Genomic DNA, 53,975 nt, shown 5'->3' with positions numbered 1-53,975 from the left:
GCGTCCGCAGCGTCGCGTCGGCGCCCGCCGACGCTGCGACTATTTGCTCTATCCCCGCATTCGCCCCGTCGACCCAGCGCAGCCGCCCGCCGCCCCAGCCGCCCGCAATCGGCACGGCGCTATCCAGCGTCACGATCTCCGCGTCGCTCGCCACCACCCGCGCCAGTTGCTGCCGCCCGGCCATCGCCACGCGGCACCGCCGGTCGCCAAGCTCGGCACGGCACTCGGGCGTCGTCTCCTCGGCGACCGGCCGCTCCAGCCGGCTCGCCCGCCCGCGCAGTTCAGCGGTGAAACCGCCTTCACCGGTCTCGACCGCGCCGATACTGCCCTCGCCCAGCGCCACGCGGTTCGCGGTGTCGGTCCAGTCAACCGCGAACACCGCCACCCGCGCCCCGTCCCAGCGCCCGCCGATCAGGTCGCGCTCCGATATCGCCGCCGACGTCAGCGCGCCCGCCACCTCGACGCTGTCCGCACCCTCACCGCGACGGATAGCCGACGGCGTCATGCCCGGACTCGCGCGATACAGATTGCCGTCGATCACCAGGTCGCGGTCGTGATCGGTCAGGCCTATGGCGATGCCGTCGCGCCGTTCCAATCGCCAGCAGATCGCAAGCGTGGTGATATCCTCATCCAGCCAGCTCATGCCTCGCGCACCTCGACCAGCGGCACCGACGCTGCGACCCCGGCCATGAAGGTCGCGCGGCTGACGGTCAGCCGGTCCTCGGCAAACCGCACCGCCACGTCGAACTCGCAGGTCGCACGCACCGCGACGCCCGCGCTTGGCGGCACGTCCAGCGTGATCCAGCCCCCCGGCTCCAGCGTGAACGCACTCGTCGCCACCCCGCCGACGTTCACCCGCACGCTCCCCGCCACGGGTCGCGTGATCCGCCGCGTCACCTCGCCATATCGCTTCACCAGCGCGAACCGCATCCGCGCGCCGTCACCGGTCCCGATCAGGACGTCACTCGCCTGCCAGTCGAACGGATCGCGCAGGCGGAATCCCCGCGCCGGCCCCATCCGCGCGCGAAAGAACGCGACCAGCGCGGCGATGTCGCCTTCGCTGCGCACCCCCGGCCCGACATCGTAATGCGTCCGCGCCTCGGCCCAGGCGGCGTTGCGGCTTTCGTGCCCGCCCGCGCTCGCCAGCACCGTCGTCGCTTGTTCGGTCGCGACCTCGGCATCGCGGCCCAGCGCCAGCGGGAACAGTACATCGTCGAATCCGGTCATGTCCCTGTCCCTGTCCCTGTCCCCGTCGCTGTCGAAATGGACGAACCCGTCGCGCATCACCTGCGGCAGCGCCCACACGATCGCGCGCCGCACGCCCCGCGCCCGCGCAGCCTCCGCCGCGGCATCGATTGCCGCCCATTGCGCGCGATCCTCAGGCTGCAGCACAAACCCGCTCAGATAATCCTGGCGCTCGACCGGATAGCCCAGCCGCGCCTGCGCCGCCGCGACGCCGCGCGCGGTCGCCCCCGCCTCGCCGGTCGCCGCCCAGTCGTAATCCTCCAGTTGCAGCACATCGAACGCCGGCGCCGCCCACGCGACCGGCAGATTGGCGCGCTTGGCCTCCGGCGCCCGCGGGTCGAGGATCGTCGGCAGGTACGCCAGCAGATGCGTCTCCGCCCCCGGTGCCACCGTCTTCACCGCCGCCGCCAGGTCCGCAGTCGATGCTGCGAGCACGGCACCGGCAGCATCCAGCAATGCCGTCTGCGCGCCGTCCAATGCTCCGCGCACCGTTGCGATCTCGACCAGCGCGCCGCCAAACGCCGCTACCGCCGCGGCGTCGTACAGGCACGGACGGCCGTCGGGCATCGTCCACCACCACGGCTCGCCGACTTGGAATTTGACTGCCAGTCCTGACTCGATCGCATATCCGACGAACGCCACCGCGACCTGGCGCAGATACGCCATCGCCCCGCCATGCGCTGGCGAGAGCAGGGTGGACGGCGGCACCCACCCGGTCAGCGCCGGCGCCCCGTCCCACGCCCGCTGCTTCCAGTCGTTCCAGCAATGCGCATCGAACAACTCGTACGACAGCGACCAGATCACGTCGTAGTCGAGCGCCTTCGCCTTCACGGCGAAATCGCGATGCCAAGCCGCCGCCGCGACGTTCACCACGCCGCCCGCCAGGCTGACGTAATGCCCGTCGCCCAGGGGCTCGAGCCGGAAATAATGGCTCATCCCGACATAGTGCGTGATCGCCCCGCGATACCCCAGCCGCAGCGCGTTGCGCAGCAGCCGGGCCGGCGTCAGGTGATAGCTGTCGTCATAGCCGCTCGCGATTTCCAGCGCGTGCGGCGGCACGATCGTATCGGCCAGCGCAATGACCGCCCCCGCGCCGGTGCAGGCGATCTCGCTCATCTCCACCCACGCCTCGACCGGCGCCGCCAGATTGCCGCCGGCCACCGCAAAATCCTCGGGCACCAGCGACACGAACATCCGGTCGATGTCGCCCGCGAACACCGCCTCGCCCTCGTCCGGCAACAGGAACCCGCCCATCACCGTGCCGAAATCGATCGTGATGACCGCATCGGCAGGCGTGCCCACCGCATAATTCCACAACCGCACGTACCAGCTGCGCGCCACGCCATCCGCGTCGCGCCCCTCGATCGTCAGCGTCGGGCCATCCACCGCGTCCAGCGCGCGGATGCCGCTCGACCGCCACCGGAATTTCAGCCCGCACTGCCGGTAATCGCGCGCGGTCTCGTAGCGCAGCAGCACATGGTCGTGCCGGTCCTCGCTCTCCCAGATCAACCCGGCCAGATCGTCGCGGCGGTAGAATACTGCATCGACCCGCAAGCCGTCCGCCGCCGTCGTCACCACGCTCGCCATCATCGGGCGCGGGAAATTGATCGTCCAGAACCGCGGATCGAACCGCTGGATATGGCTCGTGATCCCGTCGTCGGGCGCCTTGCCCGCCAGCCAGTGCGCCATCAGTCCACTCCCGCCAGCGCGGCCTTCACCGCGCGCGCCACCTGCCGGCTCGATTGCGCCAGCACTCCCGGCGCCGCGCCGCCGGCGGCATTGATCGTAATCGCCACCCGCACCTCTCGCGGGCCCGCCGCGGTGCCGCCAACCTCGACCCGCCCCGCCGATGTCGGCACGAACAGTTCCGGCCCGCGCTCGCCGACGACATACGCCGCACCCGGGCTTACCGGCCCGCCGGTCGCGCGGCCCGGACGTCCGCCCAGCAGCGACCCGATCAGCGCCGCCAGCCCGTCCGACCCGCCGCCCTTGCCCCCGCCCGCGATCGATTCGATCCCGGCGCGGATCGCAGCGGCAGCGATGTCGGACAGCACCGCCATCGCGACCTTGCGCAGATCCTCGAACCCCAGCGACCCGGTCCTGACCGCTCGCAGCAGCGTCGCCTCGATCGCCCGCCCCGCGCGGTCCGCCCCGGCGGCCAGCGGCCCCTCCAGATTGCCGCGCATCGCCGCCACGTCCTGCGCGAACGCGCCCGTGTCGGCGCGCACGCTGACCACCAGCCGCTCGATCTCTTCATCCATCGGGAAACGCCTCCATCAGCCGCGCGAGTGCGCCCGCGTCGATCGCATCGCCGCCCTCGGGCGCCGCCGCCCGCACCAGCGCCAGCAGCTCGGCGGGCGTCGCGTTCCAGAATATGTCGGGGGTCCAGCCGAACGCCGTCCCCGCCTGCCCCGCCAGCCTCACCGCGGCGGCGGCAAAGCTCGCGGTCATCGCCCGGCCAGGATCTGCCCGAGCAGCGTCTTCAGCACCGGCGTCGCCGTCGCGAGCCCACCGGCCACTACTGCGTCGCCGAATGCATCGCGGTCGAGCGCGGGCGGGGGATCGCGCAGGCAGTGCCAGAACAGCGCGACCATCTCGCCGATCGCCAGCCGCCCGTCCGCCGCCCGCTCGACCAGCGCGAACAGCGGCCCCAGTTCGCCCTCGGCGGCGACCAGCGCGGCGAAGCTCGGTCGCACCACCAGCATCTCGCCGCCGACCCGCACCGCGGCTTCTCCTCGCACCGGATTTGCCGCCTTCACGCCGCCACCACCGCGCCGGAGCTTTCCAGCGACAGCGTGTAACTCCGCTCCCCGTTGAAATCGCCGGCATAGTCCAGCCGCGTGACCAGGAACCGGCCCGTCATCGTCTCGCCACCCTCGAAACTCAGCCGGTAATCGTCGAGAGCGCCCGACAGCGCCGACGCCTTCAGCCGCGCTTCCGCCGCGCTGCCGGTGAACACGCCCGCGCCCGACACGCTGACCGATCGCACGCCGGCGCCGCCCAGCAGCTCGCGCCACCCGCCCGAACCCTTGTGCGTGATCGCCACCATCTCGCCGTTGATGCTCAGCTGCGTCGTGCGCAGCCCCGCGACCGTCGCGAACGCGGGCGGCGACGCCCCGTCGCCGACCTTCAACAGAAACGCACTACCCTTCTCCGCCGCCATCACATCTCTCCCAATACATGCCGTGCTCCCGCGCAGGCGGGAATCCAGTGTTGCGGACGCAAAGCCCACCGATCACTCGTCAGATTTCGAGGACACGCAGCCGGTATTCGACGACCGCCAGCCACCGCCCCGGCCCCTCGCCCGCCGTCCGGCTGCGCAGGAACACGCAGCTCGCGATCCGCCATCCGTCCAGGTCGCGCGGTAGTCCCTCGATCGCGCGTTCGGCGGTATCGACCAGCAGCCCCAGCCGCACCGGCGTCTCGCCCGCGTCGCGCAGCCGCACCGCCACGCGCAGCTCGCGCCTGCGCCGATCCTTGGTGCCCCAGTCGCTCGCGGCCACATCGGCGATATCGGCATAGGGTTCGCTCGCGCGGACCGCCGGCCTGTCGAACACGCCGTTCAACACGCCCGCCAATGTCGCATCCCCGCGCAGCGCCGCGCCGATCGCGGCACGCACCGCCGCCGTCGCCGCGGTCACAACCGGTCGCCCAGCCAGCGCAGCCGCGCATCGTTCAGCCACCGCGCCTTCAGCCGCCGGCCCGATACGGCCACGCCGTCCTCGCCGATCTCGACCGCGACCCCCGGCACCCCCGCCAGCGCCGCGGCGACCCGCTCGCGCGCCCGCGCCACCGCGGCGCCCGCGACCCTGCGCACCCGCGCCTCGATCCGCGCGGTCATGCTCGCGTCTCCAGCCCCAGCCGCATCCGCCGATAGGGTCGCCACAGCGCCGCCACCGCCGCCGGCGGACCCACGCTGTCGTCGCGGTGCGCGTACAGATGCGCGGCAAGGCGCGTGATCCCGTGCGCGATCGCCGCCGGCACGCCGGCTGCATCGTCCGCCATCCCGGCGCGGTACGTCACCCGCACACGCCCGGACCCGCTCGCCCGCACCCAGCCGTCGCCCGCCGGATCGATGTCGATCGCATAGTCGCCGATGGCCAGCGCCACCGCGCTGCCGTCCGTCGCCACGCGTTCGACCGCGGTGATCGCCGCTACCGGTGCAGCACCCAGCCGCTGCCAACCGCCCGTCGCCGCCAGCGTCTCCTGCACCTCGCGCCGCACCAGCATCTGGCCCAGGAACGCCTCGCACAGCGTCTGCGCGCTCGCCACCAGCCGCGCGACCAGCGCGTCGTCCTGCGCCGTCTCCAGGCGCAGATACGCCTTTGCATCCTCGCTCGTCATGCCGTCCTCCAGATGTCGTGGGTCAGGGCGCGGCGATGCGCGCGATCGGGCGGCCGCCGCCGGGCAGCGCCATCATCGCCAGTCCGCCGGAGACGATCGTACCCAGCCGCGCCAGCCCGCCGTCGATGAAGTGATAGTCGAATTCGCGGGCGCCATCGGCGACGCCCTGCCGCGCCCAGTCCAGCGTCAGCCGGTCCTTCGCGCGCGTCGCCGCCGATGCTCCGGTGGCGATCGGCAGGCTCGCATTCGCGCTCGCCTCCAGCTGAGCGCCCCATGCCCAGATCGACGCCGTCGCCGGGCCAGCCGCGGCGTCAAGCACCAGCCGGCACGTCGCGCTGCCGGCGACCGCGGGCGCGCTCACCACGAAGCGCCGCCACTGCGCATCGACCTGCGCCGGCGCGCCGACGGTCGCGTTCAGCGCCAGCGCGGGGCCGACGCCGGGGGCATCGCTGCGCAGCCAGATGCTGAAGCAGTGCACCGCCGTCGCCCCCAGCCCCGCGATCGTCCGCGACAGCCGCGACTGGCCGGCGCCCGCGTCGAACTGCACCCGGTCCGCGGCCAGCCCGTCGGGCGCCGCTACCGGCCCGGCGGTCACCACCGGGTCCGCCGCGCCGCTGCCGGTGCGGTCGCGGTCCCAGCCGGCGACGCTGCGGCTGTCGGGCAGCAGGTTGCTCGACAGCCCCTCCAGCACCAGCCCGCCGCCGGCGGCATAGCGCGGCTGGTCGACGGGCACGACGATCGCCCGCCCGTCGTCGCTCATCACGGTCGCGACGGTGCCGCGCTGGAAAGTCGCGCCCGGCGGCAGCATGCCCGCCGTAAAGTCGAATCCGCGCCACCGCGGGCTCCGGCCGTCGATGCGGATCGCGATCGCGCTCATCGTCACGACAGCGCCAGGATCGCGGCTGCCGTGGTGCCGGTCGCGCGGACGTGGCTCGGACGGAACGGCAGGATCGTGCCTGCGGGGACGTTGTTCCACACCGTATCGGCGACATCGCCGACGCCGCGCAGCGTGATGGCGCCGCCCTGGCCGACATACAGCGCCTTGGGCACGTCGTTCAGCGCGACGCTGTCGCTCGGGACGACCGCGCTCGCGCGCGTCGCCGGGGCCGACACCGAATCGGCGCGGTTCGAAAAAGGATCTGCCATCTTCAATGCTCCAGAAAGAAACGGCCCCTTCCCGATCCGTCTCGGGAAGGGGCCGCAGGATTGGCGTCGGGCGCGCCGTGCCGATCAGCTCGCGGCGAACTTCATCAGCTTGATCGCCTCCGAATTGCTCACCGCTCCGCCGACGCGCTTGGTTGCGTAGAAGCTGACGAACGGCTTGTTCGAATAGGGATCGCGCAGGATCTGCGTCTCGCTGCGCTCGGTGATGAGGTAGCCGGCGCGGAAATCGCCGAACGCGATCGACAGACTGTTCGCGGCGATGTCGGGCATGTCCTCGGCCTCCACCACCGGATAGCCGAGCAGCGTCGCCGGCTGCCCGACCGACAGGCCGGGCTGCCACAGGAACTGGCCGTCGCTCGTCTTGAACTTGCGGATTCGCGCCAGCGTCGCCGAGTTCATGACGAACGACGCGCCCTGCCGGTATGGCGTACGCAGCGCCTGGACCAGGTCAATCAGCTTCTCCTCGGGGTTGGCGGCAAACCCACCCGCCGCCCCCGACGCCAGATACTGCAACTGGCCGAACGTCCGCGTCGCATCGCCCGCGGTCGACACCGGCTGGGTCAGGAACCCCTTGGGCCGGTTGGTGCCGTTGCCGCTCACGAACGCCGTGCCCTCAGCCCGGGCAAACTCGCGCGCGATCTCGTCGGCCAGCCACCCCTCGACGTCGAACATCGCGTCGTCCAGCATCGCCTGGCTGGCCGACGGATTGGCGTACAGCTCGCCCATCGGCGGCGCGATCTCGGTAAAGGCCGGCGTGCCCGTGTCGGGGCGTCCGCCAGTTTCCGCCGACCAGCCCGATGGCGTGCCGCCGGTCGACACCAGCTTGCGGTACCCCGCGCTGCCGATCTTCACCACGTTGGCGATGCTGCGGATCGGCGAGATGCTGTTCAGCGTCGCGTCGATCACCGCATCGATCTCGCGCGGCACGGCATAGCCGCCGCTCGCCCCGTCGATCCCGCTCATCGCCTTCAGCTCGACCGTCGCGCCCGACCGGACGAACCCGTCGAAGCCGCTCGTCACCGCCAGGGCGCTACCGCCCGCCAGCAGCGGCCGCGCCGCCGGAACGCCGGCCCCCTCGATACCGGCGAAGCTCGTCGCCAAAGCGTCATTTCCGTCACGCATGCCCGTCCTCCAAATAGGAAAGGGCGCGCCCCCGGTATGGAGGCACGCCCTTTCGTCCAAAATCGATCCTTTTTCAGGCGGATCGTCCGCCTGGCCGCTCAGTCACGACAGCAGCAGCACCGCTTCCGCTCCCACCAGCGAGCCGTTTTCGGCCAGATTCGCATCCAGCCGGCGCACCACCGGCGTCTGCCACCGTCGCTTCTCCGCCTGTCTCACGCCTGTGCTCTGGGTCATCGCTCGGTCTCCGTATCGCTCGGGGGCATGCCGCCCCGGCGTCCGGGCAGGTGCACCGGGGCGACCCGCACAGCCTCAACCAGCTTTTGGCGCGCTGTCGCCTGCAACCGCGACCGTTTCGGTCGGATCGCCCGCTTCCCAGGCATGCACCCGCGCCAGCGGCTGCATCGGCTGCGCGACCAGGCTCACCTCGACCAGCTCGACTGCCTGCAGCTCGCGCCGCGCGCCCTGCGCACTGCGGCGCACGCGGTATCCGAACGACAGCCCCTCGATCGCGCCCGACGCCACCAGCCCGGCGAGCCGCGCATCGTCGATCCGCCCGACGACACGCAAGCCGCGCGCATCCTCGCCGATCGCCTCGACCTGCCCGACCGGACGTCCGCGATGCTGCCACAGCAGCGGCACCGGCCCCGGCACGCCGAATGCCCCCCGCCTGACCACGTCACCGCCGCGGTCGGGCGCATCGAACACCGCGGCATAGCCCGCAAAGCGCACGCGCGCCCCGGTCACTTCGGCACCGCCCAGAATCCCGTCTTCACCGCGATGCCGACCAGCACAAGCGCCAGCACGACGCGCATCACCCACCCGAACGCCGCGCTCAGCGCCGATCGTTTGGCATCGCGCCACGCCCGCAGCATCTCGCGCAGCTCGGCCTGGTCGCCGCGCGCCGCCTCGTCGTGCAGCCCCAGCTTCACCAGCGCGCGGTTTGCGGCCAGCTCGCCCGCTTCCTCGGCGATCGCGCGCAGCGTCGCCATGTCGGCGCCGCCCTCCGAACCTTGCGCCATCAGCTGCGCCAGCACCGCCCCGTTCATGCCGCCTCTCCGATCCCCAGTGCGCGCCGCTTTTCCTCGACGCTCAGGAAGTCCGCCGCCGACACGCTCCGCCACAGTCGCTCGCGGTCCTCGGCCAGCGCCGGCACCCGGTCGAGCGCCACGCCCAGCCGCGCCTCGTCGAACCAGCCGCGCAAGCCTTGCGCGATCCCCGCCAGGATCGTGTCCGCCACCGGCAGGATCGCCTGCCGCCACAGCGCGCGATTGGCCTCGCGGTAATTGGCATAGGCGGCGTCGCCGGGCAGGCCCAGCAGCATCGGCGGCACCCCGAACGCCAGCGCGATTTCGCGCGCCGCCACCGCCTTCAGCCCGACGAAATCCATGTCGGCGGGCGACAGGCTCATCGCCTGCCATTTCAATCCGCCTTCCAGCAGCATCGGTCGCCCAGCGTTGGTCGCGCCGGCGAACCCCGCTTCCATCTCGGTCTTCAGCCGCGCGAACTGCTCGCCCGACAGCGCGCTGCCGTCACCCGGATCATACACCAGCGCCCCGCTCGGTCGCGCGGCATTGTCCAGCAGCGCCTTGTTCCACTTGGTCGCAGCATTGTGGATCGCGATCGCGCCCGCCGCCGCGCCCAGGCAGCCGAGACCATAATGATCGTCCGCCGGGTGGAACGCCTTGATATGCACGATCTCGGGCCGCGGCCCGTCCGCGACCAGCCGCGTCACCCGCTCGCCGACGCGGTATCGATACGCGACCGGCCAGCCCCCGGCATCCGCCTCGACGCTGACCCGCTCGGGGCGCAGCGCGAACAACTCGCCGACGTCCCCCGCCCCGTCGCCCAGCACCTGCACATACGCATTGCCGTGCAGCAGCAGCTGGGCGCTCAGCGTTTCCAGCAGCGCCTGCCCGGTCGATCGCGCCGTCACCAGCGCGATCAGCGCCGGATCCGACCCCTCGATCGCCGCCCACCCGACACCGTCCGCCACCAGCTTCACCGCCCGCTGCGCCACCGGATTGGCGGCATAGCCCTCGCGCAGCTGCGCCTCGTAACTCAGCGGCCATTCCCCGAATGCCGCAGACGACGTCGCCCGCGACAACGCCGGACGCGACTCATCGCGCCCGGGCTTCCACCCGAACCATTTCATTATCGGTCCTCTCCATTCGCCGTGCTCCCGCGCAGGCGGGAGCCCAGGGTCACGCGCGCCACGCTTCAGCTCCCGCGCGCCCTCACACCACTCGCACGCTCGCCACCCCGCGCGCGCCGAGCATCAGCTCGCTCAATCCCCACACCAGCGCGTCGGCGCGATCGGGCGAGCGGCCCGGCCCTTCGTAGCCGCCGCCCGCGACCAGCCCGCACAGCTCGTCCTCCAACGCCGGGAACGCGCCGACATGCCGCACCCGCCCGGCTTCGTAGAGCGTCGCCACCGGCTCCGCCCGCGCCACCTTGCCCTTGCTCGCATGGACCAGCGAAATCTCGTGTTTGATCCCCGCCGCCTTCAGCACCCCCTTCACCAAATCGCCGCCCTGGTTCTTCTCCGCGACCACCCGGTCGGCGCCGTGGCGTTCGACACACGCCGACACCCGCGCCGCCCAGCCTTCCGGGGAAGCACCCGGCGCACTCGCATCCTCGATCACGTAACCCAGCCCATCCGCGCCCAGCGCCACCGCGACGATACCGCACGTGTCGCCGCCCTCGCTCACGCTCGGATCGACCGCCACCACCGTCCGCACCAGCGCCGGCGCGTGGCGCACCCGGCACGCTTCCAGCACCCCGCGCGTCCAAAGGGCGCCGGCGACGTCGTCGATCATCTCGCCGTCCAGCTCCTGCCGCCCCAGCCGCGTGCCGGCGTACTCCGCGGTCACCGCCGCGACGAACGTGTCGGGCAGGTGCGGATTGTCGCGCGTCTTGCCCAGCGTCTCGGTCACGTCGGGCAGCGCCATCACCCGCCGCATCAGCCGCGTCGGTTTGGGCGTCGTCGTCACCAGCGTGCGCGGGCGCTCGCCCAACCGCAGCGTCATCATCAGATTGTCCCACGCCGCGTCGCCGGCCCGCCATTTCGCCAGCTCGTCGCACCACGCATAGTGATGCTCCGGCCCGCGCAACGCCTCGGGCGCTTCCGCCGAATAGGCATAGGCGACCGCCCCGCCCGGCATCCGCAGCTCGCCCTTTGCCGCGTTCCACTTCACGTCCTCGTCGTCGCGCGCCACCGCGATCAGGCCGCTCGTCCCCTCGATCATCACCCGGCGCACGTCGTCGATCGTCCCGCTAACCAGCGCGATCCGCGCCCCCGGCGTCTCGCGCGCCCGCGCCCAGATCCATTCCGCTCCGGCAAGCGTCTTGCCGAACCCGCGCCCGGCACGGATCAGCCACACCCGCCAGTCGCCCTCGGGCTCGAACTGCCCGTCGTGCGACCATTTGCGCCACCGCACCACCAGCTCGCGGCGGTACGACATCGGCATCGCCGCGACGATCCGGGCGCGGTACGCCGGTGGCAGCACCGCCAACCGGTCGATCACGTCGCGCGGCGGCGCAGTTTCGTGCGCGGCACCGGCGGTGGCCACCGTCGCTTTCCGCGATTTGCGCGGCGCCGCCCCGCCGCCCTTCGCCCCGCCGCTCACTTGGCGACCGCGGCCAGCCGCTTGGCCAGTCCGTCGAGTCGCTTCTCCAGCCACGCATCGGTTTCCGTCGCCGTCGCGCGCTTCGAATTTGCATTGGGCCGCGCGGTCCCCTCCACCGTCCCGCGATGCTTGTTCAGCAGCAGCAGCGCCATCTGCACATCCGGCGAGCCGCTGGCCTTTGGTACCAGCCCGGTTCCCGGCATGATTGCCTCCTTCGGGTCGAACAGCGACGGCCCCTCGCCGGTCAGCGACGCCAGGCTCAATCGCAGCAGTTCTTCCTCCAGCCGCTCGTACCCGATGGCGAGCGCCTGGCGCCAGGTCTCGGCAAAGGCCGGGTGCCGGCGGCGTCGGGCGTACAGCGTTTCGGCATGGACGCCCGCCACGCGCGCGGCATGTTTGACGTTGCATGTCTCGGACAGCACAGTGAAAAACCGCTGGACCTTGGCCACTGGAACACGTGGATTCGGTTTCCGTTTCTGCAACGGCGCGCCTTTCGCGCATGCGACGATCGGGCCGTCGATGCGTGCCGCCGTCGCAACGATGCTGTCTCCGCCTTCGCCTTCGTCCGCCATGTCCTCCCCCCTTCGCCCGCCCCCGAAACGCGGACGGGCCGGCGACACGCATGTGTCCCGGCCCGTCCGTGCCGCGCCCGGCAGGTACCACCCCGCCGGCGCTATGCTTGAGGTCCGCGTCGATCGGTCACCCCGGCGTGCCGCCCCAGCACCCAAGTCCCCGACCCGCAATTCCTCAGCGTTCCTGTTATGTGCCAGATGAGCGTGACGATGTCAAGCGTTATTATCCTATCTGGTTCGTTGCCATGCTGCGCGATAATGTCGGGCGCCGCGCGTCGCTTTGAGGTACACTCGGCGTCTGAGGCCGCCCGCCTCCCTCGCGAAAGGATGACCGATGGCCAAGGGTCAGAAGAAATCGAACAAGGAAGTCCGCAAGCCAAAGGCGGAAAAGGTCAAGACGATCGCCGCCAACGCCTCGACCAAGGACAAGCCCGTCCAGATGGTGACGATCAAGGACTGACGACGCCGAAGTGACGCGCGCCGATGGCGACCGGTCACGCTCGTCCAGAAACTGAAGGCCAGGGATCCCGGACCAAGCACACGGCACCAGCCGGACGCTGTAGCGCCGCCCCCCCCTAAGCCCGTTCGTCTCGAGTAGGGATCGAGCGCAGTCGAGAGCCCGTATCGAGAGATGCTCTCCTGAGGCACCACCTTCTCGATACGCTGTCTCCACAGGCTCGAAGCAAACGGCGAGGCTCGATGCGCGAGCGTCCCGAATGTCGATCGGCGCCAGGTCATTCCGCCTGACCGGCGACGCACAGAAGATCGATTACCGCGCCAACGAAATCCGCGGCCTGGTCCTGCGTGCAAAGTTCGTCCGCAGCCGTTGAGCCGGCGACACCCGTAAGTCCTCAGCGCGCCAGCCCCCCGACACAATCATCCACCCCGCCGCGCCCAACGCTCGCCCCCGCGCGTTCCGCCCATATGACCGACCCGCTCGACCGCTTCGTCGCCGCCCAGGCGCACGGCGTCCATGCCGCCGCCCTCGCCGAGCTGCGCGCCGGCCACAAGCGCACCCACTGGATGTGGTTCGTCTTCCCCCAGGTCGCCGGCCTCGGGCGCAGCGCCACCGCGATCCATTACGCACTGGCCGACGTCGACGCAGCGCGCGCCTATCTCGCGCACCCGATCCTCGGCCCTCGCCTTCACGAAGCCGCCGGCGCGATCCTCGCCCACGCCAACCAGCGCACCGCCGATCAGATCCTCGGCCCGATCGACGCCATCAAACTCCGATCCAGCGCCACCCTGTTCGACGCGGCGGTCGGCGACCCGGTCTTCGCCGCGATCCTCGATGCCTTCTACGCCGGCGCCCGCGATCCCGCGACGCTCGACCGGATGCACGGCGCCTGACGCCTCACCCGCCGGTGCGGCGGATCGTCTCGTCCAGATGCACCACCACGACGCCCATCTTGCGCACCGTCATGCGGTTGTGTGCCGACCGGCCATCCGCCGCCGCCTCGATCCACTGCGTCGCGTGCAGCCCGCCCTTCATCCGGAAAGCCAGCTTCAGGCGCCCGCCGATCACCTCGCCCACGACCGGCCCCGCCGCGTCGCTCAGCGTGCCGGCATAATGGCCGGGCGTCACTTGCCGAATACGCCATTCGCGCTGCTTCGCGGGCACGCCCCACTGCTCGACCGTCTGGCGCAGCAGCAGCGTGCCGTCCTCCATCACCCGGCCATCGCCGTGGACGTCGACCAGCGTGGGAGGCCGCATCACGATCTTCAGCCGCCCGGCTCCCTCGGTATGCCCGGCAAAGAAGCGTATCGCATCGAAGCGCACCGGCGCATCGGGCGCGCGCGCTGCGGCCGGCGGGCCTGCGAGCAGCAGCGGGATCAGGGCGAGCGGGGCATGGAACAGGCGCATCGCCCGACAACGCCCGGCACGGCCAAATGTCCCGCGCACGCCTCAATCGATCGCGGTGATCCCCTGCGCCGCCAGGGCCGCGACATGATCCCGCATCGCCTGCACCTGCTCGGGCGGATGCGGCGTCCACTCGGTCAACTCGCCGACGATCTTCAGCGGCGCGCGGCTCCGGTACGACGCGGTCGGATTCCCCGGGAACTTCGTGTCGGTCAAATTGGGGTCGTCGACGAAGTCCCCGGTCGGCTCGACGATATAGATGCGCTCCCGCCCCTCGCCCGCCGCCAGCTCCGCGCCCCACACCGCCGACTCCACCCTCGCCGAGAAATAGATCCACGACATCGCCGCCCCCGACCCGTAGTTCGACGCCCACCCGACCGACAGCAGGTCGCCGACGCGCAGGTCGGCGCGCGTCCCGTGGTAGAAGGGCGGGGTGGCTTCGACGGCATAGGTCATGGCGCAGAGCCTACCCACCCCCGCTGCCGCCGCCAAGCCGGCCCGGCCAGCCGCCCCGAACTGCCGCTGTCACACCCACGCCGATCGGCTAGAGGTTGCCCATGTCCGCCGCCCCGACCAGCCGAGACGCCCGCACCGCGACCCTCGCCCTGCTCGCCACCCGCGCGGAGGGGGCCACCATCTGCCCCAGCGAAGTCGCCCGCACCCTCGCCGCCGCAGCCGGCACCGAAGACTGGCGCGCCGCCATGCCCATCGTCCACACGGCGGTCGACGGCCTGGTCACCGACGGCCTGATCCGCCTGAGCTGGAAGGGCGATGCCAAGCCCACCCGCAAAGGCCCCTACCGCATCGCGCGCCCAGCGTCCGGAGATCGCTAGCGCCTCGTGGCCCCGGCGGCGGGGTGCCCAGCGGCATATTCGATCAAGTCCCAGAGGTTGCCGTAAAGATCGGCAAACACCGCCACCCGCCCATAGGGCTGGTCGGCAGGCGCACGGACCCACGTCACCCCGGCAGCGGTAAAGCGGGCATGGTCGCGCGCGAAATCGTCGGTGGCGAGGAAGAAGGAGACCCGCCCGCCAACCTGATCCCCAACCCGCGCGACCTGCTCGGGCGTCGAGGCGCGGGCGAGGAGGATGGTAGTGGCCCCGACCGGAGTACCGGGCGGGCGGATGATGACCCAGCGCTTGTCCTGCGCGGGCTGATAACTGTCCTCGACCAGCTCGAACCCGAGCTTGCCGACGTAGAAGGCGAGCGCTTCGTCATAGTCGCGGACGACGAGGGCGATGTGGGCTAGGTGGGGCATCTCAAGAAATCGATATTCTACGCGAATAGTCCGAGTGACCGACGTAGCGTAGCTTGAAGCTCTGCCGAAAATTCCGCCGGAGTCTTTGCATTCCACATGACCGTCGTGCAGTGATTAGTATCGAAATGAGTACCTCGCTCGGCAAACACCGAATCTTTGCAAAGATATAATACGGGCTTTCCTAGCCCCTCAGCGTAGCCTGCCTCCCAATATGCTCCAGCATTCGCATGTGTCAGATCGACAAGTACGAAAGCCGCGTCCCTGATCCGTGCGCGCATCACATTGTCGATAACACCAGCGCGCGCCGCGTCGCGCATATCCTCAAGACGATATCCCAGCTCAGATACAGCGGGTTTGACCACATCTTTCAAAAATGGGTCGAGTTCAGGATCACCAAACTGAAGTGCGATGAATCCGTGCGATCCAGCAAATTGACCACGCCTTTCTTCCTCCCATTGTGCCCAACCCTTCAACGAGAGATCAATTCCATCGGGTTCGTCGGCCGTACCTTGGAACGACCGGTTCGCAATTAACAGCAGCCCTCCGTCTGCTAACTGGCGAACAATCCGTAGCGCTGCAGGGCGATTTATCGCACCGATTTGTGCGACGAAAGATTTTGGTGGGTTTCGCGCCGGCTCTCCGGAATTTTGTATACTATCACCAAAGTATTTTAGAATATGCGACGCCTGCTCAGCTGGGCTTGGCAGTTGCAGGTTTGGAAGCATTTCGTCGATAGAATAAGTTGTTAAAGTGATTACGTCTTCGCCAGATTTCGCTGCATCCGTAATTTGTCTTATTCGATAAGATAAGGCAGCATATTGCATAGCACTGAGGTTGCGCTTCTCAATTGCAAGCGTCGTGTTCAAGACAGACCGACTCGCACCGAAATATCCACAATTCTCACAATCAAAAAAAGTGCGGTCGCCCTGAGATATTTCTTTGCTAACAGTGACGTCTCGGCAAATTGGGCAGGCCGTTACCATCAATCATGCTCCCGCCCACCAGCGCCGATGTACAACTCCCGCCCGCCCGCGTTGTAGAGCGCGCTCATCTCCTCCATACCCTTGATCGCCGCGGCCTTGCTGGCTTCCGCGGTTTCCGCGCCGCTCGGGCCGGCGGCGATGAAGCCCTCCGCGCCCTGGTTCTGCTTCGCCGCGAATTCGCGGACCTCGGCGGTGATCTTCATCGAGCAGAATTTCGGCCCGCACATGCTGCAGAAATGCGCGGTCTTGGCGCCTTCCGCGGGCAGAGTCTGGTCGTGATATTGCTCCGCCGTGTCGGGGTCGAGCGACAGGTTGAACTGGTCGCGCCAGCGGAATTCGAAGCGCGCGCGGCTGAGCGCATCGTCGCGCATCTGCGCCGCGGGGTGCCCCTTGGCCAGGTCGGCGGCGTGGGCGGCCAGCTTGTAGGTGACGACGCCCGTCTTCACGTCGTCGCGGTCGGGCAGGCCCAGATGCTCCTTGGGCGTGACGTAGCAGAGCATCGCCGTGCCGTACCACCCGATCATCGCCGCGCCGATCCCGCTCGTGATGTGATCGTAACCGGGCGCGATATCGGTCGTCAGCGGCCCGAGCGTGTAGAACGGCGCCTCCCCGCACACCTCCAGCTGCTTGGTCATATTTTCGCGGATCTTATGCATGGGCACATGCCCCGGCCCCTCGATCATCACCTGCACGTCGTCTGCCCAAGCACGGTGGGTGAGTTCGCCCAGCGTATAGAGTTCGCTGAACTGCGCCTCGTCGTTGGCGTCGGCGATGCTTCCGGGGCGCAGGCCGTCGCCCAGCGAATAGGCGATGTCATACGCCTTCATGATCTGGGTGATCTCGTCGAAATGCTCGTAGAGGAACGACTCCTTGTGGTGACTGAGGCACCATTTCGCCATGATCGATCCGCCGCGGCTGACGATGCCGGTCACCCGCTTCGCCGTCATCGGCACATAGGCCAGCCGCACGCCGGCGTGGATCGTGAAATAGGAAACGCCCTGCTCGGCCTGCTCGATCAGCGTGTCGCGGAAGATGTCCCACGTCAGCTCCTCGGCGATGCCGCCGACCTTTTCGAGCGCCTGGTAGATCGGCACCGTTCCGATCGGCACCGGCGAATTGCGGATGATCCATTCGCGGGTGTCGTGGATGTTGCGACCCGTCGACAGGTCCATGACCGTGTCCGCGCCCCAGCGAATCGACCAGACTAGCTTGTCGACCTCGGTCGCGACGTCGCTGGCGACCGCGGAATTGCCGATGTTGGCGTTGATCTTCACCAGGAAGTTGCGCCCGATCGCCATCGGTTCGGATTCGGGGTGGTTGACGTTGTTCGGAATGATCGCGCGGCCGCGGGCGATCTCATCGCGGACGAATTCGGGCGTCACATAGTCGGGGATGCTCGCGCCGAAGCTTTCCCCGTCGCGAACATACTCGCGGAGCATCTCGCGCCCCAGATTCTCGCGGGTCGCGACATATTCCATCTCGGGGGTGATGATGCCGCGGCGGGCATAGTGCATCTGGCTGACGTTCATCCCCGCCTTCGCGCGCAAGGGACGGCGCACTGCGTTCGGGAATTGCGGCACGCCGCCCGAGCGATCCGGCCCCAGCTGGCCGTTGTCCTCAGGCCGGGTCTCGCGACCGTCATAGCTTTCCACGTCGCCGCGGCCCAATATCCACTGGCGGCGCAAGGGGGCGAGCCCGGCGTTGATGTCGATCGTCACATCGGGGTCGGTGTACGGCCCGCTCGCGTCATAGACGTTGAGCGGCGGCTCGCCCGACGACGGCTCCAGGTCGATCGCCCGCATCGCGACCTTCAGCGGGCCGACGTGAATCTTGCGCGAGCCCCGGATCGGCCCCGTCGTCACGCCGATCTCGGTACGCTTGCCCGAGGAGCGTTCGATCTTCGAATCGATATCGGCCATGTGTCTGCACTCCAAAAAATCGGAGCGCGGGCCACGGAATTCGGGTGAAGACCGCTCCCTCCCTCCGCCGGTGTCAACCGGATCAGGTTCGGCGGGTCGAAGGCTGCACGCCTTCCTCTCAACCGCGCATCAGCGGTCCCCCGGGGATGGCGGCGTTGTAGGCGCTAATATCGCGGCGTCAAAGGCCCTTGCGACCGAACCCGCCGACGCGGCGCAGCGGCGCGGCGGGCGCCAGCGCAACCGGCGCCCCGCCGACCAGATGATCGATCGCCCCGAATTTCGCCGCGCTCATCAGCCCGAGCAGCGCGTCGTAGCGCACCCAGGCGGAACCGCCCCGCACCTGCGCCTGCGCGCCGGTGTCCTGACCCACGACCAGCCCCGCCGCCACGATCGCGGCGATGCGCATGGCGAGCGGCGAGTCCCCGCCGGTCGCGACCGTCAGCCGGACATGGCACGCATGGTCCGGCGCGCCGGCAAGTCCCGCCGGCAAGGGCGCGCCCGACGCCACGATCGTCACGACGATATCGTCCCCGTTTCGCGCCCCCGTCAGCGTCCGCGGCACGCGCAGTCCCTGATCGCTGGCGTCACGGGTCCAGCGCGCGTCCGGCACCGCTTGCGCCAGCTGCTCAAGCACGTCGTCGACGGGAAACCCGATCGCGCGGGTCAACGCCACATATGCCACCAAGCCGTCTTGCGCATCCGCCGGGCTCGCCGTCCCCGCTACGGCAGCAGCCTGCACGACCGCCGCCGCCGCCCGCTCGGCGCGCTCGCCCGCCAGCATGTCGCGGATCACGTCGCTCATCCCCGTCGTGTCGCGGTCGCACGCGCGATCGAGGAAATCCTGCAACACCCCGTCGAAACCGTCATCGCTCGCCACGGGTGCCGCCGCGGCGACGTCGGCCTTCGGCACCACCAGCGCATCGGTATCGCCGAATTCCAGGAACAACGCCTGCACCGGCTGGTCGCGCTCCGCCCGGCTAGGCCCCAGAAAGCATCGGATCGCTTTGTCGCCCTTCGTCCGCCCGGCGGTGTCGCCGTGGCCGATGACGGGTCCGTTATCCAGCAGGTAGACGATCAGGTCGCTCATCTGGTCGCGCACTTCGTCGCACGGCAATGCCGCGTTCCACACCTCCAGCTCATGGCCCAGGAACGGCTCCAGCCCGCTGGTCGACAGGCAGACGTTGCCGTCGGCCATGCTGTGCGGCTTGGTCCAGCTCCACAGCATTACCGGCAGCTGGTCGCGCGCCAGTATGCCGAGAAAACCGGCGGCGCGATCGGGTTCGTAGATCGTGCCGATCGCCCCGTTCACCACCGCGACGACGCCGGGCAGGCGCGCGATCATGCCGGTCAGCAGCGTCATCACCTTTGCAACCTGGCGCACGGTCGCGAAATCGCTGGCGGCGGTGTCCAGCACCGACCCGATCGTCAGGTGCATCGCGTGGCCCGCCACGGCCGCGCGGTCGCCCTGGAACCAGAAACTGCGCGTGTAGCTGTCCTCCCAGATTTCGGGCGGGACGGGCGCGGTCGATGCCTGGACGGCGATGCACGTGCCGCGCCCGACCAGCGCATCGCCGCGCACTTCCCAGCCGCCGTCGAGATCGAGGTCGCGAGCGAACTCCGCCGCCTGCGCCCAGTGCGGCTGGACGCGGCGGTCGCACAGCACCAGCATCAGCGGCAGCACGCGGCGGCTGTAGTCCGCCCCGCTCAAATCGACCCGCGGCGCTGCGGTGCGCACCGGCTCCACGCTTCGCCCCGGTGCCAGCGCCGCCAGCATCGTCGCCGCCTCGACCAGCGACGTGCCGTCGTTCACCAGCTTCACGACTTCGGTCAGCCCGCCCGCCGCCAGCCAGGCGCCACCCGGCACCAGCTGGCACCGCGCGTCGTCCGCATCGGGGATCATCAGGATCGCGGCAGTCAGCGCGACGATGCGGTCGGCGACCGCCTGATGCTCGGTGGTCGGCGTAAAAATCTCGAGGTACCATTCGCCCGCCGGCCCGCCCGGAAACCGCCCCAGCGTGCAGCGATATTCGGTGAAGATCACGGTGGCGCTCGATCGCCCGGCGATCAGCCCGGTCTGGCCGAACACCCCCATCTGCTTGGCGCCGCCATCGTCGTCCTCGCCGCATTGCCAGCGGTACAGCGGCAGGTACTTGCCCAGCATCTCGCGCAGCGGAGCGATCGGGAACGGAACGGGCTGGCTGAAGACGATGACGGCCATGAGCGGTCTCTTGCGGGCGCGGTCCCGCTGCCTAGCGCGGGACCGCTTAACACTCCGTCAGCGATCGTCGCTTTCCGGTCTGGAAAATTATCACTTGCCGAATCGGAAATCGGCAGGCATCACTTTCCACATTGGAAACTTTGGGGAGATGATTGATGGACAGCAACGAAGCCCGCACGGCATTGCTCGGGGTTGATGCGGCGCGCGCCCGCCTTGCGCAGGTCAGCGATTGCCCGCCGTGGCGGCATGCGGCGTTCGGCGGGATCATGGCGCTGTTCGTGGGCGGGGTTACCCTGCCCGCCCCGTGGCCGATGGCAGCGACCGTCGTCGGCCTGGTGGCGGTCGCCATCGTCGCCCACGGCGATCGTCGGCGCACCGGCATGTTCGTCAATGGATATCGCCGCGGTGCGACGCTCGGCGTCACCGCGGCGCTGCTCGCCGTGCTGTTCGTCCTGGTGGCGATCGGGTTGCGTCTGCGCATCGACGACGGAGCAACGCTCGCGAAAGTGGCGCTGGCCGCGGCGACCTTCGCGATCGCGACCGGCTTCAGCGTCGTGTGGCAGCGGGTCTATGTCCGCGAGCTGACGGGCACCGCCGCATGACCGCCGCGACCGACGGGCTCGAACCGCTGCTGCATCCACCGCTCCGGCTCCAGATCGCGGCGATACTGGCGCAAGTCAGCGATATGGAATTCGCCACGCTGCGCGACCTGACGAAGGTCAGCGATTCGGTCCTGTCGAAACACTTGTCGGCGCTGATCGACGGCGGGCTGGTGGAGGTGCGCAAGGCCGCGCGCGACGGGCGTCAGCGGACCTGGGCGGCGCTGACCCGCCCCGGTCGCAAGGTCTATGACCGCCACCTCGCCGCGCTCCATGCGCTCGTCGCCGCCTCGGCGAAGGCGGCGACGCGCATCGGCGATGCTCAGCAGGCGTAGGGCTTAGAAGGTGTAGGCAAGCCCCAGCACGCCGAGCCACTGGCCGCGCTTGCCGGCGATCCGCGTGACCGGCGAATCGCCGAAATCGTTGATGAGCCGCGAATAGGTGCCGCCGCCGATCAGCTTGAAGCCGTGGAGCAGGTCGCCGGTCAGCGCGACGGTGCCGAGCGCCCCGACCGACCAGTTCTTCCACCCGCCGCGCGCATTGTACGTCGGCAGGCCGCTCGCCAGCGCCTGCGTCGGGCTGACCGAGAAATAGGTGCGGGCATAGCCGCGCTCGACCTTCTCCGCCGACGCGAACAGCCCGACCGCCGCTTGGCGCGACAGCGGCGTCAGATACGTAATCGACGGCTGCAGGATGCCGCTGTCGTGCGCGCCGTTCACGTCCTTGCGGTAGCTGATCGATGCGGAGATGCGGTCGTAGGGGCTGGTGATGACCCCGGTCTTGCCGATGCCGACATAGCCGCCCAGCTCGATCGCGGTATCGACTTCGCCGAGCGCGCGAATGCGGGCATCGTCGATGTTCTTGATCGACGACCGGTTCATGTTCAGCACCGCGATCGGCCCGGCCTGGAAATCGATGCCCGATGGCGAGCGGTCGGGGATCAGGTCGACGCTCAGCCGGTTGCCCGCGACCTGGAACGCGAACCCCTTGTACGATCCGATCGCGCCGGGGGCGGGCAGCAGGCGATAGTCGTTCGACCCCTCGTAATCGGGCAGATAGACCGCGCCTGCGCCGATCGTCAGCGAATCGCCGCTGACGTCCAGCTCCGCTGCTGCGGGCGCTGCGGCCTGGTCGGGCGGGATCGTCCCGTCCTGCGCCAGCGCGGGGCTGGTCCAAGCAAGGGTTGCGGCGGCGAGCAGGGCGATCTTGGGCGTCAACGGCGTCACTCCGGGAGAATATTTCGCCATCGTAACGCCGGTTTCCCCAAAAGGGTCCGGCGCTTAGAACAGGTAGCGGATGCGGATGTCCTGCGTGGCGCCTGCGTCGGTCAGCGCAAAGCGGGCGGCTGCGAACTTCGGCGGGCCGAACCCGATCGCCGGGTTGCGCGAAAAGCCGAAGCCCTCGCGCGGGATGCCGAGTGTGGTGTCGAGCTTGTTGTTGCCGTTCTCGTCGTGGATCACGGCGACCGCATAGGTGCCGGGCGCCAGGCCCTCGAACGCGATGTCGCGGGTCGCCGCGGACACCGATCGCGACAGCGCGCGGGCGTCGTCGATACAGGCCGGGAAATTTTCCGGGTCCGCGGTCAGGCAGACGCGGATCATCCCCTTGTCCGAGCGCAGCCTGCCGATGCCGACGTCAAGCCGCGCGACCGGGCTCGCCCCCACCAGCGCGACCGCGCCCGCCGCGACCGCGATGCGCGCGAAAATCGCCCACGCCCGCATCGGTGCCGCACATCCTGTCCCAGAATCTGAAGAACAGTCCAAAGTTACACCCATACGCATCATGATGCCGCTGATGATGGCTCGCCGTGATGAGCCACGCCCCGATTGCCCCGCGCCACATGAACCGGGGAAAAACCTCCCACCCCATATGGTTGGTCACACCCATAACCGTCATCACGCTCAGGACCACCGCCAAAGCGGCGACGTGGATCGGAATGAGGAACACCAGTAGCGGAATTGCCACAGCCAGCGTCGCCGCCTCCAGCGGGTGAAACGCCATCGCCGCCCACGCGGTCGGCGGGCGGCTGGCGTGGTGGACGGCATGGACGCGCCGGAACACCGCCGGCCGGTGCATCCAGCGATGCGTCCAGTAGAACCAGGTATCGAGCGCCGCGAGGTAGAGCAGCACCGACACCGGCGCGTACCAGATCGGCCAAGCGTCCCACCGGTCGTAGATCAACGTCCACCCGCGCGCCTGCCACCCCCACGCGACGATGCCCGCGGGCACCCCATAGATCGCCGCGGAAGCGAGGCTCCACCCGATCTCGCGCCGGATCTGCCGATCGAGGCCGGCGTAATGGCCGGGATGCCGGAGCCGCGTCGCCAGCGCGAAACCGCCGCTCGCCAGCAGATAGCGCACGCCCACGATCACCGTCATCGCGGCAGCGGAGAACAGGATGGCGGACGTCGCGGACATAGGCGGAGCCTTAGCGCGAAATCGCGTGGCTGGGACACCCCGTCACCGCCTCACGCACTCTTCCCCGCCGCGCGCCCATCGGCTAGGCGCGGGGACGTGCCGGAAACCATCTCTTGCGACGTCGCCATCGTCGGCGGCGGATTGTCGGGCGGGTTGATCGCGCTGGCTCTTGCCGCGCGGCGCCCCGGCGTGCGCGTGGTCATCGTCGATCGCGGGCCGACGCTGGGCGGCAACCACATCTGGTCGTTCTTCGGCAGCGACATCGCCCGCGCCGACCGCGATCTCGTCCACCCGCTCGTCGCCCATGTCTGGCGCGATTACGACGTCGCCTTCCCGGCGCGCCGCCGCACCCTGCCCGCGACCTATTATTCGGTGACGTCGGAACGCCTGGACGCCGCCGTCCGCGCCGCGCTGCCCCCGGAAGCGATCCTGACCCGGCGCAAGGTGCTGGCGATCAGCGCGACTGCGGTCGTGCTCGCCGACGGCGACCGGATCGAGGCGGGCGGCGTCATCGACTGCCGCGGCGCCGCCGACCTGTCGACGCTCGATATCGGCTGGCAGAAGTTCCTCGGCCGCGAGTTGCTGCTCAAGCGTCCGCACGGCGTCGAGCGCCCGGTGGTGATGGACGCCACCGTCGACCAGATCGACGGCTATCGCTTCGTCTATACTTTGCCGTTTGCCGACGACCGCATGTTCGTCGAGGACACCTATTACAGCGACACCCCCGACATCGATCACGCGCGTCTCGCCGCCCGTATCGACACCTACGCCGCGGCCAAGGGCTGGAAGCAGAAGGCGGTCGTCCGCGAGGAGGCCGGCGCCCTGCCGGTCGTCATCGGCGGCGATTTCGACCGTTACTGGGCCAGCGGCGGCAAGGGCGTGGCGAAGGCCGGGGTCCGCGCCGGGCTGTTCCATCCGACCACCGGCTATTCGCTGCCCGATGCGGTGCGCACCGCCGCCCTGGTCGCCGCCAGCCGCGACCTGTCGGGCGCGACGCTCGACGCCCTGCTCCATGATTATGCGCGCAAGGCATGGGTCGCGCGCGGCTTCTACCGGATGCTGGATGCGATGCTGTTCCGCGGCGCCGAGCCCGGCGAACGCTACCGCGTGCTCGAACGATTCTACGGCCTGGACGCCGGGCTCGTCGCACGCTTCTATGCGGCGCGTTCGACGCTGGCCGACAAGGCGCGCGTGCTGATCGGGCGCCCCCCGATCCCGATCGGGCGCGCGACACGGGCGATCATGGGGAAACGGGTTTGAAGAGCGCGATCGTCATCGGCAGCGGCTTCGGCGGCCTCGCGCTCGCCATCCGCTTGCAATCCGCCGGAGTCGCGACGACCGTGCTGGAGGCACGCGACCGCCCCGGCGGACGGGCGTATGTGTGGGAGAAGGACGGCTTCACCTTCGACGCCGGCCCCACCGTCATCACCGCGCCCGATACGCTTCGCGAGCTCTGGGCGCTGTCGGGCCGCGACATGGCCGACGACGTGACGCTGCTTCCGGTCAACCCGTTCTACCGCCTCAACTGGCCCGACGGCACCAACTTCGACTACACCAACGACGACGCCGTCCTGCATGCCGAGATCGCGAAGCTCGATGCCGGCGACATCGCCGGATACAAAAGGTTCCTGGAGTATTCGGCGGGCGTGTACCGCGAGGGGTATGAGAAGCTCGGCCACGTCGCCTTCCTCGACTTCAAGTCGATGCTGTCGGCGGCGCCCGCGCTCGCCAAATACCAGGCGTGGCGGTCGGTCTATGCGATGGTGTCGACCTTCGTGAAGAATGAGAAGCTCCGTCAGGCGCTGAGCTTCCACACCCTGCTCGTCGGCGGCAACCCGATGACGACCAGCGCGATCTACGCGCTGATCCACAAGCTGGAGCGCGACGGCGGCGTCTGGTTCGCGCAGGGCGGCACCAACCGGCTGGTCGCGGGCTTGGTCCGCCATTTCGAGCGGCTGGGCGGCGTGCTGCGTACCTCGACCCCGGTCGCCGCCATCGAAACGCTCGGCGACCGTGCGACCGGCGTGACGCTGGAAGGCGGCGAACGGATCGAGGCCGATGCCGTCGCCTCCAACGCCGACCTGGTCCACACTTATCGCACGCTGCTCAGCGGCTCGCGCTCGGGCCGGCGCACCGCGGCGAAGATCGAGCGCAAACGCTTCTCGCCGTCGCTGTTCGTCGTCCATTTCGGCATCAAGGGGACGTGGCCGGGCATCCCCCACCACATGATCCTGTTCGGCCCGCGCTACAAAGGGCTGCTCGCCGACATTTACGACACCGGGATGCTGAGCGAGGATTTCTCGCTCTACCTCCACCACCCGACCGTCACAGATCCGACGATGGCGCCCGAGGGATATTCGACCTTCTACGCGCTCGCGCCCGTGCCCCACATGGGCAAGTTCGTCGGCGACTGGGATGCGCTGAAGGCCACGATCGAGAAGCGCATCCTCGACGAGGTCGGTCGCCGGCTTATCCCCGACATCCACGACCGGATCGTGACGAAGTTCAGCTACACGCCTGCCGACTTTCACCGCGATCTTGGCGCCCACCTCGGCAGCGCGTTCAGCCTGGAGCCGGTGCTGACCCAAAGCGCCTATTTCCGCGCCCACAACCGCGACGATGCGATCCCGAACCTGTATTTCGTCGGGGCCGGCACGCATCCCGGAGCGGGGATTCCGGGCGTTGTGGGGAGCGCGAAGGCGACCGCGAAGCTGATGCTCGAGGGGGAAGGGTAGAAGGGGGTTCAGAGAAGGCGCGAAGGCGCGAAGAGACGGGGATTCGCGCAGAGACGCAGAGGGCGCGGCGAGGAAAGCCACCCCGTCTCGCGCAGCGAGACCTTCCGCCTGATCCGAACCGCACGGATGAAGGTCGCTGACGCGGCAGGACGCTCATCACGCGCGCAACACCTCCGCGCCCTCCGCGCCTCCGCGCGAACCCAAACCTTCTCCTTCGCGCCTTCGCGCCTTCCCTGAACCCCTGTTTCTCCTTTGCCCACCGCCAGAACAGCGATACGAGCCCACCCCATGAAACGCCTCGCCATTTATTGCGGTTCGGCCACGCCGAACGACCCCGCCTTCATCGACAACGCCCGCCATGTCGGCCGCATCCTCGCCGAGCGCGGGATCGGCGTCGTCTATGGCGGCGGGCGGCTGGGGCTGATGGGCGCGGTCGCCGATGCCGCGCTTGAGGCCGGCGGCGAGGTCATCGGCGTGATCCCGCAGGCCCTCGTCGATGCCGAAGTCGCCCACCGCGGCTGCACCGAGCTCCACGTCGTTGACACCATGCACCAGCGCAAACAGGCGTTCACCGACCTGTCCGACGGTTTCGTCACGCTGCCCGGCGGCACCGGAACGATGGACGAACTGTGGGAAGCGATGAGTTGGGCGCAGATCGGCTATCACGCGAAACCCGTCGGCCTGCTCAACGTCGCCGGCTTCTACGACGGGCTCATCAGCTTCGTGCAGACGATGGGCGCGGTCGGCTTCCTGCGTCCGCAGCACCAGGGGCTGCTGATCGTCGATGACACGCTCGACGGCCTGCTCGCCAAGATGGCGGCGTTCGAGCCCGCGACCACCGTCGTCCAGATCGGCGCGAAGGATCTGTGACACCCGCCCCTGACCGCGCCGCGCTGGTCGCCGCGGCGGGGGAGGCGATCGCCCGCGGGTCGAAGAGCTTTGCCGCCGCGTCGAAGCTGTTCGATCGCACCACCCGCGAACGCGCATGGCTGCTCTACGCTTGGTGCCGCGCCTGCGACGACATCGCCGATGCGCAGGACATGGGCCACGACCAGCAGGTCGTCACCGACCCCGCGACACGCATCGCCCGCATCCGCGACCTGACCGCGATGGCGCTGGCCGGCAAGCCGACCGGCGACCCAGCGTTCGACGGCCTCGCCATCGTCGTCGCCGAAGCCCGCATCCCGCGTGCCTTCATCGACGATCACATCGCCGGCTTCGCTTTGGACGCCGACGAATGGCGCCCGCGGGAGGAAGCCGATCTGCTAAGATACTGCTACCACGTCGCCGGCGTCGTCGGGTGCATGATGGCGGTGGTGATGGGCGTCGACGCGCACGATGCCGCGACTCTCGACCGCGCCTGCGACCTCGGCATCGCCTTCCAGCTCGCCAACATCGCCCGCGATATCGAGGAGGACGATCGCGCCGGGCGCTGCTATTTGCCCGACGCGTGGCTGTGCGAGATGGATTTCCCGCCCGGCCAGCACATGAAGCCGCACCTGCGCCCGCGCCTCGCCGTGCTGTCGCGCCGGCTGGCGATGATGGCGGTCGCCTATGAGGAAAGCGCGCAGGCCGGCACGCCCGCACTCCCGTACCGATCGGCCTGGGCGGTCCTCGCTGCCGCCGACATCTACGGCGGCATCGCGCGCAAGGTCGCAGCGGCGGGCGAGCATGCCTGGGACCACCGCGTCACCACCACCCGCGGCGAAAAGCTCGCCGCCATCGCCCGCGCCGCCACGCTCGCGGCGACCCGCGCGCGCCGCTATCCGCCGGCCCCGCGCGATGCCGACCTGTGGACTCGGCCCGTCGCATCGGGCGCGCGTTAACCGTATTCCTTAAGGCCTGCTGCACGCCCTGCGCCGCATAGCCGTGGGCATGAGCCTGCTGTCCGTCCGCCTGTCCCGCGCGCTGGAGCGCGGCCGCGCCCCGGCTGCCTCCCCGGCGACCCGCGCGGAATTGCTGCGTGTCCTCCTCAGGAAACGCGCCGCCGCGCACAATGCCGGCGCCGGCGACCTCGAAGCAATGCTCCGCGACCAGATCCTGTGGTCGCTGCCGATGGAGAGCCGCTCGGACTGAGCGGGCGCGCTTCCGTCCCAACTCGCATCCCCCCACCCCCCGTTCGCCTCGAGTAGGGATTGAGCGCAGTCGAGAGCCCGTATCGAGAGGGCTCTCCTGGGGCACGCACCTCTCGATACGTCGTCTCGACAAGCTCGACGCCTACTCGAGGCGAACGGGGAGGTTCATACCCGCACCGCCGCCACGAAATAATCCAGCGCCACGCTCTCGCTCAACGCGAACCCCCGCCCCGGCGAGAACGCCAGCCCGCGCGTATCCACCACCCGCATCCCCACCCCGGCCAGGATCTCGCCCAGTTCGTCGGGCGTCAGGAACTTGTCCCAATCATGCGTACCGCGCGGAATCTGGCCCAGCCCCTCGCCCAGCGTAATCATCGCCGCGCGTGACAAAGGCGTGCGGTTGGGTGTCGACAGCAGCATCAGCCCGCCCGGCGCCAGCACCCCCGCCAGCCCGGCGACGAACCCGGCAGGGTCGGTGACATGCTCAATCACCTCGAAACTCACCACCAGGTCGAACCTGCGCCCCGCCACCGCCTCGACCCCGCCGACACGGTAGTCGATGTCCAGCCCCACGCCCGCGGCATGGACGCGCGCCGCGCCGATGTTCTCCGCCGCGGCATCGACCGCGGTCACCGCCGCCCCCAGCCGTGCCAGCGGCTCGGCCAGCAGCCCCGCGCCGCACCCCATGTCGAGCGCGGTTCTGCCCTCGAGCGGCGTGAAGCTCGCCGGGTCGCCATGCCAATGCGCGTCCACCCGCTCGCGCAGATATTTCAGCCGCGGCGGGTTCAGCCGGTGGAGCATCGCCGACGAGCCACGGGGATCCCACCAGTCGGCGGCCAGTCGCCCGAAATGCGCGGCATCGCGCGGGTCGCCGAACTGCGCAGGCGGCACGGGCGGGGTGGTATCGGCTGTTACGGTTGCGTCGCTCATGCCCCCCTCTTATCAGGCGGCGTTTCCGCTCCCAAGGGGTCTGCACCACGCATGGCGCGCATCGTGATGAAGTTCGGCGGCACGTCGATGGCCGGGATCGAGCGCATCCGCGCGGTCGCCGCCCGCATCCGCCGCGAATGGGCGGCGGGCAACCAGGTCGCGGTCGTCGTCTCGGCAATGGCGGGGGAGACCGACCGGCTCGTCGGCTTCTGTCGGGAGGCATCCGCACTGTATGACGCGCGCGAATATGACGTCGTCGTGTCGGCCGGCGAACAGGTGACCAGCGGGCTGTTGGCGATCGCATTGCAGGCGATCGGCGTACCGGCCCGCAGCTGGCTCGGCTGGCAGTTGCCGATCCGCACTTCGGACGGCCACGCCTCCGCGCGCATCGCCGATATCGAAACCGCCGGCTTGCTTGCGTCGATGGCGCGCGGCGAAGTCGCGGTCATCCCCGGCTTTCAGGGGCTGGCGTCGGGCGAGCGGGTGACGACGCTGGGGCGCGGCGGATCGGACACGTCGGCGGTGGCGATGGCGGCGGCGATGGAGGCCGACCGCTGCGACATCTACACCGACGTCGACGGGGTCTATACCACCGACCCGCGCATCGTGCCGCGCGCGCGCAAGCTGAAAAAGGTCACCTACGAGGAAATGCTCGAACTCGCGAGCGTCGGTGCGAAGGTGCTCCAGACCCGCTCGGTCGGGCTCGCGATGAAGGAAAAGGTGCGCGTGCAGGTGCTGTCGTCGTTCGTCGACGACGATGCCCCGGCGGCGGACACATTGCCCGGCACGATGATCGTCGGCGAAGAGGAAATCGAGGACATGGAACGCCAGCTCATCACCGGCATCGCCCACGACAAGAACGAGGCGAAAATCACGCTGACGTCCGTGCCGGACAAGCCCGGCGCGGTCGCCAGCATCTTCGCGCCGCTGGCCGACGCGAACATCAACGTCGATATGATCGTCCAGAACATCGCCCACTCGACCGGCCCGACGCCGAGCTCGACCGACGTGACCTTCACCGTGCCGTCGTCCGACCTCGCCAAAAGCCTGGACGTGCTGGAAAAGGCGAAGGCCGAGATCGAATTCGCCCAGATCGTCCACGACACTCGCGTCGCCAAGATCACGGTCGTCGGAGTCGGCATGCGCAGCCACGCCGGCGTGGCGTCGCGCATGTTCACGACGCTTGGCCAGCGTGGCATCAACATCCTCGCCATCACCACGTCGGAGATCAAGGTGAGCGTGCTGATCCACGAGGACGAAACCGAACTTGCGGTGCGTGTGCTGCACACGGCTTACGGGCTGGATGCGGAGGATGACGGCGCCGCCTGATCGCCTGCTCGATCACGACCATTGTCCTGACGGCGTTTGGACCCTAGGCCCCGACCATGACGATCGGACAAGACCGCCTTCACCGCCGCATGGCCCGCGGCACTGCATTCCTGGGTTGCGAGGTCGCGATCCTGTGCGGCGCGATGTCGTGGGTGTCCGAACGCAACCTCGTCGCGGCGATGTCGAACGCCGGCGGCTTCGGGTTGATCGCGTGCGGGGCGATGACGCCCGAGCTGCTCGATGCCGAGATCGCGGGGACGAAGGCGCTGACGTCGAAGCCGTTCGGCGTGAATCTCATCACCATGCATCCCCAGCTGTTCGACCTGATCGCGGTGTGCGCGAAGCACCGCGTAACGCACATCGTGCTGGCCGGCGGACTGCCGCCCAAGGGGTCGCTCGAGGCGATCAAGGAGACCGGCGCCAAGGTCATCTGCTTCGCCCCCGCGCTCAGTCTCGCTAAAAAGCTGATCCGCTCGGGCGTCGATGCGCTGGTGATCGAGGGGATGGAGGCCGGCGGCCACATCGGTCCGGTGTCGACCAGCGTGCTCGCGCAGGAAATGCTGCCCGAGATCGCCGAGCAGCTGCCCGTGTTCGTCGCCGGCGGCATCGGCCGGGGTGAGGCGATCGCCGGCTATCTCGACATGGGCGCCGCCGGGGTCCAGCTCGGCACGCGCTTCGTCTGCGCGACCGAGAGCATCGCGCACGCCAATTTCAAGCGCGCCTTCATCCGCGCCAATGCCCGCGACGCGATCGCCAGCGTCCAGATCGACCCGCGCCTGCCCGTCATTCCCGTCCGCGCGCTGAAGAACGCCAGTTCCGAATTGTTCACCGCCAAGCAGCGCGAAGTCGCCCAGTTGCTCGACGACGGCAAGGTCGAGATGATGGAGGCGCAGTTGCAGATCGAGCATTACTGGGCGGGCGCGCTGCGCCGCGCGGTGATCGACGGCGACGTCGACAACGGGTCGCTGATGGCCGGCCAGTCGGTCGGCATGGTGACGAAGGAGGAGCCGCTCGCCGATATCCTGGCGACGCTGATGGCCGAAGCGGCGCACGCGCTGGAGGCGCGCGCTGCCTGAGGAGCACGCCGGGCTGCCGATCCTCGCGTTCGCCGATGCTCGTGCCTGGGAGGACTGGCTGGCCGCGCAGGGCGACGGCGTGAACGCCGGCCTGTGGCTGAAGCTCGCGAAGGCGGGCAATCCCGCCTCGACGCTGACGAAGGTGCAGGCGGTCGACGGCGCGCTGATCCACGGCTGGATCGACGGGCAGCTCAATCCCTATGACGACGCGTGGTGGCTGGTCCGCTTCACCCCGCGCAAACCCGGGTCGAAATGGTCCGAGAAGAACCGCACGCGGGTGCTGGAATTGATCGCCGACGGGCGCATGGCGGCGCGCGGGCTTGCCGAGGTTGCTGCCGCGCAGGCCGATGGCCGATGGGACGCGGCCTATGCCCCGCAATCGACCGCGACCGTGCCCGACGACCTCGCCGCCGCGCTCGCCGCCCTGCCCGGTGCGCGGGCCTTCTTCGACGCGCTCGACGCCACCAATCGCTACGCCATCCTGTACCGCATACAGGACGCGAAGAAGCCCGAGACCCGCGCCGCACGCATCGCGAAATTCGCCGCCATGTGCGCCGCGGGGGAGCGGGTGTACCCGCGCGGGCGCAACGCAGCCTAAACCCCGCTTTAACCACCTTGCGCCTACACCCTCCGCAGGCCGGGGGGCTGAAGGGCGACGACGATGCGTGGTGTCTTGTGTCTGGCGGCGCTGGCCGCTCTCCTGCCCGGCTGCGGCCATGCCCCGCGCGAAATCGCGGCGGCGCCGCCACCGCTTCCGCAGCCCGTCGCGGTACAGCCGATGCCGCTACCGCCCGCGGGCGCCGCGGCCAATCTCACCATCCCGACCCGCCTCGCCGACGGCAGCTTCGACACGCCCAACCGCGGCGCATCGGGCGCAACCGCGGTCTGGCATCTGCGTGCGGCGCTGAACGTCGCGGCATTGCGCTGCAACGACGACGCGCTGCTCGCCAACTACAACGCCATGTTGCGCGTCCACCGCGCCGCCTTTTCCGCCGCGCACACAGCACTTCAGCGCGAGGCCGGCGCCGCGTTCGACACCGGCATGACCCGACTCTACAATTATTTCGCGCTGCCGAATGTCCAGGCGAGCTTCTGCACCGCCGCCGCGACCGTCGCCGCCAAAATGGCCGCCGAGCCCAAGGACTTTGCCGACTACGCGCCACTCGCGCTCGGCGTGCTCGACGCGCCGTTCACGAATTTCTTCGATCGCTACGCCGCGTACCGCGCCGATCTGGCCGCGTGGAATGCGGGTCGCACCGCGCCCCGCCTCGCCTATGACAGCGCGGTCGTGCTCGCCGAGGGGCCGCCGCGCGGCGCCACCGGCTATGCGGTCGCCGCGCGCTAGCAATACTTAGCCACTGGCGCTCCGCCCCGACTTCGGCCACTGCGCGGCGCCATGGTCGAACAGATTCTCGCGTTCCTCGCCAACATCGTCATCTCGGTGATCGAGGCGACCGGCTATTGGGGCGTCGCCCTGCTGATGGCGATCGAAAGCGCGTGCGTGCCGCTGCCGTCCGAACTCATCATGCCGTTCGCGGGCTATCTTGTGTCGCTCGGCAAGATGAACATCTGGCTCGCCGCTACCGCCGGCGCGCTCGGGTGCAACCTCGGGTCGATCGTCGCCTATGAGGTCGGTAAGCGCGGCGGGCGCCCGTTCGTCGTGCGCTGGGGCAAGTATCTGCTGATCGGCCCCGACGAACTCGACGCCGCCGACCGCTTCTTCCAGCGATTCGGATCGTCGGCGGTGTTCGTCGGGCGGCTGCTGCCGGTCATCCGCACCTTCATCGCCTTCCCGGCGGGCGTCGCGCGGATGCCGCTGGTGCCGTTCCACCTCTATACCTTCGCGGGATCCTGGCCGTTCTGTTTCGCGCTCGCCTGGGTCGGACGCGAACTCGGCGAGAAATGGCACGGCGACCCGCGGGTGCGCGCGTTCTTCCACTCCGCCGACGCCGTCATCGGCATCGTCCTGCTGGTCGCCGTCGTCTGGTACGTGTGGCATCGCATCGCCAAGATCCGCGCCGCCAACCGCTGAGCCCGCAAGCCCGGCGTCCCGCGCCGGGACGGTTTAAGCCGCCCTTTACCCGTCGTCCGTAAGACCGGTGTCCGAAACGGGACAATGGGGACGGGCAGACAATGACGCGAAGCGGCCAGCGCCTGCTGATGGTGATCGACGACGAGCCGGCGCAGCGGCGGCTGATCGCGGCGATCGCCGGGCGGCGCGGATGGCGGACGATCGCTGCGGGCGATCCCGAAGTCGCGATCGCGCAGCTCGGCACGCCCGACGGCATGGCGCTGGATGCGATCCTGCTCGACAGCTGGTCGCCGGATGCCGATACCGCGGCGCTGATCGGCGAGCTGCGCAGCCGGCGCCCCGCACTCCCCATCCTGATGCTGACCGCCAACAACTCGGTCGCCGCCGCGGTCCAGGCGATGCGCGCGGGCGCGACCGACTTCCTGGTCAAGCCGCTCAGCCCCGAACGGCTGCTGTCGGCGCTCGACGCCGCGCTCGGCGCCGCCGGCACGGGCGAGCTCCGCCCACTGACCGAGAAGCTGCCCGCCAGCCTGGCGTTCGAGGATATCGTGGGCGCCGCGCCGCAGTTCCGCGCCGCGCTCGCCATCGCGGCGAAGGCCGCGCGCGCGCGCGTGCCGGTGCTGATCGAGGGCGAAAGCGGGGTCGGCAAGGAAGTCGTCGCCGACGCGCTCCACGCCGCGTCCCCGCGCGCCAAGAAACCGATGATCCGCGTCAATTGCGGTGCGATCCCTGCGAACCTCGTCGAAAGCGAGCTGTTCGGGCACGAAAAGGGTGCCTTCACCGGCGCGTTCGAACGCAAGATCGGGCGCTTCGCCGATGCCGACGGCGGCACCATCTTCCTCGACGAGATCGGCGAGATGCCGCTGGAGGCGCAGGTGAAGCTGCTGCGCGTGTTGCAGTCGGGCGAGATCCAGCCGATCGGCGCGCGCCATCCCCGCGAAGTCGACGTCCGCGTGATCGCCGCCACCAACAAGACGCTGGCCGATGAAGTGGCCGGCGGACGCTTCCGCGAAGACCTCTATTACCGGCTGAACGTGGTGCAGGTGACGATCCCCCCCTTGCGCGATCGTCCGGGCGACATCGCTCCGCTGGCGCGGCATCTGCTGGGGCGGGTGGCGATGCAGCCGGGGTTGCGCCCGCTCGGCATCACCGACGACGCGCTGTCGCTGCTGGTCGGCTACGACTGGCCGGGCAACGTGCGCCAGTTGCAGAACGCGCTCTTCCGCGCCGCGGTGCTGTGCGACGGCGATGCACTGACCAAGGCCGATTTCCCGCAGATCGCGACGCTCGCCGGTGCCCGCGCCACGCCCGCCGGCAGTGCCGGGTCGATCGTCGGGGCAAGCGGCGTCACCCTGTTCCGCGCCGACGGCAATCTGCGCGCGCTGGAGGAGATCGAGGCCGACGTGATCCGCCTCGCCATCGGTCACTACCGCGGGCGCATGACCGAAGTCGCGCGGCGGCTGGGGATCGGGCGGTCGACCCTGTACCGCAAGCTCGGCGAACTCGGCATCGACCAATCCAGCGCGGCGTGAGGGGGCTCTCAGGGCACACTCATCCGTTCGTTTCGAGCGTAGTCGAGAAATCTCGCGCTTAACGTGCGGCCTGTTTCTCGACTTCGCTCGAAACGAACGGGTAGAGGGAGGGCATGCCCGCCTTCACCCACCGCACCATCCTTATCACCGGCGCCGCCTCCGGCATCGGCCTCGCGACCGCGCACCACCTTGCCCATGCGGGCGCGGCCCGGCTGGTGCTGGTCGACAGCGATGCCGACGCGCTGGCGCGGATCGACCTGCCCTGCACGCTCGATCTGCTGCCGGGCGACGTGCGCGACGAGGCGTTCTGGGACAATGCCGCGGCCTATCTCGGCGATCTCGACCACGCGGTCGTCAATGCCGGCGTCGCGGGGGCTTCGGGGATCGCCGACCATGACTTCGCCGAGTGGCGCCGCATCCTGTCGGTCAACCTCGACGGCGCATTCCTGACGCTGCGCGCGGCGATGCGGGCGATGAAGCGCCGCGGGGGCAGCATCGTCGCGACCGCGTCGGCGACCGGGATCAAGCCCGAGCCCGGCACCGCCGCCTATGGCGCGTCGAAGGCGGCGCTGATGCATCTGGTCAAGGTCGCGGCGAAGGAAGGTGCGGCGTCGAACATCCGCGTCAACGCCGTCGCGCCGGCAGGCGTGGAGACGCCGGTGTGGGACGCGGTGCCGATGTTCGCCGCGAGCGCCGCCGAGATCGGGCGCGATGCCGCGTTCGCCGAAATCGCGCGCGCTGCGACGCCGCTCGGGCGGTTCGCGAGTGCGGACGAGATCGCCACGCAGATCGCGTTCCTGCTGTCGGACAATGCGGCACTGGTGACGGGCACGACGCTGGTCAGCGACGGCGGATACACGCTATGACACAGGCGTAACGACCGGGGAGGATCGCATGCTGGGTATCGTCGCACTCGTCGCCGCGCTGATCGCGGTGGGGACCGCCCTCTACCGATTGAGCGCAGGCGCGCCGCCTGCGTTGCGGACGGTGCAGCTGGTCGCGGCACTCGTGGCGGGGGTGCTCGGCATCCTGTGGTGGCACGGTACCGGCGATTCGCGGTGGCTGGTCGGGGGCGTGCTGCTGATCGGCGCGGCGGTGCCGGGCCATGTCGCGGGCAAGCGGCGCGGCGTGGCGATCGCGGCGCTGATCCTGCTGGTGCTGGGTGTCGCGCTGTACGGCATCGCGGTCACGCGGCCGATGGCCCCGCAGCTGGTCCTCAGTCGCGCCGCGACGTAAGCGCCGCGTCGCGCAGGCCCCGCCACACGCGGAGCGCCTGCGCGGTTTCGGCGACGTCGTGAACGCGCAGCATCTGCACGCCGGCGTTCGCGCCGTGGAGGGCGAGCGTGAGACTGCCGCCGAGCCGTTCGTCGACCGGCGCCTCGTTCGACAGCGCGCCGATCAGCCGCTTGCGGCTGGCCCCGAGCACGACCGCGCAGCCGAGGCCGTGGAACAGGGTGAGCGCGTTCAGCAGCGCGAGATTGTCGGCGAGCGTCTTGGCAAAGCCGATGCCCGGATCGATCAGGATGCGTGAGCGATCGACACCGCCCGCCACCACCGCCTCGATCCGCGCTTCCAGCCAGTCGAACACCTCAATCGCGACATCGCCGTAGCCGCCGCCCGCATGCGGGCCGCTTGCGGGCTCGGGCGAGTGCATCAGCACGACCGGGCAGCCGGCGCGCGCGGCAACACCGAGCGCACGGTCATCCCAGGCAAGCGCGGCGACATCGTTGACGACGCTCGCCCCGGCACCAAGCGCGGCAGTCATCACTGCGGCCTTGCGCGTGTCGATCGACACCGGCGTGCCGGTCGCGGCGAGCGCGCGGACGACGGGCTCGACCCGCGCGACCTCATCGCCTTCCCATACCGCCTTGGCGCCGGGGCGAGTCGATTCGCCGCCGACATCGACCAGCGCGGCGCCCGCCGTGCCCATGTCGAACCCGATGCGCGCGAGCGCCTGAGGGTCGTCGCCATGCGCTCCGCCGTCCGAAAAGCTGTCGGGGGTGACGTTCAGGATACCCATCACCTGCGGCTGGTCGAGCCGGACGGTGCGCGGCCCGAGGATGAGCGGCGCGCGGGTGGCCGAGATGCGTTCGGCCAACAGCCGCAGCCGCGCGGCCTGGGACGCGGGCAGATTGGCGATGACGCCGGGCAGCGCCGCGATCGGCACGCTCGCCTGGACGACGCGGGCGCCGTCCACGACCGCGATCAGCTCATAGGCGGCGAACCAGAGCAGCCCGCCGGCCAAGCGCGCGACCTCTCCATCGCGGCCAACGGGGGTGTCCACGATCGCCTCTGGGCGAAGGTAGAGGCGGGCGGTGGGGGGGAGGGTGGCTGGGTCGAACATTGTTTATTCCCGGCGCGAGGGGCCTTGGGCAGTAGCACGTGGCGCGCCGCGGCAAAGCCGCGTCGTCGGTCGGCACGATGTGCCGCCGGCCGCAGCGCCGGCCGAGCCGGCGAACTGGCGCGCCAATTCGCCTGCCGGCGCTAAGGCTGCGTCGCCAGCAGGTACGTCTGCCGCAGCGTGTCGATCGGCTTCAGAGTGCCCTCGCCCTCGTGGTGCCAGAAGGTCCAGCCGTTGCAAGCCGGGGCGCCCTGCAACACCGAGCCGAGCTTGTGGATCGAGCCGACCTGGCCGCAATCGCTCAGCAGCGAGCCGTCGGCGCGGACGGTGGCGCGCCAGCGGCGCTTGGTGTCGGTCAGCACCGCGCCGGGCAGCAAATAGCCCGTCTCGACCAATGTCCCGAACGCGACCTTCGGCGCGGCCTTGGGCGACTGCATCGTGGTCAGCGCCGATTCGTCGAGCGGCAGCGCGGCGGCGATGCGTTCCTCGGCGGCGGCGATATAGTCGTCCTCGCGCTCGATGCCGATCCAGCGGCGTCCCAATCGCTTGGCGACCGCGCCGGTGGTGCCGGTGCCGAAGAACGGGTCGAGGATCACGTCGCCGGGCTTCGAACAGGCCAGCAGGATGCGGTAGATCAGCGCCTCGGGCTTCTGGGTCGGGTGGACCTTCACCCCGTCCTTCTTCAGTCGCTCCTGCCCGCCGCAGATCGGAAATTCCCAGTCGCTGCGCATCTGCAGTTCGTCGTTCAGCGTCTTCATGCTGCGATAGTTGAAGGTGTAGCGCGACTTCTCGCCCATCGACGCCCAGATCAAAGTCTCATGTGCGTTGGTGAAGCGGGTGCCCTTGAAGTTCGGCATCGGGTTGGCCTTGCGCCACACGATGTCGTTCAGGATCCAATAGCCCAGATCCTGGATCGCGGCGCCGACCTTGAAGATATTGTGGTAGCTGCCGATCACCCAGATCGCGCCGTTCGGCTTCAGGATGCGCTTCGCCTCGGCCAGCCACTCCCGCGTGAAGCGGTCGTACGCGGCCAGGCTGTCGAACTTGTCCCACTCGTCGGTGACGGCATCGACATGGCTGCCGTCGGGGCGGTTCAGGTCGCCGCCGAGCTGGAGATTATAGGGCGGGTCGGCGAAGATCAGGTCTACCGACTTCGCCGGCAACGCGCGCATGACGGCGATGCAGTCGCCCTTGATGATGCGGTCGAGCGCCAGATCGAGGGGCGCCTCGTCGGCGAGCGCAGGCGTGCCTGCGACCTTTTCGATAACCCCCACGTGAATCGGCCCCCCGTTGTTGAACCGCGAAATCGACCGAGCCGGCGGACTCCGTCAAGCGCACATTGGTTAACGGTTCCGGTCAAGAAATCGTTAACGGAGCGGAACATTTCCGGGCCGGGCCCGCATCTTGAGTCCATGTGGACAAGTTATCCACAACCCCTAGTGGTGTGGCGGAAAAGACTCGTGCGGCATGGATAACGGCAATTCGGCTTGGGCGACCGGTGCGAACGACCGGCGGTGAAGAGGGGTCGGCCCATGTTCGCGCAGCGCCCGCAGGTGATGGGCGCACCCGTATCCCTTGTTCGAATGCCAGTTGTAGGCGGGCCAGGTGTCGGCGGCGGCGATCATGATGGCGTCGCGGGTCGTCTTGGCGATGATCGACGCGGCGGCGATCGACAGGCTGATCGAATCGCCCTTCACGATCGGGGTGCAGGCGTGGTTCCAGCGTGGGGACCGGTTGCCGTCGACCAGCACGTGACCGGGGGCGATGCCAAGCGCGTCGACCGCCAGCGTCATCGCCTTCATCGTCGCCCAGTAGATGTTCAGGCGGTCGATCTCGTCGGGCTCGACGATGCCGACGCCGACGATCGCGCACCCGCGCAGCCGCGCGGCGAGGCGTTCGCGTTCCTTCGCGGGCAGCTTCTTCGAATCGTCGATCCCACGCGGGATGCCCTTGGCGGGCAGGATCACCGCGGCGGCGACGACCGGTCCGGCGAGTGGCCCACGCCCCGCCTCGTCCACCCCGGCTACGGGGGCGAGCAGCAGCTTTTCGTGGCGCAGCGACGGCATCTCAGCCCTCGATCGCGTCGAACGGGATGACGCCAAGGGCGTGGCCGATGGGTCCGTGCCCCTGCCCCAGCCCCGGCGCATGGGAGAGAGCCGTCCGCACGAACCGGACCGCGCGCGTGAAGGCGTCGGCCATGTCCATCCCCTGCGCCAGCCCGCAGGCGAGCGCGCTGGCGAAGCTGCACCCGGTGCCGTGGGTGTGGGCGGTTTCGATGCGTTCGCCCTCCAGCCGGGCGACCTCGCCGTGCGGAGACAGCAGACGGTCGACGATCCAGCCACCATCGGCGTGACCGCCCTTGGCCGCGAGGTGGCAGCCGTGGGCGAGTACCGCCGCCTCGCCGCCGAGCGCGGCGAGCTCGGGGATGTTCGGGGTGACGACGCTGGCGATCGTGATCAGCCGCTCAAACGCGGCGACGGTCGCGGCATCGGCCAGCGTCGATCCGCTGGTCGCGACCATGACCGGATCGAACACGATCGGTACGTCGAGGCGTTCGAGCCGGTCGGCGACGGCATGGGCGGTGTCGGCCGATCCGATCATCCCGATCTTCACCGCGTCCACCCCGATGTCGCCGACGACGCTGTCGATCTGGGCGATCACCATGTCGGCGGGGATCGGCATGACCCGCTGCACGCCCAGCGTGTTCTGCGCGGTGATCGCGGTGACCGCGGTCATCGCGTGGCCGCCGAGCATCGTCACTGTCTTGATATCGGCCTGAATCCCCGCGCCGCCGCCCGAATCGGATCCCGCGACGATCAGCACGCGCGCGATCGTCATGCGCGCGACCTCGCGAATGTTGACAAAGTTGACGGCCGATCGGGGGGTCGGAACATGCCGCGCCCATGCCATGACAGGGGCGTGTAGGACAGCGGTTTTGGACAGCGTCGTGTGCCCCGGCCAACGCCGGGGTCCGGGTGCGGAGGTCGTGTTGGATAGGTCGCGCGTTGGATCATGATCGGCACCCAACTGGGCCCCGGCCTTCGCCGGGGAACGATTGGAGTTGCAGGTTTGCCTGTAATGCCGGCGGGAGAGCCTCGAGCGATCCCGTGCCTGCCCTAGACCCCCGCCTTCGCGGGGGCACGGCGCGCATGAGGAGCGGAAACGAGCACAACGCATCGCGCTCCCGCGCAGGCGGGAGCCCAGGGTTGCGCGCGGCGCGGCTAGCCCCGGAACCGTCGCTCGGTCGAGGCCGGATGCCGCTCCAGCGCGTCATCCACGCGGGCCGGGCGATCAAGCAGTTCGCCGCCGCAATTCGGGCAACGCTCGTCGAATTTGTCCGCGCACTCGGCGCAGAAAGTGCACTCGAACGAGCAGATGAAGGCGCCCGCCTCGTCGGCGGGCAGATCGACGCCGCAGCGTTCGCAGTCGGGGCGCATTTCGAGCATGCGCGGAGTCTAGGGCTTTTGGGGCGGACACGCCATGCCGGGCGAGCATTTCGGCGCACCCGGCCGTCAGACGGAACGGCTACGCCGCTCCGCTGCCCGGGCGGGACGAGTCCTGGCTTTGCTGGCGCAAACCCAGGCGTCTCGTCGGTTACACCGCCGCCCGCACCGCGTCGCATATCCGGTTCACGACCGCCTCGACCTGCGCCGCGTCGTCGCCCTCGGCCATCACGCGGATTACCGGTTCGGTGCCCGAGGGGCGGATGACCAGGCGACCGGTGCCGTTCAGTTCGGCCTCGGCCTCGGCGATCACGGCCTTGACCGCGTCCGCCTCCAGTGGCTTGCCGCCCGAGAAGCGGACGTTCTTCAACAGCTGCGGGAGCGGTTCGAAGCGGTGGAGGACTTCGCTCGCCGGGGCGCCAGCACGGACGAGTTCGGCGAGGATCTGAAGCGCCGCGACCAGACCGTCGCCGGTGGTCGCATAGTCGCTGAGGATGATGTGCCCGGACTGCTCGCCGCCGACGTTGTAACCGCTCGCGCGCATCTTCTCAAGCACGTAGCGGTCGCCGACGGCGGTGCGGACGAGGCCCAGCCCCTGCGCCGCAAGATGGCGTTCGAGGCCGAGGTTCGACATGACCGTCGCCACCAGCCCCCCGCCCTGCAACCGGCCCTGCCGCGCCCAGCCGCCGGCGATCGTCGCCATCAGCTGGTCGCCGTCCACGACCTCGCCATGTTCGTCAGCGACGATCAGCCGGTCGGCGTCGCCGTCGAGCGCGATGCCGATATGCGCGCCGCTCGCGACCACGGTTTCGCACAGGGTGAGCGGCGCGGTCGATCCGACCTGGTCGTTGATGTTCTTGCCATTGGGCGTCACGCCGATCGCCACGACCTCGGCACCCAGCTCCCACAGGGCCGAGGGTGCGACCTGGTAGCCGGCGCCGTTCGCGCAATCGACCACGATCTTGAGGCCGTCGAGCCGCAGGTTTTCGGGAAAGGTCGACTTGGCGAAGTGGATGTAGCGTCCGCGCGCATCCTCGACCCGGCGGGCGCGGCCGATTTCGGCGGCGGGGGCGAGATCGACCGCGCCGTCGATCCCCGCCTCGATCGCGGCTTCGTCGGCGTCGCTCAGCTTGTAGCCGTCGGGGCCGAACAATTTGATGCCGTTATCGAAATAGGGGTTGTGGCTGGCCGAGAGCATCACCCCCATGTCGGCGCGCATCGAGGCGGTCAGCATCGCGACCGCCGGCGTCGGCATCGGCCCCAGCAGCACCACGTCCATGCCGACCGAGGTGAAGCCCGCGACGAGCGCGCTTTCGAGCATATAGCCCGACAGGCGCGTATCCTTGCCGATCACCACGCGGTGGCGGTGGTCGCCGCGGAGGAAGTGCTTGCCCGCCGCCATGCCAACCCGCATCGCCATCTCGGCAGTCATTTTATTGGCGTTGGTCAGGCCGCGAATGCCGTCGGTGCCGAAATATTTTCTTGCCATCGTGCGTGTTTCCGCAACCTTGTGAGCCGTCGTGGCCGCCGCCATAGCGCCCAGCCACCGGAGAATCGAGCATGTCGCAAGCCACCCGTATCCTGATCGCGCTGGCCGGGGGGCTGATCCTCGGCATCGCGCTGTCGTGGTGGGCGCCCGCCGCCGACGTCGCGCTGCTGGCGGTGACCGAGCCGGTGGGGACGATCTGGCTGCACGGGTTGCAGATGACGATCGTGCCGCTGGTCGTGGGGTTGCTGGTGTGCGGGATCGCCGCGACCGCGGAGGCGGCGCGGGCGAGCCGGCTGGCGACGCGGGCGCTCGCCGTGTTCATCGCGCTCTTGTGGACGTCCTCGGCGCTGGCGGCGGCGATCATGTTCGGGCTGCTCGACCTGTTCCCGCTGTCCCCCGACGCGGCCGCGGCACTGAAAGGCGCGGTGGCGAGTGCGGGCGAGGTCGGCAAGGTGCCGCCATTCGCCGAGTTCCTCGTGGCGATGGTGCCAACCAACCCGCTGTCGGCGGCGGCGAACGACCAGTTCCTGCCGCTGATCGTGTTCACGGTCGCGTTCGGTTTCGCGGTCACCCGCCTGCCCGAGGAACCGCGCAAGCTGATCACCGCGGTATTCCAGGCGATCGCCGACACGATGCTGATCGTGATCGGGTGGGTGCTGTGGCTGGCCCCGGTCGGGGTGTTCGCACTGGCGTTCACGGTGGGCGCGAAGGCGGGCGGCGCGGCGTTCGGGGCGCTGCTCCATTATGTGTTCGTCATCACCGCGACGGGGGCGGGCGTCACGTTGCTGGTCTTCCCGGTGGCGCTGATCGGCGGGCGGCTGTCGATCGGAGCCTATCTGCGCGCGATGACCCAGCCGGCGGCGGTGGCGGTGTCGACCCAGTCCAGCCTTGCCTCGCTGCCCGCCATGCTGCGCGCGACCGAGAAGCTGGGGGTACCGGTGGCGACGTCGGGCGTGGTCCTGCCGCTGGCGGTCGCGATCTTCCGGTTCACGGGACCGGCGATGAACCTGGCCGTCGCGCTGTACGTCGCGCACATCTTCGGGGTGCAGCTGACCGCGGGGCAGATCGCGATCGGCATCGCCGCGGCGGCAGTGACGACGATGGGCGCGGTCAGTCTGCCGGGCACGATCAGCTTCGTGTCGTCGATCGCCCCGATTGCGCTCGCGATGGGCCTGCCGATCGGCCCGCTCGCGCTGCTGGTGGCGGTGGAGACGTTCCCCGACATCATGCGGACGCTGGGCAATGTGGCGATGGACGTGGCGGCGACATCCGCGATCGCGCGGCGATCGGGCACGGGCGATGCTATGACCGAGGCGGATGCTATTCTGGCCGAGGCGCCCCAGTAGAAGAAGGCAGGGGTTCGAAGGGAAGGCGCGAAGGCGCTAAGAAGGAAGAACGATTTTTCGCGCAGAGGCGCGGAGGCGCGGAGATGAGGCGCTCGGGACTGCGCGAAGCGCCTTCATCATCCGGGCGAAAGTGCAAGCCTGCGGCGCCTAGAGACCAACAGCCTCTGCGCCTCTGCGCGCAAAAGCACCTTTCTCTTCGCGCCTTCGCGCCTTCTCTCGAACCCCTATCTTCTTACCTCAGAAGAACCAGCTCCTCCGCCATCGACGGATGCAGCGCGACCGTGTCGTCGAAGTCCTGTTTCGTCAGCCCCGCCTTCACCGCGATCGCCGCCGCCTGGAGGATTTCCGGCGCGTCGGGGCCGATCATGTGGAGGCCGACGACGACGTCGGTCTCGGCCTCGCACACCATCTTGTAGAGGCAGCGTTCGTTGCGGTTGGCGAGCACGTTCTTCATCGCGCGGAAGTCGGAGAGATAGACTTTTACGGTGCCGAGCTTCTGCTTGGCCTCCGCCTCGGTCAGGCCGACGCCGGCCATCGGCGGGTGGCTGAACACGGCGGACGGGATGTTGGTGTAGTCGACGCGCGTCGGCTTGTTGCCATAGACGCTGTCGGCGAACGCCTGACCCTCGCGGATCGCCACGGGGGTCAGTTGGACGCGGTTGGTGACGTCGCCGACCGCGTAGATCGACTTGCACGACGACTGGTTGTCGGCATCGACGACGACCGCGCCCTTGTCGTCCAGATCCACGCCCGCGGTGTCGAGGCCGAGGCCATCGGTGTTGGGCACGCGGCCGGTGGCGAACATCACGCAGTCGACGGTGATCGGCTCGTGGTTCGACATCTTGACGGTCAGGCACCCGTCCTTGCCCTTGGTGATGCCTTCGAAATCGGCGTGGAAGCGGAAGTCGAGCCCCTTCATCATGCTGATCTGGAGCAGGCGGTCGCGGATTGATTCGTCGTATCCGCGCAGGATGACGTCGGTGCGGTTGATCAGCGTCACCTTGCTGCCGAATTCGTTGAAGATGCCGGCGAATTCGTTGGCGATATAGCCCGCGCCCGCGATCAGGATGCGCTTCGGAATGGCATCGAGGTGGAAGACGTCGTTCGAGGTGATGCCGTGTTCGTGTCCGGGACAGGACGGCACATGGGGGCGGGCGCCGACCGCGATCAGGATGCGCTCCGCAGTGACCTCGCGCCCGCCGGCCAGCTTCAGGCTGTGAGGCCCGGTGACGACGGCGCGTTCGGGGATGATCTCGACCCCGTGGCTTTCCAGCGTGCTGGTGTAGGCGGCGTTGATGCGGTCGACCTCGGCCAGGACGTTTTCCTGGAGGCATTTCCAGTCAAACTCGCACGCGTCGGGGACTTTCCAGCCGAAACGGCGCGCATCCTTCAGATCCTCGGCGAAGTGGGCGCCGTACACGAGCAGCTTCTTGGGCACGCAGCCGCGGATGACGCAGGTGCCGCCGACCCGATACTCCTCCGCCACCGCGACCCGCGCGCCATGCGCCGCCGACACGCGCGCGGCGCGGGTGCCGCCCGAGCCGGCGCCGATCACGAAGAGGTCGTAGTCGTACTTGGCCATGATCGCATCCAGCATTCGAGTGGGGTGATGGACCGCCATCTAGGTGGCTGAAGCCTTGCGCGCCACCCGGCGATGCGCGACGCTCCCGCACACACAGCGGAGAGCGGGCCATGAGCGAATTCGACATCATCGTCTATGGCGCGACCGGGTTCACCGGGCGGCTGGTGGCGGAGTATCTGGGCAGCCGCGACCACGGCGTGACATGGGCGATGGCGGGGCGGTCGCTGTCGAAGCTGGAGGAGGTGCGCGCCGAAATCGGCCTGCGCGCGTCGGTGCCGCTGGTCACCGCCAACGCCGACGATCCCGCCAGCCTGCGCGCGATGTGCGAACGGACGAAGGTGGTGCTGACGACGGTCGGGCCGTACCAGCTCTACGGCAGCGACCTGGTCGCCGCCTGCGCCGCGACGGGGACGGCTTATGTCGACCTGTGCGGCGAGCCGGCGTGGATGCGGCACATGATCGACGCGCACCATGCAGATGCACAGGCGACGGGCGCGCGGATCGTGTTCAGCTGCGGGTTCGATTCGATCCCGTTCGACCTGGGCGTGTGGACCTTGCAGGAAGCGGCGCGTGCGAAGTTCGGCGCGCCGGCGCCGCGTGTGAAGGGCCGGGTGAAGGCGATGAAGGGCGGCTTCTCTGGCGGGACCGCCGCCAGCCTGAAGGCGACGCTGGCCGCCGGCGCGCGCGATCCGGGCGTCTTCAGGCTCATGATCGACCCGTTCGCGCTGACGCCGGGGTTCGAGGGGCCGTCGCAGCCGAAGGGGCTGCTGCCCGAGTATGACGACGCGATCGGCGTGTGGGTGGCGCCGTTCATCATGGCGGCCATCAACACCAAGAACGTCCACCGCACCAATGCGCTGGCGGGGCATCCCTACGGCACCGACTTCCGCTACGACGAGATGATGGTCGCGCCGGGGCTGGGCGACATCGGGCGGGCCGCGGCGGAGGCGATGGCGAAGCTGAACCCTCTGGCGAGCGACAAGGGACCGAAACCCGGCGAAGGCCCGTCGAAGGAGGAGCGCGAGAGCGGCCATTACGAGATCGCCTTCATCGGCGAATATCCCGACGGCCGCAGCCTGACCGCGACCGTCACCGGCGACCGCGATCCCGGCTATGGATCGACCAGCAAGATGATCGCCGAGGCCGCGATCTGCCTGGTGAAGGATGTGCAGGGCGACGGCGGCATCTGGACCGCAGGGGCGCTGATGGCGGCGCCACTGGTCGCGCGGCTGAAGGCGAACGCGGGGCTGACCTTCACCATCGAGGGCTGACGGAGCGGGCGGCGTTTCCGTGCGTTCGGGCGTCGAGCAAGCGGGAGCCCGAGCGATGTCCGAACCGAGCGTAGCGATCGTCACCGGCGGGGAGTCGGGTATCGGCAGGGCGTGCGCGGTGGCGCTGGCGGCGACCGGGGCGGCGGTCGCCATCACCTGGTTTCGCGACTCCGCCGCCGCCGATGCCGTCGTTGCCGAGATCGGCGCGACGGGGGGACGCTCCATCGCCGTGCAGACCGACGTCGGCGACGAAGCCGCAGTCGAGGCACTGTTCAAGGCGGCGGAGGATGCGTTTGGCACGGTCACGCTGCTGGTCAATTCGGCGGGGCTGAACATGACCGGCACGATGCTGGCCGACATGGCGCTGGCGCAGTTCGACCGGGTGGTGCGATCCGACCTGTACGGTCCGTTCCTGACGTGCCGGCGGATGGTGCGCGCGCTGGAGGCGAAGGGGCGCGGCGGGCGGATCGTCAACATATCGTCGATCCACGAACGCGCGCCGCGTCCCGGCGGGGTCGATTACGATGCGGCCAAGGGTGGCCTCGCGCAGCTGACCGCGACGCTGGCGCTGGAGCTGGCGCCCAAGGGCATCGCGGTGAACGGCGTCGCGCCCGGCATGATCCTGACGCCGATGAACCAGAGTGCGCTCGACCACCCGGACGAGCTGGCGGCGAAGGAACGCGCGATTCCGTGGGGACGGGCGGGTAAGCCCGACGAGGTCGCCGCGCTGGTCGTGTTCCTGCTGTCGCCAGCCGCCGATTATATCACCGGCACCACCGTCACCATCGACGGCGCGCTGTCGCTGACCGTCGCGCAGGGGGCCTGAGCATGGTCGCTTACGTCGTCGAGGCGCTGGAGGACGTGACCCTCGATATCGCCGGCGCCGAGGGTCGGCTGGCGGGGTACGATCTGATGAGCCCGTTCGTGTGGCGCGAGGGCGGGCGCTGGCGGTTGCTGGTGCGGGTCGTGCCCGATCCGCTCGGCCCCGACGATCCGACCGGCATCATCTGGGCGGGCGAATCGGACGATGGCCGGCTGTTCCGCATGGACGCCGCACCGGCGATCCTGCCCGGCCCCGACCCCGACGACGCCGGCGGGTGTGAAGACCCGACCGTCGTCACCGACGCCGACGGCTATCTGATCTACTACACCGGCGTCGATGCCGCGCGGGCGCAGGGGTGCATGATGGTCGCGACCGGCCCGACGCTGACCGCGCTGACCAAGGACGCGGTGGTACTGAAGGCGCCGGAGGGCGAGGGCAACATCAAGGAAGCGACACTGGCCGAGGCGAGCGACGGGACGTGCCGGCTGTTCTACGAATATGCGAAGGGCGGCGCGTCGCGAATCGGCATGGCGACAGGGCCGTCGCCGGCGGGGCCGTGGGAGGTGATCGACGACCCCTTCACCGTGCGCGCCGACGGATGGGACAATTGGCATCTGTCGACCGGGCCGATCGTGCAGGCGGCGGGCGCCGACCCGGTGATGTTCTACAACGGCGCGACGGTCGACGCGCGCTGGCGGATCGGGTGGATCAGCTTTTCCCCCGATTTCGCCCGCGTGACGGGCCGCGGGATCGAGCCCGTCCTGGTGCCGCCCCCGGCGACCGACCGCGCCGCGACCGACATCGCCTTTGCCGCCTCCACGGTCGAGGACGACGCCGCAATCTGGCTCTATTATTCGCTGGAGGACCGCATCCTGCGCCGTGCGGCAGTGGTGCGCTACGCCTGAGCGGCGGCGCCCATCCGTCGCAGCGCATCCATCGCCATGTCCGCCAGCTTCGACAGCCCGCCCATCTTGTCCGGACCGAAGCCCTCATGCGGTTCGGTGTCGAGCACGCACAAAGTCCCCACCGCCTGGCCGTCGGTGACCAGCGGCACGCCCGCGTAGAAGCGGATGTTGGGCGCATCGGTGACGAGCGGGTTGGCGATGGTCCGCGCATCGGCCGCCAGGTCGGGGATGACCAGCGCGTCGCCCTTCGCCAGCACGTGCGCGCAGATCGCCATGTCGACCGGTGTACCGGTTAGGTCGGTGCCGACCCGCGCCTTGAACCACTGCTGCTCCGCGCCCACTGCGGTGACGAGCGCGATCGGCATCCCGGACATCGCGGCCGCTTCCGCCACGATCGCGTCCAGTGCGGGATCGGGAGGGGAGTCGCCACCGATGCCCAGCTCGGTGACCGTACGCAGTCGTGCGCTGTCGTCGATTGCCCAGCCCGTCATCATGCTACCTCGTGCATTCATGCCGATCCGGCACCCGTCCGCACTAAGCGATCACGCGAAAAGCGCAACCAGAGCGCCGGCGATCGCGACCGATCCGGCGATCAGCGCACCCGCGCGGCGGCGGCGGGTGCGCGAATACCGGTCCCATTCGGGCACGTCGAGGTACCAGCCGCCCTTCGCGCCCGGACGCACGACCCCGGCCTCCTGAAAGCGTTCGAACATGCGGCGCTGGACGCGGCGTTCGGGCGCGAACGGCACCGCCTGCGCGGGCGACACCGCGTCGCGCGACATGAAGTGCGAGATGACGTCGCGTCGCGCCTTGGCGACGACGGCGGCTGCGGCGGTTGCCATGTGCTGCTCTCCTGTTTTCCGTTCGTTTCGAGCGAAGTCAAGAAACAGGCCACGGATTCAGGCTTCTCGACTTCGCTCGAAACGAACGGTTTGTACCCTACCGTTTCCGGCCCTGGTGGCGGATGTTGGCAGGTCGGCCGCGGTGCTTCAAGACGCGCGGTGGACGCCCCTTGCCGCGGTGGCCGCGATCGTCGCCGCCGCCCGCCGATCCCTTGCCGTCGGGCAGTTCGAAGCGCAGCGCGCCGCTGACCGGATTGGCCTCCGCCAGCCGCAGTTGCAGCCGCTGGCCGAGCGCGAATTCGATGCCGCTGTGTTCGCCGACCAGCCGCTGGCCCTTTTCCTCCCAGCGGAAATATTCGGCCCCCAGGTCGCGTGCGGGGACCAGGCCATCGCCGCCGATCCCCTCGACCGTGGCGAAGAAGCCGAACGACTGCACGCCGGTGATGCGTGCGTCCATGATGCTGCCGACATGTTCGCTGAGGTAGGCGGCGACGTAGCGATCGACGGTCTCCCGCTCCGCCTCCATCGCGCGGCGCTCGAGCTGGCTGATGCCTTCGCCGATGCGGTCGAAGCCGGCGACTTCCTCATGGGTGATCCCGCCGGGGCCGAGCTTATAGCCCTCGACCAGCGCGCGGTGGACCATCAGGTCGGCGTAGCGGCGGATCGGCGAGGTGAAGTGCGCGTAACTGCCGAGCGCGAGGCCGAAATGGCCGGCGTTCTGCGGGCCGTAATAGGCCTGGGTCTGGGTGCGGAGCACCTGCTCCATCGCCTGGGGGCGGAAATCGCTGTCGCCGATGCGGTCGAGCAGCTGGTTGAAGGTGGCAGGGCGGATGACCTGGCCCAAGGCAAACTCGATGTCGAAGGTCTTGAGATACTCCTTCAGCGCGACCAGCTTCTCGCGCGCCGGGGGCTCGTGGACGCGGTACATGACCGGCATCTTTTTCGCCTCCAGCGCCTTCGCCGCGGCGACGTTGGCGGCGATCATGTAATCCTCGATCAGCTTGTGTGCGTCCAATCGTTCGCGCGGGGCGACCGAGAGGATGCGGCCCTTTTCGTCGAGCACGATGCGACGCTCGGGCAGGTCGAGGTCGAGCGGCGCGCGGGCGGCGCGCGCTGCGTTCAGCGCGCGCCAGCAGGCCCAGAGGGGAACGAGCGCCGTCTCCACCAAGGCGTCATCCCAGCGAAAGCTGGGATCTGGTGCAGCAGTGTCTGCGGTTGCGGCCGAAGACCCCAGCGTTCGCTGGGGTGACGCATGGTAGTCGATCGCCGCCTGCGCATCCTCATAAGGAATGTTGGCCGCGAGCCGGACGACCGCGCGGCTGAATCGCCAGCTTTCCAGCTTGCCCGATTTGGCAATCTTCAGGTGGCAGGCGAGCGCGGCGCGGTCGACGCCTTCCTTCAGCGAGCACACGTCGGCAGACAGGATTTCCGGCAGCATCGGCACGACGCGGTCGGGGAAATAGACCGAATTGCCGCGCTTGCGCGCCTCGCGGTCGAGGAGCGAGCCGGGGCGGACGTAGAAGCTGACGTCCGCGATCGCGACCACCGCGTCCCACCCGCCGTCCTCGCGTTCTTGCGCCCACACCGCATCGTCATGGTCGCGCGCATCGACCGGGTCGATCGCGACGATGGGCAGATGGCGCAGGTCTTCGCGCGCCTCGGATTTCCCGTTCGTTTCGAGCGAAGTCGAGAAACGTGTTCCGGGCTCAGGTTTCTCGACTTCGCTCGAAACGAACGGTTTGGTGGAGCCGAGCGGCTGCGCGGCCACGCGCTTGGCCTCGTCGAGCAGTTCGCCCGAAAAGACGTGGGGAATGCCGTGCTTGTGAATCGCGATCATCGAGAAGCTGCGCGGCGCGAACGCCTCGCCCAGCCGCTCGACGACACGGGCGGTGACGCGCGGCGGGCGGCCGGCGCGTTCGGCGATGACCAGGTCGCCCGCTACCGCGCCGCCCGCGTCCGACACCAGCCAGTCGCGGCGGTCCTTCTTGTCGAGGCCGGCGAGGAACAACGTGCCGCCCTCGTCGCGAAGCACGCCCATGAAATTGTCCTCGCCGCGCGGGAGAACTTTCATCGGGTGGGCGATCCAGCCGTTGCCGGCTTCCTCGGTGCGGGCAAGGATGCGCGCGCCGACGCCGAGTGCTGCGCCCTTCTTCTCGCGCACCCGTAGCCGCGGAATCGCGACGCCCTCGGCTTCCCAGCGATCGGGCACCGCCCAGACGTTGCCGCCGTCGTCGACGTCGACGACGCGCAGCACGGTGACCTTGGGCAGCCCGCCCATCTTGTGGAAGGCGCGACCCGGCGCGCCGTCGATCAGCCCCTCGTCGGCCATGTCCTTCAGAAGCGCTTTCAAGGCGATCTTGTCGGCGCCGTGCAGCCCGAAGCCGCGCGCGATCTCGCGCTTGCCCGCCGGTGTGTCCGAGGTTTCGATGAAGTCGAGGATCTGCTGGCGGGTCGGGAGACCGGGAGGACGCTTGGGCATTCGCCCGAGATAGGGTTTCGCACCAGTTCCGTCACCCGCTAAGGCAGGCGGCATGGCGGCGACCGATTTCGACCTGCTCATCATCGGCGGCGGCATCAACGGCTGTGCGATCGCGCGCGAGGCGAGTCTGCTGGGCCTCGGCGTCCTGCTGGTCGAGCGCGACGACCTGGCCAGCCACACCTCGTCGGCGTCGACCAAGCTGATCCACGGCGGCCTACGCTACCTGGAATATTACGACTTCCGCCTGGTGCACGAGGCGCTGGCCGAGCGGGAGCGGCTGATGGCGGCGGCGCCGCACCTGATCCGCCCGCTGGCGTTCGTGCTGCCGCACGAGCATGCGGTCCGGCCGTGGTGGTTGGTGCGCGCGGGGCTGTGGCTGTACGACCTGCTGGCGTGGGGATCGAGCCTGCCGCGGTCGCGGGGGTTGCGGAAAGGCGACGTTGCCTACACCGCGCCGCTGAAGGGCGGGGAGCGCGGGTTCGTCTATTCGGACGCCTTCGTCGACGATTCGCGGCTGACGCTCGCCAATGCGCAGGACGCCGCGGCGAACGGCGCGGAGATCGCGACGCGCACCGCTCTGGTGGCGGCGCGGCGCGAGGGTAACACGTGGCGCGCGACGCTGTCGGACGGACGCAGCGTCACCGCGCGCGGGATCGTCAATGCCGCCGGGCCGTGGGTGGCGGAGGCGACCGGGCTGCTGGGCGTCACGCCGCGGGCGGGCGTGCGGCTGGTCAAGGGCAGCCACATCGTCGTGCCGCGGCTGTACGACGGTGACCACGCCTATATCCTGCAACAGCCCGACGGCCGCATCGTCTTCGCGGTGCCGTGGCAGGACGGCTTCACCGAAATCGGCACCACCGACGTGCCCGTCGCGGCGCCCGAGGATGCGGTGATCGACGACGCCGAGGTCGGATATCTTTGTGACGCGATCAACCGCCATTTCGTGACGCAGATCGGGGCCGCCGATGTGGTCGCGACATGGTCGGGCGTGCGGCCGCTCTATGACGACGGCGCGAGCGAAGCGAAGGCGGTGACGCGCGATTACGTGCTGGAGCTGGACGAGGATGGTCCGCCATTGTTGAGCGTGTTTGGCGGCAAGATCACGACCGCGCGGCATCTGGCCGAGGAGGCGATGGCGCGGATCGGCCCGTCGATCGGGGTCAGGGCACATCCGGTGACGCGGGCGCGGGTGTTTCCGGGCGGCGCGATCCCCGATTTCGCGACGTTCCTGGCGCAGGTGCGCGAGCGCTACCCGTTTCTGGGGCGGCAACGTTCGGCGCGGATGGCGCATGCGTACGGCGAGCAACTGTGGACGATGCTGGCCGACGTGCGGAGCATCGCCGACATGGGGCCGGAACTGGGCGGCGGGCTGACCGCGGTGGAGCTCGGCTGGATGCGCGCGCAGGAATGGGCGGTGACCGCGGCGGATGTGCTCGACCGGCGCAGCAAGCTACGGCTGGTGGCGGATGCGGCGATGGTGGCTGCGGTGGAGAGGGCGATGGAGGGGAAGGCACCTTCCCTCCCCACCGTTCGCCTCGAGTAGGCGTCGATGGGTTACCCCCCTTCCCCACCGTTCGCCTCGAGTAGGCGTCGAGCTTGTCGAGACGACGTATCGAGAGGTGGGTGCCACAAGAGGGGACCTCTCGATACGGGCTCTCGACTTCGCTCGATCCCTACTCGAGGCGAACGGTTTGGGGGTGGGAGGCTAACCCCCTTACTGCAACGTGCCCGTATCGTCGTCGTGCCGCCCGAAGAACGCCATCAGCTGGACGATCATCTCGGCGCGCTCACCCAGAGTTTCGGCCTCCAGCAGCGCCTGTTTGGAGGCGGGGTCGAAGGGGGCGATCTGGGCGATGCCGTTGACCAGTGCCTCGTCGTCCAGCCGCGTCACGGCTTCCCAGTCGACGGCATAGCCCTGCGCATCGGCGAAGCGGCGCGATTCGACTTCCAGAGCGGCGCGTTCGCCAAGGTTCAGCATCTCGTCGGTGCGGGTCGGCAGCAACAGTGCCTCGATCTGCCGAAACGGGGTGGTCACGTCGAGTTCCTGCACGACGCGGAATTTCGCCAGCCCCTCCAGCACGATGTCGAAGCGGCCGTCGGGCAGCGCCTCGATATCGGCGATGCGCCCGACGCAGCCGATCTCGAACAGCGGCGGCGGCGCGTCGGGGGCGGTCGCGGCCCCGCGCGGCTGGATCATGCCGATGCGCCGGTCGCGCGCCACCGCGTCGGTCACCATCGCTCGGTATCGCGGCTCGAAGATGTGGAGCGGCAGGTGCATGCCGGGGAACAGCAAGGCGCCCGGCAGCGGAAAGATCGACAGGCGCGTCGTCGTGCGGGTTTCCTCCGCGGTCATCCGAACAGGATCGCGCTCAGCTTGCGGCGCTGCGCCGACACCCAGGGGTCTTCCAGCCCGACC

At 69.4% G+C, this 53,975-nt stretch carries 63 protein-coding genes and 1 riboswitch (2 of these 64 running past the window's edge); of the genes, 23 read left to right on the top strand and 40 right to left on the bottom strand.

Translation table 11 applies throughout. The features are described 5' to 3' along the window. The 18 genes from M9980_RS13120 to M9980_RS13040 form a co-directional block, all read right to left on the bottom strand. On the bottom strand, positions 1-643 hold the 5' portion of the coding sequence (locus M9980_RS13120; protein ID WP_250751667.1) for a DUF2163 domain-containing protein. It extends 161 nt beyond the left edge of the window; 643 of the gene's 804 nt are visible here — the first part of the coding sequence; the start codon lies at positions 641-643; its stop codon lies beyond the left edge, outside the window. Beyond that, positions 640-2,934, bottom strand: coding sequence for a DUF2460 domain-containing protein (locus M9980_RS13115; RefSeq protein ID WP_250751665.1), 2,295 nt, complete (start codon positions 2,932-2,934; stop codon positions 640-642). The genes M9980_RS13120 and M9980_RS13115 overlap by 4 nt, the downstream gene beginning before the upstream one ends. Then, entirely contained in the window at positions 2,934-3,506 is a 573-nt protein-coding gene (locus M9980_RS13110; protein ID WP_250751663.1) for a tail tape measure protein, read from the bottom strand. The genes M9980_RS13115 and M9980_RS13110 overlap by 1 nt, the downstream gene beginning before the upstream one ends. After that, a complete protein-coding gene (locus tag M9980_RS13105; protein WP_250751661.1) occupies positions 3,499-3,696 on the bottom strand; it encodes a phage tail assembly chaperone in 198 nt (65 codons plus the stop codon). Before M9980_RS13105 ends, M9980_RS13110 begins: the two co-directional genes overlap by 8 nt. Beyond that, positions 3,693-3,950: a gene transfer agent family protein gene (locus M9980_RS13100; protein ID WP_250754957.1), complete on the bottom strand. Its 258-nt coding sequence runs from the start codon at positions 3,948-3,950 to the stop codon at positions 3,693-3,695. Before M9980_RS13100 ends, M9980_RS13105 begins: the two co-directional genes overlap by 4 nt. 50 nt (positions 3,951-4,000) lie before the next feature. Next, entirely contained in the window at positions 4,001-4,408 is a 408-nt protein-coding gene (locus M9980_RS13095; protein WP_250751659.1) for a phage major tail protein, TP901-1 family, read from the bottom strand. Between the two features lie 79 nt (positions 4,409-4,487). Then, on the bottom strand, positions 4,488-4,886 hold the full coding sequence (gene gp17, locus M9980_RS13090) for a tail completion protein gp17 (RefSeq protein WP_250751656.1): 399 nt from the start codon (positions 4,884-4,886) through the stop codon (positions 4,488-4,490). Beyond that, entirely contained in the window at positions 4,883-5,086 is a 204-nt protein-coding gene (locus tag M9980_RS13085; protein ID WP_250751654.1) for a hypothetical protein, read from the bottom strand. The genes gp17 and M9980_RS13085 overlap by 4 nt, the downstream gene beginning before the upstream one ends. Continuing rightward, a complete protein-coding gene (locus M9980_RS13080; RefSeq protein WP_250751651.1) occupies positions 5,083-5,589 on the bottom strand; it encodes a head-tail connector protein in 507 nt (168 codons plus the stop codon). The genes M9980_RS13085 and M9980_RS13080 overlap by 4 nt, the downstream gene beginning before the upstream one ends. A 22-nt stretch (positions 5,590-5,611) precedes the next feature. Then, entirely contained in the window at positions 5,612-6,466 is an 855-nt protein-coding gene (locus M9980_RS13075) for a phage head spike fiber domain-containing protein (protein ID WP_422921402.1), read from the bottom strand. Between the two features lie 2 nt (positions 6,467-6,468). Then, a complete protein-coding gene (locus tag M9980_RS13070; RefSeq protein ID WP_250751647.1) occupies positions 6,469-6,735 on the bottom strand; it encodes a spike base protein, RCAP_Rcc01079 family in 267 nt (88 codons plus the stop codon). Positions 6,736-6,819: 84 nt separating this feature from the next. Then, complete coding sequence (locus M9980_RS13065) at positions 6,820-7,875, bottom strand: phage major capsid protein (RefSeq protein ID WP_250751644.1); 1,056 nt, start codon at positions 7,873-7,875, stop codon at positions 6,820-6,822. Between the two features lie 102 nt (positions 7,876-7,977). Next, a complete protein-coding gene (locus M9980_RS14285) occupies positions 7,978-8,109 on the bottom strand; it encodes a hypothetical protein (protein WP_277998303.1) in 132 nt (43 codons plus the stop codon). Between the two features lie 75 nt (positions 8,110-8,184). Continuing rightward, complete coding sequence (locus tag M9980_RS13060; protein WP_250751642.1) at positions 8,185-8,619, bottom strand: HK97 family phage prohead protease; 435 nt, start codon at positions 8,617-8,619, stop codon at positions 8,185-8,187. Next, complete coding sequence (locus M9980_RS13055; RefSeq protein WP_250751640.1) at positions 8,616-8,921, bottom strand: DUF6127 family protein; 306 nt, start codon at positions 8,919-8,921, stop codon at positions 8,616-8,618. Before M9980_RS13055 ends, M9980_RS13060 begins: the two co-directional genes overlap by 4 nt. Then, positions 8,918-10,027, bottom strand: coding sequence for a phage portal protein (locus M9980_RS13050; RefSeq protein ID WP_250751638.1), 1,110 nt, complete (start codon positions 10,025-10,027; stop codon positions 8,918-8,920). Before M9980_RS13050 ends, M9980_RS13055 begins: the two co-directional genes overlap by 4 nt. A gap of 82 nt (positions 10,028-10,109) precedes the next feature. Then, the gene (locus M9980_RS13045) at positions 10,110-11,342 is read right to left on the bottom strand and encodes a DNA-packaging protein (RefSeq protein ID WP_250754956.1); all 1,233 of its coding nucleotides are present in this window, start codon (positions 11,340-11,342) and stop codon (positions 10,110-10,112) included. A 155-nt stretch (positions 11,343-11,497) separates the two neighbouring features. Continuing rightward, positions 11,498-11,950, bottom strand: coding sequence for a hypothetical protein (locus M9980_RS13040; protein WP_250751636.1), 453 nt, complete (start codon positions 11,948-11,950; stop codon positions 11,498-11,500). 457 nt (positions 11,951-12,407) lie between these two features. Here M9980_RS13040 and M9980_RS14280 point away from each other — a divergent pair, with 457 nt between their 5' ends. After that, positions 12,408-12,533: a hypothetical protein gene (locus M9980_RS14280; protein WP_277998302.1), complete on the top strand. Its 126-nt coding sequence runs from the start codon at positions 12,408-12,410 to the stop codon at positions 12,531-12,533. Positions 12,534-12,997: 464 nt separating this feature from the next. Next, the gene (locus tag M9980_RS13030; RefSeq protein ID WP_250751634.1) at positions 12,998-13,423 is read left to right on the top strand and encodes a DUF1810 domain-containing protein; all 426 of its coding nucleotides are present in this window, start codon (positions 12,998-13,000) and stop codon (positions 13,421-13,423) included. A gap of 4 nt (positions 13,424-13,427) precedes the next feature. Here the strand turns inward: M9980_RS13030 and M9980_RS13025 are convergent, their stop codons facing one another. Continuing rightward, entirely contained in the window at positions 13,428-13,937 is a 510-nt protein-coding gene (locus tag M9980_RS13025; RefSeq protein ID WP_250751632.1) for a DUF3833 domain-containing protein, read from the bottom strand. Between the two features lie 42 nt (positions 13,938-13,979). Next, positions 13,980-14,390, bottom strand: coding sequence for an NAD(+)--rifampin ADP-ribosyltransferase (gene arr / locus M9980_RS13020; RefSeq protein ID WP_250751630.1), 411 nt, complete (start codon positions 14,388-14,390; stop codon positions 13,980-13,982). A 101-nt stretch (positions 14,391-14,491) separates the two neighbouring features. Between arr and M9980_RS13015 the strand changes: the two genes are divergently transcribed. Continuing rightward, positions 14,492-14,767, top strand: a complete 276-nt coding sequence (locus M9980_RS13015; protein WP_250754954.1) for a DUF3253 domain-containing protein — start codon at positions 14,492-14,494, stop codon at positions 14,765-14,767. On the opposite strand, the gene M9980_RS13010 is transcribed toward M9980_RS13015, so the two are convergent. The 4 genes from M9980_RS13010 to M9980_RS12995 form a co-directional block, all read right to left on the bottom strand. Then, a complete protein-coding gene (locus M9980_RS13010; RefSeq protein ID WP_250751627.1) occupies positions 14,764-15,192 on the bottom strand; it encodes a VOC family protein in 429 nt (142 codons plus the stop codon). The genes M9980_RS13015 and M9980_RS13010 overlap by 4 nt on opposite strands. Before the next feature lie 17 nt (positions 15,193-15,209). Continuing rightward, on the bottom strand, positions 15,210-16,058 hold the full coding sequence (locus M9980_RS13005; protein WP_250751625.1) for a nucleoside 2-deoxyribosyltransferase: 849 nt from the start codon (positions 16,056-16,058) through the stop codon (positions 15,210-15,212). Between the two features lie 116 nt (positions 16,059-16,174). Continuing rightward, complete coding sequence (thiC, locus tag M9980_RS13000; RefSeq protein ID WP_277998301.1) at positions 16,175-18,094, bottom strand: phosphomethylpyrimidine synthase ThiC; 1,920 nt, start codon at positions 18,092-18,094, stop codon at positions 16,175-16,177. Positions 18,095-18,136: 42 nt separating this feature from the next. Next, positions 18,137-18,247: riboswitch (TPP riboswitch) on the bottom strand. A gap of 25 nt (positions 18,248-18,272) precedes the next feature. Beyond that, positions 18,273-20,312 carry a DUF4261 domain-containing protein gene (locus M9980_RS12995; protein WP_250751623.1) on the bottom strand — a complete coding sequence of 680 codons (2,040 nt, stop codon included), beginning with the start codon at positions 20,310-20,312 and terminating at the stop codon, positions 18,273-18,275. A gap of 155 nt (positions 20,313-20,467) precedes the next feature. Here M9980_RS12995 and M9980_RS12990 point away from each other — a divergent pair, with 155 nt between their 5' ends. Together M9980_RS12990 and M9980_RS12985 are read left to right on the top strand one after the other, a co-directional pair. Further along, positions 20,468-20,914, top strand: a complete 447-nt coding sequence (locus M9980_RS12990; protein WP_250751621.1) for a hypothetical protein — start codon at positions 20,468-20,470, stop codon at positions 20,912-20,914. Next, positions 20,911-21,246, top strand: coding sequence for a transcriptional regulator (locus M9980_RS12985; RefSeq protein WP_250751619.1), 336 nt, complete (start codon positions 20,911-20,913; stop codon positions 21,244-21,246). The genes M9980_RS12990 and M9980_RS12985 overlap by 4 nt, the downstream gene beginning before the upstream one ends. A gap of 3 nt (positions 21,247-21,249) precedes the next feature. On the opposite strand, the gene M9980_RS12980 is transcribed toward M9980_RS12985, so the two are convergent. The 3 genes from M9980_RS12980 to M9980_RS12970 are packed head-to-tail and all read right to left on the bottom strand — an operon-like array spanning position 21,250 to position 23,329. Continuing rightward, positions 21,250-22,158: a MipA/OmpV family protein gene (locus tag M9980_RS12980; RefSeq protein WP_250751617.1), complete on the bottom strand. Its 909-nt coding sequence runs from the start codon at positions 22,156-22,158 to the stop codon at positions 21,250-21,252. 33 nt (positions 22,159-22,191) lie between these two features. After that, positions 22,192-22,512 (bottom strand): DUF2141 domain-containing protein, encoded by a 321-nt coding sequence (locus M9980_RS12975; RefSeq protein ID WP_340689102.1) that lies wholly within the window; start codon positions 22,510-22,512, stop codon positions 22,192-22,194. 34 nt (positions 22,513-22,546) lie between these two features. Beyond that, positions 22,547-23,329 (bottom strand): sterol desaturase family protein, encoded by a 783-nt coding sequence (locus M9980_RS12970; RefSeq protein WP_250751613.1) that lies wholly within the window; start codon positions 23,327-23,329, stop codon positions 22,547-22,549. Positions 23,330-23,425: 96 nt separating this feature from the next. Here M9980_RS12970 and crtY point away from each other — a divergent pair, with 96 nt between their 5' ends. The 5 genes from crtY (at position 23,426) to M9980_RS12945 (ending at position 28,140) form a co-directional block, all read left to right on the top strand. Continuing rightward, positions 23,426-24,589, top strand: coding sequence for a lycopene beta-cyclase CrtY (gene crtY / locus M9980_RS12965; RefSeq protein WP_250751611.1), 1,164 nt, complete (start codon positions 23,426-23,428; stop codon positions 24,587-24,589). Then, on the top strand, positions 24,586-26,064 hold the full coding sequence (locus M9980_RS12960; RefSeq protein ID WP_250751608.1) for a phytoene desaturase: 1,479 nt from the start codon (positions 24,586-24,588) through the stop codon (positions 26,062-26,064). The genes crtY and M9980_RS12960 overlap by 4 nt, the downstream gene beginning before the upstream one ends. Before the next feature lie 288 nt (positions 26,065-26,352). Beyond that, a complete protein-coding gene (locus M9980_RS12955; RefSeq protein WP_250751606.1) occupies positions 26,353-26,934 on the top strand; it encodes an LOG family protein in 582 nt (193 codons plus the stop codon). Next, positions 26,931-27,890, top strand: coding sequence for a phytoene/squalene synthase family protein (locus tag M9980_RS12950; RefSeq protein ID WP_250751605.1), 960 nt, complete (start codon positions 26,931-26,933; stop codon positions 27,888-27,890). Before M9980_RS12955 ends, M9980_RS12950 begins: the two co-directional genes overlap by 4 nt. A gap of 49 nt (positions 27,891-27,939) precedes the next feature. Further along, positions 27,940-28,140: a hypothetical protein gene (locus M9980_RS12945; RefSeq protein ID WP_250751603.1), complete on the top strand. Its 201-nt coding sequence runs from the start codon at positions 27,940-27,942 to the stop codon at positions 28,138-28,140. 164 nt (positions 28,141-28,304) lie between these two features. Here the strand turns inward: M9980_RS12945 and ubiG are convergent, their stop codons facing one another. Further along, positions 28,305-29,069: a bifunctional 2-polyprenyl-6-hydroxyphenol methylase/3-demethylubiquinol 3-O-methyltransferase UbiG gene (gene ubiG, locus M9980_RS12940; RefSeq protein ID WP_250751602.1), complete on the bottom strand. Its 765-nt coding sequence runs from the start codon at positions 29,067-29,069 to the stop codon at positions 28,305-28,307. A gap of 51 nt (positions 29,070-29,120) precedes the next feature. On the opposite strand from ubiG, the gene M9980_RS12935 reads away from it, so the two are divergent. From M9980_RS12935 to M9980_RS12900, 8 genes are all read left to right on the top strand, one after another. Beyond that, positions 29,121-30,398: an aspartate kinase gene (locus tag M9980_RS12935; RefSeq protein WP_250751599.1), complete on the top strand. Its 1,278-nt coding sequence runs from the start codon at positions 29,121-29,123 to the stop codon at positions 30,396-30,398. Positions 30,399-30,454: 56 nt separating this feature from the next. After that, on the top strand, positions 30,455-31,474 hold the full coding sequence (locus tag M9980_RS12930) for an NAD(P)H-dependent flavin oxidoreductase (RefSeq protein WP_250751596.1): 1,020 nt from the start codon (positions 30,455-30,457) through the stop codon (positions 31,472-31,474). Positions 31,475-31,553: 79 nt separating this feature from the next. Beyond that, on the top strand, positions 31,554-32,072 hold the full coding sequence (locus M9980_RS12925; RefSeq protein WP_250751594.1) for a YdeI/OmpD-associated family protein: 519 nt from the start codon (positions 31,554-31,556) through the stop codon (positions 32,070-32,072). 63 nt (positions 32,073-32,135) lie between these two features. Then, positions 32,136-32,819 carry a hypothetical protein gene (locus tag M9980_RS12920; protein WP_250751592.1) on the top strand — a complete coding sequence of 228 codons (684 nt, stop codon included), beginning with the start codon at positions 32,136-32,138 and terminating at the stop codon, positions 32,817-32,819. Positions 32,820-32,870: 51 nt separating this feature from the next. Then, a complete protein-coding gene (locus M9980_RS12915) occupies positions 32,871-33,506 on the top strand; it encodes a DedA family protein (protein WP_250751590.1) in 636 nt (211 codons plus the stop codon). Between the two features lie 101 nt (positions 33,507-33,607). Further along, the gene (locus tag M9980_RS12910) at positions 33,608-35,038 is read left to right on the top strand and encodes a sigma-54-dependent transcriptional regulator (protein WP_250751588.1); all 1,431 of its coding nucleotides are present in this window, start codon (positions 33,608-33,610) and stop codon (positions 35,036-35,038) included. A gap of 113 nt (positions 35,039-35,151) precedes the next feature. Next, positions 35,152-35,904 (top strand): SDR family NAD(P)-dependent oxidoreductase, encoded by a 753-nt coding sequence (locus tag M9980_RS12905; protein WP_250751586.1) that lies wholly within the window; start codon positions 35,152-35,154, stop codon positions 35,902-35,904. Between the two features lie 28 nt (positions 35,905-35,932). Further along, a complete protein-coding gene (locus tag M9980_RS12900; RefSeq protein ID WP_250751584.1) occupies positions 35,933-36,274 on the top strand; it encodes a hypothetical protein in 342 nt (113 codons plus the stop codon). On the opposite strand, the gene folP is transcribed toward M9980_RS12900, so the two are convergent. The 6 genes from folP to glmM form a co-directional block, all read right to left on the bottom strand. After that, the gene (gene folP, locus M9980_RS12895; RefSeq protein ID WP_250751582.1) at positions 36,255-37,382 is read right to left on the bottom strand and encodes a dihydropteroate synthase; all 1,128 of its coding nucleotides are present in this window, start codon (positions 37,380-37,382) and stop codon (positions 36,255-36,257) included. The two genes, M9980_RS12900 and folP, sit on opposite strands and share 20 nt — an antisense overlap. A gap of 140 nt (positions 37,383-37,522) precedes the next feature. Then, on the bottom strand, positions 37,523-38,653 hold the full coding sequence (locus M9980_RS12890; protein ID WP_277998300.1) for a site-specific DNA-methyltransferase: 1,131 nt from the start codon (positions 38,651-38,653) through the stop codon (positions 37,523-37,525). Positions 38,654-38,815: 162 nt separating this feature from the next. Beyond that, positions 38,816-39,445 carry a ribonuclease HII gene (locus M9980_RS12885; RefSeq protein ID WP_250751579.1) on the bottom strand — a complete coding sequence of 210 codons (630 nt, stop codon included), beginning with the start codon at positions 39,443-39,445 and terminating at the stop codon, positions 38,816-38,818. 1 nt (position 39,446) lies between these two features. Further along, complete coding sequence (gene thiD / locus M9980_RS12880) at positions 39,447-40,217, bottom strand: bifunctional hydroxymethylpyrimidine kinase/phosphomethylpyrimidine kinase (protein WP_250751577.1); 771 nt, start codon at positions 40,215-40,217, stop codon at positions 39,447-39,449. Positions 40,218-40,600: 383 nt separating this feature from the next. After that, positions 40,601-40,825, bottom strand: coding sequence for a DUF1272 domain-containing protein (locus M9980_RS12875; protein ID WP_250751575.1), 225 nt, complete (start codon positions 40,823-40,825; stop codon positions 40,601-40,603). Between the two features lie 148 nt (positions 40,826-40,973). Then, positions 40,974-42,311 carry a phosphoglucosamine mutase gene (gene glmM / locus M9980_RS12870; RefSeq protein WP_250751573.1) on the bottom strand — a complete coding sequence of 446 codons (1,338 nt, stop codon included), beginning with the start codon at positions 42,309-42,311 and terminating at the stop codon, positions 40,974-40,976. A 71-nt stretch (positions 42,312-42,382) separates the two neighbouring features. Between glmM and M9980_RS12865 the strand changes: the two genes are divergently transcribed. Further along, positions 42,383-43,657, top strand: a complete 1,275-nt coding sequence (locus tag M9980_RS12865) for a dicarboxylate/amino acid:cation symporter (protein WP_250751571.1) — start codon at positions 42,383-42,385, stop codon at positions 43,655-43,657. A gap of 232 nt (positions 43,658-43,889) precedes the next feature. Here M9980_RS12865 and gorA read toward each other — a convergent pair whose 3' ends face one another. Then, positions 43,890-45,239, bottom strand: coding sequence for a glutathione-disulfide reductase (gene gorA / locus M9980_RS12860; RefSeq protein WP_250754949.1), 1,350 nt, complete (start codon positions 45,237-45,239; stop codon positions 43,890-43,892). A gap of 110 nt (positions 45,240-45,349) precedes the next feature. On the opposite strand from gorA, the gene M9980_RS12855 reads away from it, so the two are divergent. Genes M9980_RS12855 through M9980_RS12845 form a run of 3 tightly spaced genes read left to right on the top strand, consistent with a single transcriptional unit; the run spans position 45,350 to position 48,238 of the window. Continuing rightward, on the top strand, positions 45,350-46,510 hold the full coding sequence (locus M9980_RS12855; RefSeq protein WP_250751569.1) for a saccharopine dehydrogenase family protein: 1,161 nt from the start codon (positions 45,350-45,352) through the stop codon (positions 46,508-46,510). A gap of 55 nt (positions 46,511-46,565) precedes the next feature. Then, on the top strand, positions 46,566-47,336 hold the full coding sequence (locus M9980_RS12850) for an SDR family NAD(P)-dependent oxidoreductase (protein ID WP_250751567.1): 771 nt from the start codon (positions 46,566-46,568) through the stop codon (positions 47,334-47,336). A gap of 2 nt (positions 47,337-47,338) precedes the next feature. Then, a complete protein-coding gene (locus tag M9980_RS12845; protein ID WP_250751566.1) occupies positions 47,339-48,238 on the top strand; it encodes a glycoside hydrolase family protein in 900 nt (299 codons plus the stop codon). On the opposite strand, the gene M9980_RS12840 is transcribed toward M9980_RS12845, so the two are convergent. The 3 genes from M9980_RS12840 to M9980_RS12830 form a co-directional block, all read right to left on the bottom strand. Beyond that, positions 48,229-48,732 (bottom strand): GAF domain-containing protein, encoded by a 504-nt coding sequence (locus M9980_RS12840; protein ID WP_250751565.1) that lies wholly within the window; start codon positions 48,730-48,732, stop codon positions 48,229-48,231. The genes M9980_RS12845 and M9980_RS12840 overlap by 10 nt on opposite strands. A 48-nt stretch (positions 48,733-48,780) precedes the next feature. Then, a complete protein-coding gene (locus tag M9980_RS12835) occupies positions 48,781-49,080 on the bottom strand; it encodes a hypothetical protein (RefSeq protein ID WP_250751563.1) in 300 nt (99 codons plus the stop codon). A gap of 97 nt (positions 49,081-49,177) precedes the next feature. Beyond that, positions 49,178-51,559: a ribonuclease R family protein gene (locus M9980_RS12830; RefSeq protein WP_250751561.1), complete on the bottom strand. Its 2,382-nt coding sequence runs from the start codon at positions 51,557-51,559 to the stop codon at positions 49,178-49,180. A gap of 52 nt (positions 51,560-51,611) precedes the next feature. Here M9980_RS12830 and glpD point away from each other — a divergent pair, with 52 nt between their 5' ends. Continuing rightward, the gene (gene glpD, locus M9980_RS12825) at positions 51,612-53,102 is read left to right on the top strand and encodes a glycerol-3-phosphate dehydrogenase (protein ID WP_250751560.1); all 1,491 of its coding nucleotides are present in this window, start codon (positions 51,612-51,614) and stop codon (positions 53,100-53,102) included. 171 nt (positions 53,103-53,273) lie between these two features. On the opposite strand, the gene M9980_RS12820 is transcribed toward glpD, so the two are convergent. Both M9980_RS12820 and M9980_RS12815 read right to left on the bottom strand, forming a co-directional pair. Then, positions 53,274-53,912 (bottom strand): LON peptidase substrate-binding domain-containing protein, encoded by a 639-nt coding sequence (locus M9980_RS12820; protein ID WP_250751559.1) that lies wholly within the window; start codon positions 53,910-53,912, stop codon positions 53,274-53,276. After that, a protein-coding gene (locus M9980_RS12815; RefSeq protein ID WP_250751558.1) for a tetratricopeptide repeat protein crosses the window boundary here: on the bottom strand, positions 53,909-53,975 show its end. 845 nt of this gene lie beyond the right edge of the window; the window shows 67 of its 912 coding nt (coding positions 846-912); its start codon lies off the right edge, out of view — the gene reads right to left on this strand; its stop codon occupies positions 53,909-53,911. Before M9980_RS12815 ends, M9980_RS12820 begins: the two co-directional genes overlap by 4 nt.

Source organism: Sphingomonas donggukensis (genome assembly GCF_023674425.1).
Lineage (GTDB): Bacteria > Pseudomonadota > Alphaproteobacteria > Sphingomonadales > Sphingomonadaceae > Sphingomonas > Sphingomonas donggukensis.
Note: the sequence above shows the minus strand (reverse complement) of the source record. Positions and strands in the feature narration are given on the sequence as shown.

Coding starts and splice junctions, on each gene's coding strand:
- M9980_RS13115 (WP_250751665.1), bottom strand. CDS start 2,934: ATGGCGCACTGGCTGGCGGGCAAGGCGCCCGACGACGGGATCACGAGC.
- M9980_RS13110 (WP_250751663.1), bottom strand. CDS start 3,506: ATGGATGAAGAGATCGAGCGGCTGGTGGTCAGCGTGCGCGCCGACACG.
- M9980_RS13105 (WP_250751661.1), bottom strand. CDS start 3,696: ATGACCGCGAGCTTTGCCGCCGCCGCGGTGAGGCTGGCGGGGCAGGCG.
- M9980_RS13100 (WP_250754957.1), bottom strand. CDS start 3,950: ATGCTGGTGGTGCGACCGAGCTTCGCCGCGCTGGTCGCCGCCGAGGGC.
- M9980_RS13095 (WP_250751659.1), bottom strand. CDS start 4,408: ATGGCGGCGGAGAAGGGTAGTGCGTTTCTGTTGAAGGTCGGCGACGGG.
- M9980_RS13085 (WP_250751654.1), bottom strand. CDS start 5,086: ATGACCGCGCGGATCGAGGCGCGGGTGCGCAGGGTCGCGGGCGCCGCG.
- M9980_RS13080 (WP_250751651.1), bottom strand. CDS start 5,589: ATGACGAGCGAGGATGCAAAGGCGTATCTGCGCCTGGAGACGGCGCAG.
- M9980_RS13075 (WP_422921402.1), bottom strand. CDS start 6,466: ATGAGCGCGATCGCGATCCGCATCGACGGCCGGAGCCCGCGGTGGCGC.
- M9980_RS13070 (WP_250751647.1), bottom strand. CDS start 6,735: ATGGCAGATCCTTTTTCGAACCGCGCCGATTCGGTGTCGGCCCCGGCG.
- M9980_RS13065 (WP_250751644.1), bottom strand. CDS start 7,875: ATGCGTGACGGAAATGACGCTTTGGCGACGAGCTTCGCCGGTATCGAG.
- M9980_RS14285 (WP_277998303.1), bottom strand. CDS start 8,109: ATGACCCAGAGCACAGGCGTGAGACAGGCGGAGAAGCGACGGTGGCAG.
- M9980_RS13055 (WP_250751640.1), bottom strand. CDS start 8,921: ATGAACGGGGCGGTGCTGGCGCAGCTGATGGCGCAAGGTTCGGAGGGC.
- M9980_RS13050 (WP_250751638.1), bottom strand. CDS start 10,027: ATGAAATGGTTCGGGTGGAAGCCCGGGCGCGATGAGTCGCGTCCGGCG.
- M9980_RS13045 (WP_250754956.1), bottom strand. CDS start 11,342: ATGCCGATGTCGTACCGCCGCGAGCTGGTGGTGCGGTGGCGCAAATGG.
- M9980_RS14280 (WP_277998302.1), top strand. CDS start 12,408: ATGGCCAAGGGTCAGAAGAAATCGAACAAGGAAGTCCGCAAGCCAAAG.
- M9980_RS13030 (WP_250751634.1), top strand. CDS start 12,998: ATGACCGACCCGCTCGACCGCTTCGTCGCCGCCCAGGCGCACGGCGTC.
- M9980_RS13025 (WP_250751632.1), bottom strand. CDS start 13,937: ATGCGCCTGTTCCATGCCCCGCTCGCCCTGATCCCGCTGCTGCTCGCA.
- arr (WP_250751630.1), bottom strand. CDS start 14,390: ATGACCTATGCCGTCGAAGCCACCCCGCCCTTCTACCACGGGACGCGC.
- M9980_RS13015 (WP_250754954.1), top strand. CDS start 14,492: ATGTCCGCCGCCCCGACCAGCCGAGACGCCCGCACCGCGACCCTCGCC.
- M9980_RS13010 (WP_250751627.1), bottom strand. CDS start 15,192: ATGCCCCACCTAGCCCACATCGCCCTCGTCGTCCGCGACTATGACGAA.
- thiC (WP_277998301.1), bottom strand. CDS start 18,094: ATGGCCGATATCGATTCGAAGATCGAACGCTCCTCGGGCAAGCGTACC.
- M9980_RS12995 (WP_250751623.1), bottom strand. CDS start 20,312: ATGGCCGTCATCGTCTTCAGCCAGCCCGTTCCGTTCCCGATCGCTCCG.
- M9980_RS12990 (WP_250751621.1), top strand. CDS start 20,468: ATGGACAGCAACGAAGCCCGCACGGCATTGCTCGGGGTTGATGCGGCG.
- M9980_RS12985 (WP_250751619.1), top strand. CDS start 20,911: ATGACCGCCGCGACCGACGGGCTCGAACCGCTGCTGCATCCACCGCTC.
- M9980_RS12980 (WP_250751617.1), bottom strand. CDS start 22,158: ATGGCGAAATATTCTCCCGGAGTGACGCCGTTGACGCCCAAGATCGCC.
- M9980_RS12975 (WP_340689102.1), bottom strand. CDS start 22,512: ATGATCCGCGTCTGCCTGACCGCGGACCCGGAAAATTTCCCGGCCTGT.
- M9980_RS12970 (WP_250751613.1), bottom strand. CDS start 23,329: ATGTCCGCGACGTCCGCCATCCTGTTCTCCGCTGCCGCGATGACGGTG.
- M9980_RS12955 (WP_250751606.1), top strand. CDS start 26,353: ATGAAACGCCTCGCCATTTATTGCGGTTCGGCCACGCCGAACGACCCC.
- M9980_RS12945 (WP_250751603.1), top strand. CDS start 27,940: ATGAGCCTGCTGTCCGTCCGCCTGTCCCGCGCGCTGGAGCGCGGCCGC.
- ubiG (WP_250751602.1), bottom strand. CDS start 29,069: ATGAGCGACGCAACCGTAACAGCCGATACCACCCCGCCCGTGCCGCCT.
- M9980_RS12935 (WP_250751599.1), top strand. CDS start 29,121: ATGGCGCGCATCGTGATGAAGTTCGGCGGCACGTCGATGGCCGGGATC.
- M9980_RS12930 (WP_250751596.1), top strand. CDS start 30,455: ATGACGATCGGACAAGACCGCCTTCACCGCCGCATGGCCCGCGGCACT.
- M9980_RS12920 (WP_250751592.1), top strand. CDS start 32,136: ATGCGTGGTGTCTTGTGTCTGGCGGCGCTGGCCGCTCTCCTGCCCGGC.
- M9980_RS12915 (WP_250751590.1), top strand. CDS start 32,871: ATGGTCGAACAGATTCTCGCGTTCCTCGCCAACATCGTCATCTCGGTG.
- M9980_RS12910 (WP_250751588.1), top strand. CDS start 33,608: ATGACGCGAAGCGGCCAGCGCCTGCTGATGGTGATCGACGACGAGCCG.
- M9980_RS12905 (WP_250751586.1), top strand. CDS start 35,152: ATGCCCGCCTTCACCCACCGCACCATCCTTATCACCGGCGCCGCCTCC.
- M9980_RS12900 (WP_250751584.1), top strand. CDS start 35,933: ATGCTGGGTATCGTCGCACTCGTCGCCGCGCTGATCGCGGTGGGGACC.
- folP (WP_250751582.1), bottom strand. CDS start 37,382: ATGTTCGACCCAGCCACCCTCCCCCCCACCGCCCGCCTCTACCTTCGC.
- M9980_RS12885 (WP_250751579.1), bottom strand. CDS start 39,445: ATGCCGTCGCTGCGCCACGAAAAGCTGCTGCTCGCCCCCGTAGCCGGG.
- thiD (WP_250751577.1), bottom strand. CDS start 40,217: ATGACGATCGCGCGCGTGCTGATCGTCGCGGGATCCGATTCGGGCGGC.
- M9980_RS12875 (WP_250751575.1), bottom strand. CDS start 40,825: ATGCTCGAAATGCGCCCCGACTGCGAACGCTGCGGCGTCGATCTGCCC.
- glmM (WP_250751573.1), bottom strand. CDS start 42,311: ATGGCAAGAAAATATTTCGGCACCGACGGCATTCGCGGCCTGACCAAC.
- M9980_RS12865 (WP_250751571.1), top strand. CDS start 42,383: ATGTCGCAAGCCACCCGTATCCTGATCGCGCTGGCCGGGGGGCTGATC.
- gorA (WP_250754949.1), bottom strand. CDS start 45,239: ATGGCCAAGTACGACTACGACCTCTTCGTGATCGGCGCCGGCTCGGGC.
- M9980_RS12855 (WP_250751569.1), top strand. CDS start 45,350: ATGAGCGAATTCGACATCATCGTCTATGGCGCGACCGGGTTCACCGGG.
- M9980_RS12850 (WP_250751567.1), top strand. CDS start 46,566: ATGTCCGAACCGAGCGTAGCGATCGTCACCGGCGGGGAGTCGGGTATC.
- M9980_RS12845 (WP_250751566.1), top strand. CDS start 47,339: ATGGTCGCTTACGTCGTCGAGGCGCTGGAGGACGTGACCCTCGATATC.
- M9980_RS12840 (WP_250751565.1), bottom strand. CDS start 48,732: ATGATGACGGGCTGGGCAATCGACGACAGCGCACGACTGCGTACGGTC.
- M9980_RS12835 (WP_250751563.1), bottom strand. CDS start 49,080: ATGGCAACCGCCGCAGCCGCCGTCGTCGCCAAGGCGCGACGCGACGTC.
- M9980_RS12830 (WP_250751561.1), bottom strand. CDS start 51,559: ATGCCCAAGCGTCCTCCCGGTCTCCCGACCCGCCAGCAGATCCTCGAC.
- glpD (WP_250751560.1), top strand. CDS start 51,612: ATGGCGGCGACCGATTTCGACCTGCTCATCATCGGCGGCGGCATCAAC.
- M9980_RS12820 (WP_250751559.1), bottom strand. CDS start 53,912: ATGACCGCGGAGGAAACCCGCACGACGACGCGCCTGTCGATCTTTCCG.